The organism is Paenibacillus sp. CAU 1782, from assembly GCF_054551715.1.
The window spans coordinates 1-57,671 of record NZ_JBTOLL010000023.1 but is presented as its reverse complement, the minus strand read 5'-3'; the positions used below and the strand labels follow the sequence as shown (position 1 = coordinate 57,671).

At 49.7% G+C, this 57,671-nt stretch carries 47 protein-coding genes, 1 pseudogene and 1 riboswitch (1 of these 49 running past the window's edge); of the genes and pseudogenes, 46 read left to right on the top strand and 2 right to left on the bottom strand.

Annotated features, from left to right (window positions below; all coding sequences use genetic code 11):
- From ACX93W_RS25275 to ACX93W_RS25235, 9 genes are all read left to right on the top strand, one after another.
- A protein-coding gene (locus ACX93W_RS25275; protein ID WP_459395146.1) for a nitroreductase family protein crosses the window boundary here: on the top strand, window positions 1–14 show its end. Its footprint begins 571 nt before the window's first position; only the last 14 of its 585 coding nucleotides appear in the window; its start codon lies beyond the left edge, outside the window; its stop codon occupies window positions 12–14.
- Window positions 15–214: 200 nt separating this feature from the next.
- A complete protein-coding gene (locus ACX93W_RS25270) occupies window positions 215–1,450 on the top strand; it encodes a TraB/GumN family protein (protein WP_459395145.1) in 1,236 nt (411 codons plus the stop codon).
- A gap of 190 nt (window positions 1,451–1,640) precedes the next feature.
- Window positions 1,641–1,835 carry a hypothetical protein gene (locus tag ACX93W_RS25265; RefSeq protein WP_459395144.1) on the top strand — a complete coding sequence of 65 codons (195 nt, stop codon included), beginning with the start codon at window positions 1,641–1,643 and terminating at the stop codon, window positions 1,833–1,835.
- 170 nt (window positions 1,836–2,005) lie between these two features.
- Window positions 2,006–3,118: an ABC transporter substrate-binding protein gene (locus ACX93W_RS25260; RefSeq protein WP_459395143.1), complete on the top strand. Its 1,113-nt coding sequence runs from the start codon at window positions 2,006–2,008 to the stop codon at window positions 3,116–3,118.
- Window positions 3,119–3,359: 241 nt separating this feature from the next.
- A complete protein-coding gene (locus ACX93W_RS25255; protein ID WP_459395142.1) occupies window positions 3,360–4,280 on the top strand; it encodes an ABC transporter permease in 921 nt (306 codons plus the stop codon).
- Window positions 4,280–5,089 carry an ABC transporter permease gene (locus tag ACX93W_RS25250; protein WP_459395141.1) on the top strand — a complete coding sequence of 270 codons (810 nt, stop codon included), beginning with the start codon at window positions 4,280–4,282 and terminating at the stop codon, window positions 5,087–5,089. The genes ACX93W_RS25255 and ACX93W_RS25250 overlap by 1 nt, the downstream gene beginning before the upstream one ends.
- Window positions 5,086–6,384 (top strand): ABC transporter ATP-binding protein, encoded by a 1,299-nt coding sequence (locus ACX93W_RS25245; protein ID WP_459395140.1) that lies wholly within the window; start codon window positions 5,086–5,088, stop codon window positions 6,382–6,384. The genes ACX93W_RS25250 and ACX93W_RS25245 overlap by 4 nt, the downstream gene beginning before the upstream one ends.
- A gap of 3 nt (window positions 6,385–6,387) precedes the next feature.
- Window positions 6,388–7,203: a DeoR/GlpR family DNA-binding transcription regulator gene (locus ACX93W_RS25240; protein ID WP_459395139.1), complete on the top strand. Its 816-nt coding sequence runs from the start codon at window positions 6,388–6,390 to the stop codon at window positions 7,201–7,203.
- Window positions 7,200–8,108 carry an alkaline phosphatase family protein gene (locus ACX93W_RS25235; protein ID WP_459395138.1) on the top strand — a complete coding sequence of 303 codons (909 nt, stop codon included), beginning with the start codon at window positions 7,200–7,202 and terminating at the stop codon, window positions 8,106–8,108. The genes ACX93W_RS25240 and ACX93W_RS25235 overlap by 4 nt, the downstream gene beginning before the upstream one ends.
- Window positions 8,109–9,287: 1,179 nt before the next feature.
- Here ACX93W_RS25235 and ACX93W_RS25230 read toward each other — a convergent pair.
- Window positions 9,288–10,571, bottom strand: a complete 1,284-nt coding sequence (locus tag ACX93W_RS25230; protein WP_459395137.1) for a LysM peptidoglycan-binding domain-containing protein — start codon at window positions 10,569–10,571, stop codon at window positions 9,288–9,290.
- A gap of 451 nt (window positions 10,572–11,022) precedes the next feature.
- A riboswitch (purine riboswitch) is annotated at window positions 11,023–11,121 on the top strand.
- Between the two features lie 406 nt (window positions 11,122–11,527).
- Here ACX93W_RS25230 and purE point away from each other — a divergent pair.
- The 22 genes and pseudogenes from purE to ACX93W_RS25120 all read left to right on the top strand — a co-directional run bounded on the left by purE (window position 11,528) and on the right by ACX93W_RS25120 (window position 36,985).
- A complete protein-coding gene (gene purE, locus ACX93W_RS25225; protein WP_459395136.1) occupies window positions 11,528–12,013 on the top strand; it encodes a 5-(carboxyamino)imidazole ribonucleotide mutase in 486 nt (161 codons plus the stop codon).
- Entirely contained in the window at window positions 12,010–13,269 is a 1,260-nt protein-coding gene (gene purK, locus ACX93W_RS25220) for a 5-(carboxyamino)imidazole ribonucleotide synthase (protein WP_459395135.1), read from the top strand. Before purE ends, purK begins: the two co-directional genes overlap by 4 nt.
- Before the next feature lie 7 nt (window positions 13,270–13,276).
- Window positions 13,277–14,572 carry an adenylosuccinate lyase gene (purB, locus tag ACX93W_RS25215; RefSeq protein WP_459395134.1) on the top strand — a complete coding sequence of 432 codons (1,296 nt, stop codon included), beginning with the start codon at window positions 13,277–13,279 and terminating at the stop codon, window positions 14,570–14,572.
- A 110-nt stretch (window positions 14,573–14,682) separates the two neighbouring features.
- Window positions 14,683–15,579, top strand: coding sequence for a phosphoribosylaminoimidazolesuccinocarboxamide synthase (locus ACX93W_RS25210; protein WP_459395133.1), 897 nt, complete (start codon window positions 14,683–14,685; stop codon window positions 15,577–15,579).
- Window positions 15,580–15,642: 63 nt separating this feature from the next.
- Window positions 15,643–15,885 carry a phosphoribosylformylglycinamidine synthase subunit PurS gene (gene purS / locus ACX93W_RS25205; RefSeq protein ID WP_459395132.1) on the top strand — a complete coding sequence of 81 codons (243 nt, stop codon included), beginning with the start codon at window positions 15,643–15,645 and terminating at the stop codon, window positions 15,883–15,885.
- A gap of 4 nt (window positions 15,886–15,889) precedes the next feature.
- Window positions 15,890–16,585 (top strand): phosphoribosylformylglycinamidine synthase subunit PurQ, encoded by a 696-nt coding sequence (gene purQ, locus ACX93W_RS25200; protein WP_459395131.1) that lies wholly within the window; start codon window positions 15,890–15,892, stop codon window positions 16,583–16,585.
- Window positions 16,563–18,806 carry a phosphoribosylformylglycinamidine synthase subunit PurL gene (gene purL / locus ACX93W_RS25195; RefSeq protein ID WP_459395130.1) on the top strand — a complete coding sequence of 748 codons (2,244 nt, stop codon included), beginning with the start codon at window positions 16,563–16,565 and terminating at the stop codon, window positions 18,804–18,806. The genes purQ and purL overlap by 23 nt, the downstream gene beginning before the upstream one ends.
- Complete coding sequence (gene purF, locus ACX93W_RS25190) at window positions 18,791–20,272, top strand: amidophosphoribosyltransferase (RefSeq protein WP_459395129.1); 1,482 nt, start codon at window positions 18,791–18,793, stop codon at window positions 20,270–20,272. Before purL ends, purF begins: the two co-directional genes overlap by 16 nt.
- Window positions 20,273–20,769: 497 nt before the next feature.
- Window positions 20,770–21,813, top strand: coding sequence for a phosphoribosylformylglycinamidine cyclo-ligase (gene purM, locus ACX93W_RS25185; protein ID WP_459395128.1), 1,044 nt, complete (start codon window positions 20,770–20,772; stop codon window positions 21,811–21,813).
- On the top strand, window positions 21,813–22,421 hold the full coding sequence (gene purN, locus ACX93W_RS25180; protein ID WP_459395127.1) for a phosphoribosylglycinamide formyltransferase: 609 nt from the start codon (window positions 21,813–21,815) through the stop codon (window positions 22,419–22,421). Before purM ends, purN begins: the two co-directional genes overlap by 1 nt.
- Window positions 22,422–22,476: 55 nt before the next feature.
- Window positions 22,477–24,024, top strand: coding sequence for a bifunctional phosphoribosylaminoimidazolecarboxamide formyltransferase/IMP cyclohydrolase (purH, locus tag ACX93W_RS25175; RefSeq protein ID WP_459395126.1), 1,548 nt, complete (start codon window positions 22,477–22,479; stop codon window positions 24,022–24,024).
- A 421-nt stretch (window positions 24,025–24,445) separates the two neighbouring features.
- Window positions 24,446–25,708, top strand: coding sequence for a phosphoribosylamine--glycine ligase (purD, locus tag ACX93W_RS25170; RefSeq protein ID WP_459395125.1), 1,263 nt, complete (start codon window positions 24,446–24,448; stop codon window positions 25,706–25,708).
- 422 nt (window positions 25,709–26,130) lie between these two features.
- Complete coding sequence (locus tag ACX93W_RS25165) at window positions 26,131–26,310, top strand: hypothetical protein (RefSeq protein ID WP_459395124.1); 180 nt, start codon at window positions 26,131–26,133, stop codon at window positions 26,308–26,310.
- Between the two features lie 899 nt (window positions 26,311–27,209).
- Window positions 27,210–28,571 (top strand): polysaccharide deacetylase family protein, encoded by a 1,362-nt coding sequence (locus ACX93W_RS25160; protein ID WP_459395123.1) that lies wholly within the window; start codon window positions 27,210–27,212, stop codon window positions 28,569–28,571.
- Window positions 28,572–28,662: 91 nt separating this feature from the next.
- Complete coding sequence (locus ACX93W_RS25155) at window positions 28,663–30,120, top strand: FG-GAP repeat domain-containing protein (protein WP_459395122.1); 1,458 nt, start codon at window positions 28,663–28,665, stop codon at window positions 30,118–30,120.
- A gap of 21 nt (window positions 30,121–30,141) precedes the next feature.
- Window positions 30,142–30,501, top strand: a pseudogene (locus tag ACX93W_RS25150) (response regulator transcription factor); the annotation flags it as partial.
- Window positions 30,499–31,263 carry a winged helix-turn-helix domain-containing protein gene (locus ACX93W_RS25145; RefSeq protein ID WP_459395164.1) on the top strand — a complete coding sequence of 255 codons (765 nt, stop codon included), beginning with the start codon at window positions 30,499–30,501 and terminating at the stop codon, window positions 31,261–31,263. The pseudogene ACX93W_RS25150 and the gene ACX93W_RS25145, both read left to right, overlap by 3 nt.
- Window positions 31,260–32,666 (top strand): sensor histidine kinase, encoded by a 1,407-nt coding sequence (locus ACX93W_RS25140; protein WP_459395121.1) that lies wholly within the window; start codon window positions 31,260–31,262, stop codon window positions 32,664–32,666. The genes ACX93W_RS25145 and ACX93W_RS25140 overlap by 4 nt, the downstream gene beginning before the upstream one ends.
- Window positions 32,667–32,970: 304 nt before the next feature.
- Window positions 32,971–33,789, top strand: a complete 819-nt coding sequence (locus ACX93W_RS25135; protein ID WP_459395120.1) for an alpha/beta hydrolase — start codon at window positions 32,971–32,973, stop codon at window positions 33,787–33,789.
- Window positions 33,790–34,006: 217 nt separating this feature from the next.
- Entirely contained in the window at window positions 34,007–35,113 is a 1,107-nt protein-coding gene (locus ACX93W_RS25130; protein WP_459395119.1) for a DUF3048 domain-containing protein, read from the top strand.
- A 237-nt stretch (window positions 35,114–35,350) separates the two neighbouring features.
- Complete coding sequence (locus tag ACX93W_RS25125; RefSeq protein ID WP_459395118.1) at window positions 35,351–35,962, top strand: DUF47 domain-containing protein; 612 nt, start codon at window positions 35,351–35,353, stop codon at window positions 35,960–35,962.
- 24 nt (window positions 35,963–35,986) lie between these two features.
- A complete protein-coding gene (locus ACX93W_RS25120) occupies window positions 35,987–36,985 on the top strand; it encodes an inorganic phosphate transporter (RefSeq protein WP_459395117.1) in 999 nt (332 codons plus the stop codon).
- Window positions 36,986–37,101: 116 nt separating this feature from the next.
- Here the strand turns inward: ACX93W_RS25120 and ACX93W_RS25115 are convergent, their stop codons facing one another.
- On the bottom strand, window positions 37,102–37,836 hold the full coding sequence (locus ACX93W_RS25115) for a hypothetical protein (protein ID WP_459395116.1): 735 nt from the start codon (window positions 37,834–37,836) through the stop codon (window positions 37,102–37,104).
- A 198-nt stretch (window positions 37,837–38,034) separates the two neighbouring features.
- On the opposite strand from ACX93W_RS25115, the gene ACX93W_RS25110 reads away from it, so the two are divergent.
- The 15 genes from ACX93W_RS25110 to vsr all read left to right on the top strand — a co-directional run bounded on the left by ACX93W_RS25110 (window position 38,035) and on the right by vsr (window position 57,069).
- A complete protein-coding gene (locus tag ACX93W_RS25110) occupies window positions 38,035–38,325 on the top strand; it encodes a YerC/YecD family TrpR-related protein (RefSeq protein WP_068683041.1) in 291 nt (96 codons plus the stop codon).
- A 14-nt stretch (window positions 38,326–38,339) separates the two neighbouring features.
- Window positions 38,340–39,110: a sirohydrochlorin chelatase gene (locus ACX93W_RS25105; protein WP_459395115.1), complete on the top strand. Its 771-nt coding sequence runs from the start codon at window positions 38,340–38,342 to the stop codon at window positions 39,108–39,110.
- A gap of 19 nt (window positions 39,111–39,129) precedes the next feature.
- Window positions 39,130–40,041 (top strand): diacylglycerol kinase, encoded by a 912-nt coding sequence (locus ACX93W_RS25100; protein ID WP_459395114.1) that lies wholly within the window; start codon window positions 39,130–39,132, stop codon window positions 40,039–40,041.
- Window positions 40,042–40,430: 389 nt separating this feature from the next.
- Window positions 40,431–40,769 carry a hypothetical protein gene (locus ACX93W_RS25095; RefSeq protein WP_459395113.1) on the top strand — a complete coding sequence of 113 codons (339 nt, stop codon included), beginning with the start codon at window positions 40,431–40,433 and terminating at the stop codon, window positions 40,767–40,769.
- A gap of 32 nt (window positions 40,770–40,801) precedes the next feature.
- Window positions 40,802–42,205 carry a 23S rRNA (uracil(1939)-C(5))-methyltransferase RlmD gene (gene rlmD, locus ACX93W_RS25090; RefSeq protein WP_459395112.1) on the top strand — a complete coding sequence of 468 codons (1,404 nt, stop codon included), beginning with the start codon at window positions 40,802–40,804 and terminating at the stop codon, window positions 42,203–42,205.
- Window positions 42,187–42,348, top strand: coding sequence for a hypothetical protein (locus tag ACX93W_RS25085; RefSeq protein ID WP_459395111.1), 162 nt, complete (start codon window positions 42,187–42,189; stop codon window positions 42,346–42,348). The genes rlmD and ACX93W_RS25085 overlap by 19 nt, the downstream gene beginning before the upstream one ends.
- Window positions 42,349–42,636: 288 nt before the next feature.
- A complete protein-coding gene (locus ACX93W_RS25080) occupies window positions 42,637–43,326 on the top strand; it encodes a hypothetical protein (RefSeq protein ID WP_459395110.1) in 690 nt (229 codons plus the stop codon).
- A 23-nt stretch (window positions 43,327–43,349) separates the two neighbouring features.
- Window positions 43,350–44,474, top strand: coding sequence for a helix-turn-helix domain-containing protein (locus ACX93W_RS25075; protein WP_459395109.1), 1,125 nt, complete (start codon window positions 43,350–43,352; stop codon window positions 44,472–44,474).
- 10 nt (window positions 44,475–44,484) lie between these two features.
- Window positions 44,485–44,913, top strand: coding sequence for a very short patch repair endonuclease (locus ACX93W_RS25070; RefSeq protein ID WP_459395108.1), 429 nt, complete (start codon window positions 44,485–44,487; stop codon window positions 44,911–44,913).
- On the top strand, window positions 44,898–46,115 hold the full coding sequence (locus tag ACX93W_RS25065; protein ID WP_459395107.1) for a DNA cytosine methyltransferase: 1,218 nt from the start codon (window positions 44,898–44,900) through the stop codon (window positions 46,113–46,115). Before ACX93W_RS25070 ends, ACX93W_RS25065 begins: the two co-directional genes overlap by 16 nt.
- Window positions 46,108–47,049, top strand: coding sequence for a DUF4928 family protein (locus ACX93W_RS25060; RefSeq protein WP_459395106.1), 942 nt, complete (start codon window positions 46,108–46,110; stop codon window positions 47,047–47,049). The genes ACX93W_RS25065 and ACX93W_RS25060 overlap by 8 nt, the downstream gene beginning before the upstream one ends.
- 310 nt (window positions 47,050–47,359) lie before the next feature.
- Window positions 47,360–49,987 (top strand): DrmE family protein, encoded by a 2,628-nt coding sequence (locus ACX93W_RS25055; protein ID WP_459395105.1) that lies wholly within the window; start codon window positions 47,360–47,362, stop codon window positions 49,985–49,987.
- A gap of 19 nt (window positions 49,988–50,006) precedes the next feature.
- Window positions 50,007–53,669: a helicase-related protein gene (locus tag ACX93W_RS25050; protein WP_459395104.1), complete on the top strand. Its 3,663-nt coding sequence runs from the start codon at window positions 50,007–50,009 to the stop codon at window positions 53,667–53,669.
- Window positions 53,666–55,618 carry a DrmB family protein gene (gene drmB / locus ACX93W_RS25045; protein WP_459395103.1) on the top strand — a complete coding sequence of 651 codons (1,953 nt, stop codon included), beginning with the start codon at window positions 53,666–53,668 and terminating at the stop codon, window positions 55,616–55,618. Before ACX93W_RS25050 ends, drmB begins: the two co-directional genes overlap by 4 nt.
- A gap of 14 nt (window positions 55,619–55,632) precedes the next feature.
- Window positions 55,633–57,069, top strand: coding sequence for a DNA mismatch endonuclease Vsr (vsr, locus tag ACX93W_RS25040; RefSeq protein WP_459395102.1), 1,437 nt, complete (start codon window positions 55,633–55,635; stop codon window positions 57,067–57,069).
- The last annotated feature ends 602 nt before the right edge of the window (window positions 57,070–57,671 follow it).

Below are 57,671 nucleotides of genomic sequence, written 5' to 3'. Positions count from 1 at the left end.
TTTGGCTGGAGTAGGGACAGGAGAGCCTTATTCCTGATGCCAATCACATGATTTCATTCTGCAAAAAGCAGGGCGGAACCTTAGCCTGATGCTTAATAACCGTGTTTTTCTCTCTATTATTATTGGTAAAAGTTTGATAGAATGAGCTGATGCCACAAGGCATTGGCTCATTTTACATATGAGAGTCTATCCAATTATGAGAGAGAGTGGAAACATGAAAAAGCTAAGCGCTTTATTTCTATCCCTAGTCCTGCTCTTCTGCGCAGCAACCGCCGCAAATGCCGCAACTCCGCCGCTTAGCGTCTGGATCGATGGCAAGCAGGTTCAGTTTGGCGAACAACAGCCATACAAAATTGAAGGCACAACGCTGGTGCCCGTCAGAATGCTGCTGGAGCAGCTGGATTTTGAGCTGGGATGGAATGAACAAAGCCGCGTCATAACGGCCAGCAGCAAAAAAACAACGCTTACTCTTCAAATCGATCACAAAACGGCGTACGTCAACGGTACTCCCAAGGAGCTTGCCGTAGCGCCTCAAATCGTTAAAAAGGTCTCTTATGTACCGATTCGTTTTATTATTGAAGAAGTTGGCTTAACCATTGATTGGGACAAAGCCACTAATGCAGTTGCCATTGATACGGCAGTCAAAAGCAAAGGATTTATGTGGCAGGTGGAGAAAAACGGCAACACGGTTTATTTGCTGGGCTCCATTCACGTTGCGAACGAAGCCATGTATCCGCTGCGCGATGTTATAGAAGAAGCTTTCCAAGCCTCCGATTATTTGGCGGTAGAAATAGACGGTACCAACGAAGAGGCCGATGTTGGCGCGATACTGGATGAGCTCGGCGTTTATCGGGACGGCACGACGCTCAAAAATCATGTTTCTGCGGAAACGTATGCCGAGGTTGTCGAGCTGCTTACCGCTCTGGAACTTAAGCCGGATGCGCTGGACAAATACAAGCCATGGTTTGCATCATTGCTCCTTTCCAGTCTTGGCTCGGAGAGCAGTGAATATGAAGCGGAGCTCGGCATCGACAATTATTTTATGGACAAGGCGCTGAAGCGCCAGATTCCGATTATGGAGCTGGAGAGCTACCGGCTGCAATATGAAATGTTCGACGGTTTTTCGCCAGAGCTGCAAGAGGGTTATCTGCTAGGCACTATCTATAACTTCTACAGCGAAGAGGACGGCGTTGACAACTTGTCGGAGATGTGGGTTACAGGGGATCTGGACACCTTGTCCAAAATGGCAAACGATTCGTCAGGAAACGAAGAGTATTATAATGCCATGCTGAAAAACCGCAATATCGCCATGGTAGACAAAATCGACGGCTTCCTGAAAGGAACAGACCAAAAAACGTATTTTGTTGTTGTAGGCGCGCTTCACATGGCTGGCAAGGATGGCCTTGTAACGCTGCTGGAGCAAAAAGGCTACGTTGTCAACCGCTTATAGAAATCAATAAAGCTCAAACCTGATCTAACAAATAGCATTATGCAAAAACACCCTGAGGGGTGTTTTTGTGCGTTAAGGACCGTAAAAGACCGCTCCTTTTGATTCACAAATATTCCAAAAATGTATAGAATCCGTTTAGCGGGTTTTGATATAGTGGTGATCATCAATTCATTTAGAGGTGAAGCAAGTGATGACCAGAAACAGGTTATCCGTCGTGCTGTTAAGCTGCTTTGTTTCGTTGAGCGTATTGCTCCCCAGCATAATAGAGGAAGGTCATAGAGAGCCTTCGCTATCCGAGGAAAGCGATCAAACGGTACAACCGGAAGTGAAAAAGCCGGAGGTTTGTGTAACATCGGCATATCTCATAAGCAAAAACGCCATATAAGGCCATCCCCGTCTTGAGACTGGAGGAGGGTCTATTTTTTTGCGGCGATCTTAATAATTCCTAAAAATGCAGTTGATATTCCGTAAACAGTCTCTTCTTATACTTAAAAAGGGCATAAAACAACGAGAATGCAGGATGACCCCACAATAATCCACAGGGAGTGCAAACAAATGAATTTTTCTTTGAAAAAGGGATTGGCGTTATGTTTGGCAGTATCCAGCGTTGCCGTTATGCTGACGGCGTGTGGAGGCGGCACCGGCTCTTCTACTAACGCGTCTGGCGGTAGTGGCGGAGAGGAGCTTACGCTTGCGGAAATCGAAAAGAAAGCAAAAGAAGAAGGCTCCGTAATTAGCGTCGGCATGCCGGATTCGTGGGCAAACTGGAAGGACACCTGGGAGGAAATCGGAAGCAAATACGGTTTGACTCATAGCGATACGGATATGTCGAGCGCCGAGGAAATTGCCAAGTTTGAAGCGGAAAAGGACAAGCCAACAGCGGATATTGGCGATGTCGGCATCGCTTTTGGCCCAGTTGCTGTCAGCAAGGGCGTTACGCAGCCTTATAAAACCTCCTATTGGGACGAAATTCCGGCTTGGGCGAAGGATGCGGACGGCCATTGGGTAGTCGGTTATCAAGGCTCGATCTCCTTTTTTACTAATTCCAAGCTGGTGAAGGATACGCCAAAAAGCTGGGAAGACCTGAAAAACGGCGATTACAAAATCATCGTAGGCGATGTCACTAAAGCCGCGCAAGCGCAAATGGCCGTGCTTGCAGCCGCCATTGCGTTCGGAGGCGACGAATCCAATATCGAGCCGGGCATCGCTTATTTTGAAGAGCTGGCCAAAAACGGCCGTTTGTCGAATGCGGAAGCTTCCTTGGCCAATATGGAAAAAGGCGAAGTTGAAGTTACGCTGCTGTGGGATTTCAATGCGCTGAACTACAAGGACATGCTGGGAGCGGATCAATACGATGTCGCTATTCCGTCGGAGGGCAGCGTTGTGAGCGGCTATGCCACCATCATCAACAAATACGCGCCTCATCCTAACGCTGCAAAGCTGACCCGCGAATACATTTTGAGCGACGAAGGCCAAATCAATTTGGCTAAAGGTTATGCAAGACCAATCCGCTCCGGCATCGAGCTTCCGGCGGATGTTGCCGCGAAGCTGCTCCCTGAAGATGCTTATACCAATGTAAAACCGGTTGGCGATTACAGTGTGTGGGAAGAAACGGCCAAAAAGCTGCCGCAGCTTTGGCAGGAGCGCATTCTTGTTCATATGAGCTAACCTGCGTGTCTTTTACGATCCAGCAATAGGCCGGCATACGCAAGCATACAGATACTCGGCATTCGCCAGCAATTGCAACAACAGGGGGAGGCGGCGTGCATCCGGACGCAACAATAGCGTGTCCAATGGAGGCTGCAAATAGCGCATCCAAAGACGCGCCTCTAGGCGCTGCGGACGCAACAATGGCGTGTCCAATGGCGCGCCGTCTCCTTCTACCCCCTTCGGGAGCGTGAGAAATCATATGAAAAAGTTTAAAAAACCATGGTTTCTGCTTGGTTTATTGCCGTTTGTGTTTATGGTTGCCGCTTTTCAACTGGCCCCTATCTTGGCGATGCTGACGGGAAGCGTGAGCAGTTCCGGTACCGGCGGTTTTACGCTGGACAATTTCGTTAAAATTTTTCAGAGCAAGTTTTATTTAAAAGCGATCCAGAACAGTCTGCTGATTTCGGTTTTTTCCAGCGTGATCGGCCTGCTTATCGGCCTTGCCGCAGCCTATGCCATTACCCGGTTTTCCCCGAGGATTCGCAACGCGCTGCTGATGCTTTCCAATATGACCTCGAACTTTGCTGGCGTTCCGCTTGCTTTTGCCTACATTATTTTGCTGGGCAGCAATGGCGTTTTTACGCTGCTGTTCAAGCAGTGGGGCTGGAGCGTGTTCGCCGAGTTTAATTTATACAGCTGGTCCGGCCTGGTGCTGGTTTATGTCTACTTCCAGATTCCGCTAGCCCTGCTGCTGCTTTATCCGTCCTTCTATGCCATATCGGAGCAATGGAGGGAGGCGGCTTCGCTGCTGGGAGCTACTAAAGCGCAGTTTTGGCAAAGTGTTGGATTGCCGATTCTGACGCCTGCGATCTTCGGCACCCTGGGTATTTTGTTCGCCAATGCGATGGGTGCTTATGCGACGGCTTATGCGCTTGTTGGCGGCAACTTCAACCTGCTTGCGGTTCGCATCGGCTCGCTGGTCGCGGGAGATGTAGTCAATGATCCCGAGCTTGGCAGCGCCCTGGCGGTAGTAATGGCGGCATCCACTCTGCTGGCCGTTTATCTCAATCACAAAATGACCCGGCGTGCAGGCCGATTCCGTCCCGGCCAAGACATGGGCAAGCCGGCTTCCCGCCGTTTTTCTCATTGGAAAAGCGCTGTTGCAAAGGAGGAGGCTTAATGCAGGGACAAGTCAAAAAAGCAGGGTGGGCTCCCCGCACCGTCGTGACCTTTTTTATGATGTATTTGCTGCTCCCGCTGCTGGCAACCTTGATTTATGCCGTATCCCGGGAATGGCAGGCCACTATCCTGCCGGAGAGCTGGACGCTGGATTGGTTCCGGGAGCTTGGCCGAGACGCCCGTTTTATGGACGCGCTCTGGACCTCTCTTTATATCTGCGCGATTAGCGTTGTGCTGAGTCTTGCCGTCATGCTTCCCGCGGTATTTATCATATCCATCTATTTGCCGCGGCTGGAGGGATTCATGAAGGGCATGGTTGTGCTGCCCTATGCCGTTCCGGGCGTCGTTGCGGCGGTTGGCTTGATTCGCACCTATTCCAGCGGTCCATTTCCCATTTCCGGCACCGTATATATTTTGATCGGCGCTTATTTTGTCATTATCCTGCCGTACATGTACCAAGGCATACGAAACAGCCTGTTGACGATATCCGCACCTACGCTGCTGTCGGCTGCCGAAATGCTTGGAGCAAGCCGCTTTAAGGCGTTTGTTACGGTTATCGTGCCCAACATCTGGACTGGCGTTATGGTTTCCTCCTTGTTGTCTTTTTCGGTGCTGTTCGGCGAGTTTGTCTTGACAAACATGCTGGTTGGCGGACATATTCAGACGATACAGGTTTATTTGATGCAGAAGGTGAGCCAAAGCGGCCACTTGGCGAGCGCAATCGCCATTGCTTATTTCCTGTTTATATCGGTGCTTTCGATTCTGCTGTTGATGCTCGGCAAAAAAGTGAACAAGGGGATAACGGAATGAATGCCTATTTGAAGCTGCAGCAAATCACCAAGTTATTCGGGCAAAATACGGTGCTGAACAATGTGAATCTGGAAATTGGCAGGGGCGAACTGATTACGCTGCTTGGCCCTTCCGGATGTGGCAAAAGCACGCTGCTTCGCTGTATTGCCGGCTTGACCGAGCCGGATCACGGCCGCATTTTTCTGGATGATCGCGATATTACAAATGTGCCTCCTCGCAGCCGTGAAATCGGCATGGTGTTTCAATCCTACGCCTTGTTCCCCAACCTGACGGTGGGCCAAAATATCGAATACGGCATGAAAATGCGCGGAGCTTCAAAGGAAGAAAGGCGCAAACGCTCCTCCGATCTGCTGGAGATGATCGCTCTTGGAGATAAGCGGGACTCTTATCCGCAGCATCTCTCCGGCGGGCAGCAGCAGCGCGTGGCGTTGGCGCGTTCTCTTGCGGTGCAGCCCAAAGTGCTGCTGCTGGATGAGCCGCTGAGCGCGCTGGATGCCAAAATCCGCAAAGCTTTGCGAGCGGAAATCCGCGACATTCAGCAAAAGTTCAATATGACGACGATATTCGTAACGCATGATCAAGAGGAAGCCATGATTCTATCAGACCGCGTATGTCTGATGAATCAGGGAAATATCGAGCAGCTTGGCACGCCGGAGGAGCTGTATGCTTCGCCCCGCACTGAATTTGCCGCCCGGTTTATGGGCAGCTACAATGTGTTGTCGCGTCCCGAGGTGATGAGGCTGTTCGGCCGGGTAGGCGGCGAGGCGGAGCGGTTTGCCATCCGTCCGGAAGCATTGCGATTCGCCAGCGAGTCGGATGGTTTTGCAGCCGAACAGGGTAGCTCCCCTGCGTTATCGGAGTTTGCGGCCGAGCCGGGTAGCTCCCCTGCTTTATCTGGGATTGCATCCGAGCCGGGTAACTCCCCTGCTTTATCCGGGGTTGCATCCGAGCCGGGTAGCTCCCCTGCTTTATCCGGGGTTGCATCCGTGCCGGGGATTCCCTCCGTTTTATCGGGGGGGTCGGCCGAGTTGAGGAATCCCTCAGCGTTATCGGGGGTTGAAGGTGCGGCGGAGAAGGGTTCAACCAAAGGATCGGGCCAAGCAACTGTGGAGGGACGTATTTTGTCCAGAGCCATTATGGGCAATATCATCCGCTACATCGTGGAAGCGTCGGATATCCGGCTGATGGTCGACGTCTTGAATGATGGCCGTTCCTTCCCCGGGCGAGAGAGAGGTTCCGTCCAGCTTGTATTGGATGAAAACCAGCTTCTGAGGCTTGAGAGGGAAGGGGCGTAGAGATTGTCTATTTCATCCGAGAACCGCAAAATCGTCATTTTGGAACAGCTTAACCGGGAAGGCCAAGTCAAGGTGCCGGATCTGTCGCAGCAATTTGCGGTATCCGACGAGACGGTGCGCCGCGATTTGCTTTTTCTGGAGAGGGAAGGGTTGGTCAAGCGGGTGTATGGAGGAGCGGTATCGACAAAGCCCAAAAGGCCCACAAGCCTGGAGCCTCCTTATTTGCAGCGCCGCAAGGAGATGAGCAAGGAAAAGGAATGGATCGGCAGAGCTGCCGCCAGTCTTGTGGAATCCGGCGATACCATCGCGATTGACGTTGGCACCACAACGCTGGAGCTGGCAAAGGCGTTATGCAATGTGGAGAGAGTAACCATTTTGACCAATTCCATTCCGGTTGCCAATCAGCTGATGGATTCGCATAGCAGCGGCAAGTTTACGGGCCGCATTTTCGTTGTGGGCGGCGAGCTGAACCCGGAGCAGCAGTCCATGACGGGAAGTATGAGCGAAATCATGTTGTCCCAATTTCGCGTGGACAAAGCGTTTGTTTCCGTCGGCGGCCTATCGATCAGCCGGGGCATTAGCGATTACGATCCCGGAGAAACCGGCATGTCCCGCAAAATGGTAGAAGCAGCCTATCAAACCATCGTGTTGGCAGACGAATCCAAGCTGGACAAGGAAGCTTTTGTAGAAATAGCGCCATTGTCGCGTATTCATACGATCGTCAGCAACGCGGCGCCGTCCAAAGAATGGATTTCAGTCCTGAAGAATCAGCGTATTGGATGGATTCAAGCCAACAATGAGGAGGATAAACCCCTATGACGAATTCTGAACCCAAGCTGATTGCAATTGTATTGGACGGATTGAGGTACGATGCTGCACGCAGTTATTTGGGATATGTGGAGCATCTTGTCGAACAGGGGGAGGCGGCTTGCTTTCGCGTTCAATCCCAGCTTCCCAGCCTTTCCCGCCCGCTTTACGAGGTATTGCTGACGGGGACGCCTGCGGCGCGAAACGGCATTACGGCCAATCATATCGTAAGAAGAAGCCATCAGCAGGACGTGTTCCGGCTAGCCGCCGACGCGGGACTGAGAACGGCCGCGGCGGCTTATTTCTGGGTGAGCGAGCTCTACAATGCCGCGCCGTTTAATCATTTGACCGATCGCCATCAGCATGATGAAAGCAAAGCGATCCAGCACGGCATGTTCTATTTCGAGGATCATTATCCCGATAGCCATGTGTTTATCGACGCCGAACATTTGAGGCGGCATCATGATCCCCATTTTCTATACATTCACTCCATGAATATCGACGACGCGGGACATAAGCACGGCGGAGAGAGCAAGGGATACGAAACCGCCGTACGTATTGCGGACGGTATTCTGGCGACATTCGTCCCTCTATGGCTGTCGCAAGGGTACCAAATCATCGTGACATCGGATCACGGCATGAACGCCGAGGGGCATCATGGCGGCACGGAGCGGGAGGAACGGGAGGTTCCCTTGTACCTGATCGGAACAGGAAGAACAGGACCAACAGGACCAACAGGACAAACAGGACAAACAGGGCAAGCAGGACAGACAGGACAGACAGGACAAACAGGGCAAGCAGGACAGATTCCGCTGTCTCAAGGTGACTTCCCGCAGGGAATTCCGCAGTTGTACATGGCTCCCCTATTTTGCCGCTGCCTGGGCATAGAAGCGTCAGAGGACATGTTGACGTGGTAGAGTTCGCATAAAGTCTTATTTTCGACGAAATTTTTGATGATTTTTGATGAGCAACATGCCGAAAGGCAAGTACCGCAAAGGAAAGCGGACTTTTTGTGCTTCCTCTTTAGAGGCATGTTTTGGTAAGTAATTTGCTGCTTGACTAGATAGCGGCTAGACAGTGACTAGATGAGTGGCTGGATGGGTGAGATACGGTAAGTGACTAGATGGTGAATAGATAGGTGAGATTAGGTAAATGACTAGGTCGTTGATTGGATGGGCGACGGGTTAGGTGGCTCGATAAGTGGGATTAGATAGTTGATTAGTTAGTGACTAGTAGGTGGCTCTCAAAATGGTTTCCTTTGCGAAGTAGAGAGTATTAGCTTTCAATGAGCAGGAGCGCTGGAGGCTATATCTTCTTTTATTTTGGGCATCGGCAGGGAACCTTCCCTCGCCTAATGGTCATCTATGACCGTAAGAGCCCCAAATAGCTATATTTGCTTCGGCTAATGGTCATCCATGACCTTTAGACGCTCATATACTGCTTATTAAGAAGTAAATCCAAGTCTAACGGTCACATATGTCCTTTAGAGATGGATTTTTCATCAAAACAGGGCTCTAATGGTCATGGATGTCCATAAGAGAAGTTCGTTAGCGTGCAGCAAGCTCCCGACACACTTATCCTGACCCCGGAACATCTTAACAAAACTGCCACTACAAAGACACCGAAGCTGCTACCGTTGCAAAGCCGCCATTACAAAGGTGCCAAAGCAAGCTGCCACCGTTGTAGGGCTGCGAGTAAAAAGGTGCCAAAGCAAGCTGCTGTCGTTGTTGAGCCGCCATTACAAAGGTGCCAAAGCAAGCTGCCACCGTTGTAGGGCTGCGAGTAAAAAGGTGCCAAAGCAAGCTGCTGCTGTTGTAGAGCTGCGATTGCAAAGACACCGCAAGGTATCAGCGCTGCAAACAGGCCAAAACTAAGACACCGCAAGCCGCCCCCGTAAAGCCGCGGCTTGCGGGTTGCTAGCCGAACCGAACAAAGCGTTCCCCGCCTCTGCCCCGTAGTGGCTTTCTTTGCTAACCATTCGAGCGGTGATTTTTGTTTTGAGCACCAATCAGTTTTCTTTGGAGCACCAATCAGTTTTGTTTTGAGCACCAATCAGTTTTCTTTGGAGTACCTATCAGTTTTGTTTGAACCACCTGTCAGACTAGTTTTTTGGTGGTGAAGTTGGCGTTCAGCACAAACCAGTTTTGCGGGAATGGAACGCCTAACACCCAATAACTCACGCCGCGAAGTTTGTAGGCTTTGACGATATCGTATTTGGCCTGCACGCTGCGCGCGTCCTCATACCAGACCACATGCTCCTGTCCTTCGTCATCATAATAGCGGTAAAAAGGCGATTGTGAGGTTTCATCATATTGGATGGAAGTATTGTTACGCGCGGCGCGAACGACAGCTTCCCGCGGGCTGACCGTTGGCGCCCACCGTCCTCCCTGCACATAAGGCAGCGTCCAGTCATAACCGTAAAGCGGCATGCCCATCATGATTTTGGAAGGGGGAATAACCGTCAGCGCGTAGTTCAGCACCTTGACCACTTCGTTGATTGGCGCGACCGCGCGGGGCGGGCCTCCCGACCAGCCCCATTCATAGGTCATCAACACGACAAAATCAAGAATGCGCCCATGGGCTTCATAATCATGCGCCTGATACAGAGTGCCCGTCTGGTCGGCGGAAATTTTGGGAGCAAGCGCCGATGAAACAAGCCAGCCGTTAGGGTGCAAAGTGTCGACAAGCCGCTGCAAAAAAGCGTTGTACAATTCCCGATCGGCGGGCGGCACATATTCAAAGTCGACGTTTAGCGACATATAGCCCTTCTGCCTCATCGTGGACTGAATGGCTTCCAGAAGCGTGTTTTGCGCGGTGGAGTCTGCTAAAACGGAGTGGGCGATTTCTGGACTGAAGGTGCCGCTTTCGAAATTGGTGATAACCATCATGGGGGCGGCCCTTTTGCTGTAAGACGCTTCTATAACGGCGGAATCGTTAAGGGGATGAAGCTGGCCGTTGCGCTGCACCCGGTAGCTGAACGGACTCAAATAAGTCAGATGCTCCCCGATTTCCCTAACAAGCGCAGCTCCTTGCTCCTCGAATTTTTCGGTATAGGCGTTTACCTCGATGACGGGTCTGGACGGCTGAGGGATGACTAGGCTTTGGCCAACCGCCAATTGAGCGGGATTGGCCAATCTATTGGCTGTCGCCAGCTCCTGGATGGATACGCCATACTGTTGGCCGATACTCCATAGCGTTTCACCCGACTTTACGATATGGGCAGAGCCGGATGGCGGTCCCGGAATAATAAGCGATTGTCCAATAACAAGCACCGATTGATCCGGCAGACCGTTCGCCGACAGCAAATCCTCCAGGGAGACGCCGAAGCGCTGGGCGAGCGCCCAAAGCGAATCTCCTTTTTTCACACTGTAAATCCGCAAAACTTTCCCCTCCTTTATAAATAAGTTGAACAAAAGAGTTCCAGCGATGTTAGCCGTCGTGTGAAAAGTTGTTCCGGGCATTTGCCTCGGAATAACGTACTCTTACGATCGTGTGGGGCTGTTGTTCCCGGGTTCCCTGGCTGTTCATTCCCGCACTCCTCGACAGGCCATTTTCTATCGTATATGATGGGGAAAAGAGCCTGTCACTTAAAAAAAGCCGCATATACCATATGTATTCAGGATGAGGTTAATGTAGTCGCGTATAACGGATGGCGAATTCAATCACCATAGTAGCGAGATTTAATCACCAAGACAGGAGAGAAAAAAGAGTTTTTAGGCGATAGGGTTTAGCCAAAAGCGAACTTTACTAATTGATCCGTAGAAAACGTTCGTATTTTGTTGACAGTATAGAGCCAATTCGATAAACTGGAATAGGTTTGAGGCGGCGACTTCCGCCCATTAATTTTTACCTCGTATATATTCGGGAAAGGCCCGAATGTTTCTACCCGGAAACCTTAATTTCTGGACTACGAGCCCAATAAACCGATAATAGATCGAGTTCGGGAGGTCCTTAAGCGGACTTTTTGAACAACCTCTAATAGATAAGCTTGCCGAAGCTTCGCTGCTTGCGATGCCGGCATTCCGTCGTGACGAGAGTCACAATTGCCTACAGCATATAGGGGTTGCTTCTGGAGGATGGAGCAGCCTTATGCTGTCTTTGGCGCGGCGGCTGGAGCGATGTCCGGTTTATTGCACATGAAGTCTTTCGCTGCTCATCGGAGTTCGAAAGTGCTGATTTTGGCGAGGGTCCTGCAGCGTGTAATAGTACGTGTTCAAAAAGATTGGCGACAGACGACGGCGAACTTTTTGAACAAGCTCTATTTTCAATGGCTGAAAGGGCCCTTTTAATTTTGCGTTTTATGACAATAATGAACATAGAAAGTGGGTTTGAGAACATGTCTGCTAAGGTGGGCGTCATTATGGGCAGCAAGTCGGACTGGGACACTATGAAATTGGCCTGCGACGTTCTGGATGAACTGGAAATCCCGTACGAGAAAAAGGTTGTATCGGCGCATCGGACGCCTGATTTGATGTTCCAATATGCGGAAACGGCCCAGCAGCGCGGTTTGAAGGTTATTATCGCTGGCGCTGGCGGAGCCGCTCATCTTCCCGGCATGGTCGCCTCCAAAACGATTTTGCCGGTTATTGGCGTTCCCGTGAAATCTTCCAGCCTGAGCGGATTGGACTCGCTTCTGTCCATCGTGCAAATGCCGGGCGGCATTCCGGTTGCGACTGTGGCAATCGGCAATGCGGGCGGCACCAATGCCGGCTTGCTGGCGGCGCAAATGCTGGGAGCATTTGATCCCGAGGTGCAGGCGCGCGTCGAAGCGCGGCGCGAGGCCATCAAGCAGCAGGTGCTGGAAAGCAGTGAAACCCTATGAGCCAAAACGCTGACAAAGCTGGCGCGAGGGCAGAAAACAACGAAGCCGGGAACGGGGCGGCTGGGGCAGGCAAAAGCCAACAAACGCCTCGGCTGATACCTCCGGGAGGCACCGTCGGCATTTTGGGCGGCGGGCAGCTGGGACGGATGCTGGCAAATGCCGGCAGCGCAATGGGGTATCGCTTTGTGGCGCTGGACCCAACGCCCGATTCCCCGATGGGACAGGTCTCCCGCCAGATTACGGCGGCTTACGATGACGAAGCTGCTGCAAGAGAGCTTGCGACGCAATGCGATGTCATTACCTATGAATTCGAAAATGTGGACGCTGGCGTAGCCGCGATGCTGACGAAGGAAGCCTACGTGCCGCAGGGCAGCGCCCTTCTGCACACGACCCAGCATCGCTTGCGCGAGAAGCGGGCGATTGAGGCCGCGGGCGCAACGGTTGCTCCCTATCGGGAGATTACAAGCGTTGAAAGCCTCGCTCAGGCGGTCGCTGAACTTGGCCTGCCGGCGGTGTTCAAAACCGCAACCGGCGGCTACGACGGGAAAGGCCAGTGGGTCATCCGCAGTTTGGATGAGATCGAGGAAGCTTACGCGACGTTGTCCAAAGCGGGCACGGAGCTGGTGCTGGAGCAGTTCATTTCCTTCCGCAAGGAAATCTCGGTTATTGCGGCCCGCAGCTCAAACGGGGAGATCAAAGCTTTTCCCGCAGCAGAAAATATACATGTAAACAACATCCTGCATTTGTCCATCGCTCCCGCGCGAATTGAACCCTCGGTTGCCGAGGAAGCGGAACGGCTGGCTGTCGCCATTGCCGAAGGGCTTGGCGCGGTTGGACTCATCGCGGTTGAAATGTTCGTAACGGAGGATGGCGGGCTGTTCGTCAACGAGCTTGCGCCTCGCCCCCATAACAGCGGGCATTATACGATGGAAGCGAGCAAAACCTCGCAGTTCGAGCAGCATATTCGCGCCATCTGCGGCTTGCCGCTGGGCGATGCCGGGCTGCTGACTCCCGTCGTTATGGTGAACGTGCTGGGACAGCACGTGGAGCCTGCGGTAGCGCGGTTGTCGGCGCGCGACAAAGCGGCGGAAGAGCTCGGCGTAACGCCGAAGCTGCATTTGTACGGCAAGAAGGACGCCGTTAAGGGACGGAAAATGGGCCATGTAAACATTTTGGCCAACAGCACGGAGGATGCGCTTCGCTGGATAGAGGAGAGCGGCATCTGGGATCAAGAAAACAAAAGCCGGAAGGTGTGAAGGGTACATGTTGGAACGTTACAGCAGACCGGAAATGAGAGCGATCTGGACCGAAGAAAATAAATTCAAAGCCTGGTTGGAGGTCGAGCTATGCGCATGCGAGGCTTGGGCTGAGCTTGGCGTTATTCCCAAGGAAGATGTGGAGGCGCTGCGGAAGGCGGCATCCTTCGATATCGACCGCATTTACGAAATCGAGCTGGAGACGCGCCATGACGTTATCGCGTTTACACGCGCCGTATCGGAAACGGTTGGACCGGAGCGCAAATGGGTTCATTACGGCTTGACCTCGACGGACGTCGTGGATACGGCGCTTGGCTACCTGCTGCGCCAGGCTAATGAAATTCTGTTGAAGGACATCGAGCGCTTTATCGGCATCCTGCGCGAAAAAGCGGTTCAATATAAAGATACGCCAATGATGGGGCGGACGCACGGCGTACATGCGGAGCCAACGACGTTTGGTCTCAAAATGGCGCTGTGGCACGAGGAAATGAAGCGTAACCTGGAGCGGTTCAAGCATGCGGCGGACGGTGTTCAGTTCGGCAAAATGTCGGGTGCGGTCGGCACATACGCCAACATTGATCCTTTCGTTGAAGAGTTTGTATGCCGCAAGCTTGGCATCACGGCGGCTCCGATTTCCACGCAAACGCTGCAGCGTGACCGCCATGCGGAATATATGGCGACGCTGGCGCTGATCGCCACTTCCATGGACAAGTTCGCGACCGAAATTCGCGGCTTGCAAAAAAGCGAATTCCGCGAGGTGGAGGAGCCGTTTGCCAAGGGGCAAAAAGGCTCGTCGGCGATGCCGCACAAGCGCAACCCGATCGGCGCGGAAAATATGTCCGGCCTCTCCCGCGTCATTCGCGGCCATATGCTGACCGCCTACGAAAACGTGCCGCTTTGGCATGAGCGCGACATCAGCCATTCCTCCGCGGAACGCGTCATTCTGCCGGATGCAACCATGCTGCTCAACTATATGTTGAACCGCCTGGGCAATATTATTCAAAACCTGACGGTGTTCCCGGAAAACATGAAGCGCAACATGAGCGCGACTTACGGCGTGCCGTTCTCCGGCCGCATCATGACAAAGCTGATCGACAAAGGCTTCAGCCGCGAGCAAGCATACGACACGGTTCAGCCGCGCGCGATGCAAGCTTGGGAGACTCAGCGCCAATTCCGTTCTATCGTGGACGAAACGGAAGAAATCACAAGCGTGCTGTCGGCGGAGGAGCTGGACGATTGCTTCAATCCGGCATGGCATCTGAAAAACGTGGATACCATTTTCAAACGTTTGGGTTTGATCTAAAAGACCATGTCAAGAAGAAACGGATGCCCGTCCTGGAGCGGCGCAGACCGTTTCATTCCGGCGAAATTCGGTTTTAAGCACCGACAAAACGTTAAGGGGGAAACGGGTTTATGACAGGGCAAATCCAAGCGATATCAACAGCGGTTGATTATGTTAAAGCTCCGCTGGTATACAAAGGAAAGGTCCGGGAGCTTTATGATCTGGGCGAACACTTCCTTATCGTTGTGACGGACCGGATTTCGGCGTTCGACTACGTGTTGGACCCCGCTGTGCCGGACAAAGGAAATGTATTGAACCGTTTGTCCGCCTTCTGGTTCGACTTGACGAAGGACGAGCAGGCTAATCACGTGGTGCATACCGACGTGGAGAAGCTTGGCGACATCATTACTCAGCCTGAGCTGCTGCGGAACCGGATTATGGTGACGCGCAAGGCGGAGCGCATTGATATCGAATGCGTGGTGCGCGGCTACATCACAGGCGGCGGCTGGCGTCAATACCAGTCCACTGGTGAAATCAACGGCATCAAGCTGCCGGAGGGCATGCGCAAAAACGAGCATTTTGCGGAGCCGCTCTTTACTCCCGCCGCCAAAAACGACGTGGGCCATGACGAGGACATCCCCTTCGACAAAATGGCGGAGCTTGTTGGCAAAGAGCTGGCGGAGGAGCTGCAGGAGCGCAGCATCGCGCTCTATAAGCTGGCACATGATTATTGCCAGGAGCGCGGCATTATTCTTGCCGATTGCAAATTTGAATTTGGCCTTATCGACGGCAAAGTGATCCTGATCGACGAAATTTTTACGCCGGATTCCTCGCGTTTCTGGGCGGAAGGCAACTACGCCTACGACGTGGAAATCGACAGCATGGACAAAGAGCCGGTACGCACTTATCTGCTTGGCTCCGACTGGGACCGGGACAGCAAGCCTGCACCGCTGCCTGAACCGGTCGTTGCCGCAACAACAGCGCGTTACCGTGAAATTTATCGCCGCTTGACCGGCGCGGAGCTGTAGAAGCACCGCAAATTATTCTTTCGTTTTGACAACCCTAAACTAACCATATATCAGGAGGCATTTATGAAGGCAACCGTCTACGTCACGATCAAGGAAAACGTTTTGGACCCGCAAGGAACTGCAGTACAAGGCGCGCTTCATTCCATGGGTTTTGCAGAAGTCAGCAAGGTTCGCATCGGCAAATATCTTGAGGTGGAACTGGATACAAACGACCGCGCTGAAGCGGAAGCCCGTCTGAAAGTGATGTGCGAAAAGCTGCTGGCCAACACCGTTGTCGAAGACTACCGTTTCGAGCTGGAGGGATAAGGTCATGAAGTTTGCGGTACTCGTATTTCCGGGCTCCAACTGCGATATTGACTGTTACAAGGCGGTAGAAAGCACGATTGGCCAATCCGTCGATTATGTATGGCACACCGCTACGGATCTTTCCGCTTACGACGCGATTATCGTGCCTGGCGGCTTCTCCTATGGCGATTATCTGCGCTGCGGCGCAATCGCGCAGTTTGCGAATGTGATGAACGAAGTGAAAAAAGCGGCCGAGCAAGGCAAATACGTGCTTGGCATCTGCAATGGATTCCAGATTTTGACCGAAGCCGGTTTGCTGCCGGGCGCTCTGATCCGCAACAACGGCCTGAAATTCCGCTGCCATTCTACGCATCTTGAAGTCGTTAACGCGGCTACGCCGTTTACGAATCAATATGCCGAAGGCGACATCATTGATATTCCGATCGCCCATGGCGAAGGCAACTACTACTGTGACGATGAGACGTTGGCTGAACTAAAAGCCAATAACCAGATCGTTTTCCGCTATGCGGGCGATACCAACCCGAACGGTTCTGTCGAGAACATCGCGGGCATCAGCAACAAAGCGGGCAACGTGGTCGGCATGATGCCGCATCCTGAGCGCGCAGTCAACCAATTACTCGGCTCCGAGGACGGAAAAGGCATGTTTACATCGATTTTGAATGCATGGAGGGAACAGCATGGCGCAGCAGTTAACGGCTAAGGAACCGACGGCGGAGCAAATCGCCGATCAGAAAATTTATACGCAATTTGGCGTAACGGACCATGAATACGAGCTGATTTGCGGTTTTCTGGGACGCAAGCCGAACTATACGGAAATTGGCGTATTCAGCGTTATGTGGTCGGAGCACTGCTCCTACAAAAATTCCAAGCCAATCCTGAAAAAGTTCCCGATCACGGGTCCGCGTGTTCTGATGGGTCCCGGCGAAGGCGCCGGCATCGTAGACATCGGCGACAATCAAGCGGTCGTGTTCAAAATCGAATCCCATAACCACCCATCCGCTGTTGAGCCGTATCAAGGCGCGGCTACCGGCGTTGGCGGCATTATCCGCGATATTTTCTCCATGGGCGCACGTCCCGTGGCTCTGCTGAACAGCCTGCGCTTCGGCAATCTGGCCAGCGAGCGCGTTAAATACCTGTTCGAGCATGTTGTCGGCGGCATCGCGGGATACGGCAACTGTATCGGCATCCCGACGGTAGCGGGCGAGGTTATGTTTGACGAAAGCTACGAAGGAAATCCGCTTGTTAACGCTATGTGCGTTGGTTTGATCGATCATGACAAAATCCAGCGCGGCGTCGCCAAAGGCGTTGGCAACCCAGTTTTCTACGTTGGCCCGGCAACCGGCCGCGATGGCATTCACGGCGCAACCTTTGCATCCGTGGAGCTTTCGGAGGAATCCGAGGAGAAACGCACGGCGGTTCAGGTCGGCGATCCCTTCATGGAAAAACTCGTTATGGAAGCAACGCTTGAGCTGATTAACTCCGGCATCGTGCTTGGCATTCAGGATATGGGCGCAGCCGGCTTGACTTGCTCCAGCGCGGAGATGGCTTCCAAAGCGGGCAACGGCCTGGAGCTGTACCTCGACGAGGTTCCGCAACGCGAAACGGGCATGACGCCTTACGAAATGATGCTTTCGGAATCGCAGGAGCGCATGTTGTTCGTTGTTGAGCCGCAGCATGAAGAGCAAGCCAAGGAAATTTTTGACCGTTGGGGCATTATTTGCGCCAAGGTTGGCAAAGTAACCGATGACGGACGTCTGCGCTTGTTCCATCAAGGCGAGGAAGTTGCGGACATGCCGGTCACAGCGCTGGTTGATGAATGTCCGGTGTACAACAAACCGTCCGCCGAGCCGGCATACTACCGTGAAAACGCTAGTGTAGACAGCTCCGATTTTGCGGAAATTACGGACTTGAACGACGCTTTGGAGAAGGTTTTGGCATCACCGACAGTAGCGAGCAAGGAATGGGTTTACAATCAATACGACTATATGGTTCGTACGGCAACGGCGGTACAACCCGGCTCCGACGCGGCTGTTGTTCTGATCGACGGCACGCGCAAGGCGCTGGCGATGACCACGGACTGCAACGGACGTTACGTATATCTGGACCCTGAAGTAGGCGGCCGTATCGCGGTTGCGGAAGCGGCGCGCAATATCGTTTGCTCCGGCGCCGAGCCGCTGGCGATTACGGACAACCTGAACTTCGGCAATCCGGAAAAGCCGGAAGTATTCTGGCAGCTGGAAAAATCGGCCGACGGCATGAGCGAAGCTTGTATCAAGCTGGATACGCCGGTAATCGGCGGCAACGTCAGCTTGTACAACGAAAATGCCAAAGGCGCGATTTACCCGACGCCTGTTATCGGCATGGTTGGCCTGGTGCATGACCATGACCACATTACGACTCAAGGCTTCAAAAACGAAGGCGACGTCATCGTGCTGATTGGCGATACGAAAGCTGAGTTTGGCGGCAGCGAGCTGCAATACGTGTTGAACGGCGCACCATCCGGCCGTCCTCCTGTCATCGATCTGGATGTGGAGAAAAAGGTGCAAGGCGCGGTGCTTGGCGCTATTCAGAAAGGCCTTGTGTCTTCGGCTCATGACTTGTCCGAGGGCGGCATCGCGGTTGCACTTGCAGAGTCTTGCATCAGCGGCGGCATTGGCGCAGAGGTTGCTCTGAGCAGCGAGCTGCGTAACGACCACCTGTTGTTCAGCGAATCGCAATCCCGCGTATTGCTTTCGGCAAAACCGGAGCAAGCGGAGAAGCTGATCGCTTGGCTGGGTGAGCAAGGCGTGTCTCACGCGGCAATCGGCAAAGTAACAGGAAGCGTTCTGTCCATCAGCGTAAACGGCAAGACTGGCGTTCATTCGCCGGTACAACAACTGGAGAAGGTTTGGAAGGATGCGATTCCATGTCTCATGAAGTGATGACCCTTCCCCGTCTGTGGACGGGCGACCATTATAATGAGGGCATCGGCCGGGATGATATTTTTGACAAGCTTCGCGAGGAGTGCGGCGTATTCGGGGTGTTCGGCCACCCCGATGCCGCCGGACTGTCGTACTATGGTCTGCATGCGCTGCAGCACCGGGGCGAGGAAAGCTCCGGCATCTGTACGGTAGATACGGCTAGAGGCAACGCCTTTAACTATCACCGCGGCATGGGATTGGTTAAAGAAGTATTCGACAAAGACAAGCTGGACATGCTGGCGGGCGACCGTTCCATCGGGCATGTTCGTTACTCCACGTCGGGAGCGAGCCAACTGGCAAACGCACAGCCGCTTATTTTCCGCTATCGCGACGGCGATCTTGGGGTTGCGACAAACGGCAATATCGTCAACGCACCGGAAATCCGCCGCGAGCTGGAGATGAGCGGTTCCATCTTTCAGACCTCCAGCGACACGGAGGTTATCGCGCATTTGATCGCGCGTTCTCCGAAGGATTTTGTCACGGCGGCGAAAGAAGCGCTGCAGCGCATTGTCGGCGGTTTTGCGTTCCTGATCATGACCAACGACAAGCTGCTGGTCGCTTCCGATCCCCACGGGCTTCGCCCGCTGGTGATGGGGCGTATCGGCGACGCATATGTGTTTTCCTCGGAGACCTGCGCGTTCGAAACGATCGGCGCAGAATATGTTCGCGACGTGCAGCCGGGCGAGCTGCTGATTCTGGATTCCTCCGGCATGACGGAAGACCGCTATGCGGAAATCGAGCGCCGGGCGACCTGCGCGATGGAATATATTTATTTTGCCAGACCGGACAGCGATATTAATACAATCAACATCCACTCCGCGCGCAAGCGGATGGGCCAACGCCTTGCGATTGAGTCCTTCGTGGACGCGGACATTGTAACGGGCGTGCCGGATTCCAGCATTTCCGCCGCTATCGGCTATGCGGAGCAAACGGGCATACCGTACGAGCTTGGGCTTATCAAAAACAAATACACCGGACGGACCTTCATTCAGCCCTCCCAGGAGCTGCGCGAAAAAGGCGTAAAAATGAAGTTGTCCGCCGTCCGCAAGGTCGTTGAAGGCAAACGCGTTGTCATGATCGACGATTCTATCGTACGGGGCACAACGTCTCGCCGGATCGTCAACCTGCTGCGCGAGGCTGGAGCGACGGAGGTGCATGTGCGCATCACATCGCCGCCGTTCAAAAACCCGTGTTACTACGGCATCGACACGCCGGACCGCAAGGAGCTGATCGCATCCTTCCGGACGGTGGAGGAGATTTGCAAAGAAATCAACGCGGACTCGTTATCCTTCCTAACCGACCAAGGTTTCGTGGATTCGGTAGGCGGCAACGACGGCGCTTATAACCGCGGCATGTGCCTCGCCTGCTTCGACAACGACTACCCTACCGTCGTAGACGAAGAATCAGACAAAAGCTGCAGCTGCTAGGACCTGCTATATAAGTGGAACAAAAGAGTTTCAGCGGTGTGGGCCGGCGTGTGAAGGGTTCTTCCGATCGCAATTAAAAAAAGCGGATGCGGCTTAACGTAGACTTGCCGCCGCTTGACCGGGGCTTAACCGAAGGCTGGGCTTAACCGAAGGTAGGGTTTAACCGAGGGTTGAGTTAAGCGTAGGTTAACAGAGGGTTATTCCTTGCCCTGAAAAGTTGAAAATCTTTTGTTCAACTCCATTTATTTATTGAAAATACAAAGGCTCAATAACAAAAATCAGTTTTTGACGGCATATGCAATAGGCGAAGGGGCAGAGGGATTCTGTAGAAACGGAGTGTTCGCTTGTAAAATCAGATTTCAACCGCTAAGAAATTGTTCAATGAAAATCTGATTTTAACAGCGATCGGAAGAACCCTCTGCCCCTCAGCGCCCCCCGCATATATAAAGTCAATTTTCTGTTTTTGTCATGAGCCAAAAACGAAAGGTGCGATATTCGTGTCAGAAGCGTACAAAAAAGCAGGCGTCGACATTGCCGCGGGCAATGAAGCGGTCGAACGGATGAAGAAACACGTGAAGCGGACATACCGTCCGGAGGTGCTGGCGGAGCTTGGCGGCTTTGGCGGTTTGTTCAGCCTGGACAAAAGCAAATACGAGGAGCCAGTGCTGGTATCCGGCACGGACGGCGTCGGCACAAAGCTGAAGCTTGCTTTTGCAATGGACAAACACGATACAATCGGCATCGACGCTGTTGCGATGTGCGTCAACGATATTATCGTACAGGGCGCGGAGCCGCTGTTTTTCCTGGACTATCTGGCCTGCGGCAAGGTTGTTCCCGAAAAAATCGAAGCGATCGTGAAAGGCATCTCCGAAGGTTGCGTACAGTCCGGCTGTGCGCTGATCGGCGGAGAAACGGCTGAAATGCCGGGCATGTATTCCCAAGAGGAATACGATATCGCGGGTTTTACCGTCGGCATCGTTGACAGGAAAAAAATGATCGACGGCTCCACGATTGCTCCGGGCGACGTCGTGCTTGGCTTTGCTTCGAGCGGAATCCACAGCAACGGCTTTTCGCTGGTGCGCCGTCTCCTGCTGGAAGAAGCGGGTTATTCGCTGGATCAGCAGTTTGACGAGCTTGGCGGAGCAAAGCTTGGCGACGTGCTGCTGGAGCCAACGCGCATTTACGTGAAGCAGGCGCTTGAGCTGATCAGCAAGGTGCAAGTAAAAGGCATGGCGCATATTACGGGCGGCGGCTTTATCGAAAATATTCCGCGCGTGCTGCCGGAAGGCGTCAATGCGGACATCCAATACGGATCGTGGCCGATTTTGCCCATTTTCGAGCTGATGCAGAAAAAAGGCGAAATTACGAATCGCGACATGTTCACGACTTTTAATATGGGCATCGGCCTTGTCATTGTTGTTCCTGTCGAACAGGCGGAAGAAGCGGTGCGCGTGGCGGAAAGCCTTGGCGAAAAAGCTTATACCATCGGCAAAATCACGGAAGGCAGCCGTATCGTGACATTTACGGGAGCTGAGGTGTAATGGCCGGCCTGCGCATTGCGGTGTTTGCATCCGGGCAGGGGAGCAATTTTCAAGCCATTGCCGATGCGGTGCGGGATAGGAAGCTCGATGTTGAAATCGGGCTTCTTGTTTGTGACAAGCCGAGCGCTCCCGTTGTGGAGAGAGCGGCTAAAGCCGGCGTTGAAACCTTCCTATTCAAACCGAAGGACTACGCTTCGCGCGAGGATTACGAGAGAGTCATTCTGGCGGAGCTGGAGAAGCGCGACATCGGACTGATTGTGCTGGCCGGCTATATGCGTATTTTGACGCCTGTGCTGGTGGAGCCTTTTTACGGCCGAATGATCAATGTTCATCCTTCGCTGCTGCCGGCATTCCCAGGTGTTGACGGGATCGGACAAGCTCTGGAGTACGGCGTAAAGATAACTGGCGTGACTGTGCATTATGTAGACGGCGGGCTGGACAGCGGCCCCATTATCGCGCAGCGGGTTGTTGAGGTGGAGCATGGGGATACTCGCGACAGTCTTTCAGAGCGGATTCATGCGGCTGAGCAGGCCTTGCTGCCGTATGTGATCGGCCAGATCGCCCGCAGCAAAGTTGTGCTGGACGGAAGAAACGTAACGATCGGGTAATGGGGCTGAAGATAGCTGAATCTGATGGTTTTATTCAAAATAAGGGGGCATTACGGTGGCGATTAAACGAGCGTTGATCAGCGTATCCGATAAAACGGGCATCGTTGAGTTTTCAAGGGAATTGGCAAAGCAGGGCGTGCAAATCATTTCGACGGGTGGAACATTCAGCCTGCTGGAAAAAGAAGGCGTTCCGGTTATCGGCATTTCCGATGTAACGGGTTTTCCTGAAATTATGGACGGCCGCGTCAAAACGCTTCATCCCGCAGTACATAGCGGGCTGCTTGCGGTAAGGGACAACGAGGAGCACCGCAAGTCGATGGAGGAGCTGGGCCTGGATTATATCGATCTGGTGGTCGTTAACCTGTACCCGTTCAAGCAAACCATCGCCAAGCCGGGTGTTTCCTACGAGGAAGCGATCGAAAACATCGATATCGGCGGCCCAACCATGCTGCGTTCCGCTGCCAAAAACCATGCCTTTGTAACGGTTGTTGTGGATGCCGGCGATTACGGCGCTGTTTTGGAAGAGCTGAAGGCTGACGGCGACACGACGTTGGAAACGCGCAAACGTCTGGCAGCCAAAGTATTCCGTCATACAGGCTCCTACGACGCATTGATCTCCGACTACCTGTCGAAGCAAACTGGCGAACCGCTTCCTGAAACGTACACGGTCACTTACGAAAAGGTGCAAGGATTGCGTTACGGAGAAAACCCGCATCAGCAAGCTGCATTTTACAAAAAGCCACTGGCTTCCGAAGGCAATATTACGACAGCGGAGCAGCTGCACGGCAAAGAGCTGTCCTACAACAACATTAACGACGCAAACGCGGCGTTGTCGATTCTCAAGGAATTCGACGAGCCGGCCGTTGTTGCGGTCAAACATATGAACCCTTGCGGCGTAGGCATCGGAGCTAACATTCACGAGGCTTACCAAAAAGCGTACGAAGCCGATCCAACCTCCATTTTTGGCGGTATCGTAGCGGCTAACCGCACACTTGGCGCAGAAACGGCTGAGCTGCTGGGCGCTATCTTCCTGGAAATTATCATTGCGCCGGATTACACGCCGGAAGCGCTTGAGATCCTCTCCAAGAAAAAGAATATTCGCCTGCTCAAGCTGGGCGAGCTGAAAGTTGCTGCAGAGCGCCAGCCGGAATGGTTGGTTACTTCTGTTGACGGAGGCATGCTGGTTCAGGAAAGCGACGTCCATTCCCTGAAGGAAGAGGATCTGCAGATCGTAACCGACCGCAAGCCAACTGCCGAGGAAATGAAACAGCTTCTTTTTGGCTGGAAGGTTGTTAAACATGTGAAATCCAATGCGATTTTGCTGGCCAAAGACGACATGACGGTTGGCGTTGGCGCAGGCCAAATGAACCGCGTAGGCGCGGCTCGCATCGCTATCGAACAAGCCGGCGAAAAAGCCGTAGGCGCGGCATTGGCTTCCGACGCATTTTTCCCGATGGGCGATACCGTGGAATTGGCGGCTAAAGCCGGCATTACGGCAATCATCCAGCCTGGCGGCTCCATCAAGGACGAAGAGTCCATCGCGGCAGCCAACAAAGCGGGAATTGCGATGGTGTTCACCAGCATCCGCCACTTCAAACACTAGAAAGGTAATTCAAAAAGTCCGCTTTCCATTGCGGGTCATGACTAGCGTCATGGCCGGCGTCGAATATGGCATTCAGCCGAAACTTCCGTTGCTCACTTAGCTTCCACTAAGCTCCGCTACTCAGTTTCTAGCTTTATGCCATCTTCTCGGTACTGAAAACCGGACTTTTTGAACCTGATTGTGTGGGGTCGTTCAAAAAGTCCGCTTTCCATTACGGGTCATGACTAATGTCATGGCCGGCGTCGAATATGGCATTCAGCCGAAATCTCCGGTCCTCACGTAGCTTCGACTACGCTCCGGTCCTCGATTTCTAGCTTCTTGCCATCTTCTTGGTACTGAAAACCGGACTTTTTGAACCTGATTGTGCGGGGTCGTTCAATAATTCTGCTAAGGATGAAAAAATAAAAAGGGGGATGCAGAAATGCGGATTTTGGTCATTGGCGGGGGCGGCCGCGAACATGCGATTTTATGGGCGCTCAAAAAAAGCGACAAGGTAAAGGAATTGTTTTGCGCACCAGGCAATGCGGGAATCGCCAAGCTGGCGGAATGCGTGCCGATCGCGGTTTCGCAGTTTGACGAGCTGACGGCTTTTGCCAAGGATGCCTCCATCGATCTCGTGTTTGTAGGTCCGGACGATCCGCTTGCGGACGGTATTGTTGATGCGTTCGAAGCGGCGGGCATTCCGGCATTTGGCCCGAATAGACTGGCTGCAGAAATCGAGGGCAGCAAAATTTTTATGAAGGACTTGCTCAAAAAATACAATATTCCTACCGCCAAATACGAAACGTTTACGGATTACGAAACGGCGTTGTCCTATTTGCAGGAGCAAGAGGTCCCTATTGTTATTAAAGCGGACGGGCTTGCTGCGGGCAAAGGGGTAACGGTAGCTTTCACACGCGAGGAAGCTGAAAAGGCGCTTCGCGAGGCGATGGTAGACAAGGTATTTGGCGATGCGGGCAACCAGATTGTGATCGAGGAGTTTCTGGAGGGACAAGAAATGTCCATCCTGGCTTTCGTAGACGGCGAAACGGTTAAACCGATGGTTCCGGCGCAGGACCACAAGCCGATTTTTGATGGCGACAAGGGTCCCAACACAGGCGGCATGGGCACCTATACGCCGCTGCCGCATATTCCGCAAAGCATTGTGGACGATGCAATCGTCAATATCATTATTCCAACCGCTAAGGCGATGGTTAGCGAAGGACGTCCGTTCCGCGGCGTGTTGTTTGCGGGCTTGATGATTACAAAGGACGGCCCCAAAACGATCGAGTTCAATGCGCGCATGGGCGATCCCGAAACGCAGGTTGTACTGCCAAGATTGAAAACGGATCTGGTCGATATCGTGATAGCTGCCATGAACGGACGGCTGGGAGAAATGGATATCGAATGGAGCGATGAAGCTGCGGTTTGCGTCATTGCCGCTTCGGAAGGTTATCCCGGTTCTTACCCGAAAGGCCGCGTCATTGCCGGCATTGAAGAAGCGGAAGCGCAGGGAGCGCTTGTTTTCCACGCCGGCACCGCCTTCAAGGACGGCGAACTGGTAACCAGCGGCGGACGCGTGCTGGGCATTGTTGGCCTTGGCCGCGACATCGCGGAAGCACGCAATCGCGCGTACGAAGCGGTTAGCGTGATAAATTTCGAAGGCATGCAAAATCGTACCGATATTGCTGCAAAAGCGTTGTAGAAGTTGAAGTGGAAGCCATTCAAGATTGATGCTTGAATGGAATTAATATGTTGACGCTGTTTGTATCCGTCTGATAAGGATACAAACAGCGTTTTTTTGTACAACTGGAATAGACAACGCGGACTTTAACGGCGGTAACATTACTAAGAGAGGACTGCAACCAAAGTATCGGACAAGCATAAGCGTTGACTAGGTGTCAAAACAAACTAAAGGGATTTCTTCCGCAGGTTCAAGGGTCGACACACTCTTACGGACATCGAAGGCCATTAGAGCCTTCTTTTTGAGGAAAGTCAATTTCTAAAGGACATTAGCGTCCGTTAAAGCTTGTTTTTACCCCAAAAGTGCTGCTTTTTGGAGGCTAATGGACATCGGTGACCGTTACATTTGGCGAAACTAGCTATTTGAGGCTCTAATGGTCATCGATGACCATTAAACTGTACGCTATAGCCAGGCAGACAGGCAGACAGGCAGACAGGCAGCCAGGCAGTCAGGTAGGCAGGCAGGCAGCCAGGCAGACAGGCAGCCAGGCAGGCAGACAGGCGCAGGCAGACAGGCAGACAGGCAGCCAGCAGCCAGGCAGCCAGGCAGGCAGGCGCAGGTAGGCAGCCAGGCAGGCAGGTAGGCAGACAGGCAGACAGGCGCAGGTAGGTAGGCAGGTAGGCAGGCAGGCAGGTAGGCAGACAGGCAGACAGGCGCAGGTAGGCAGGCAGGCGCAGGTAGGCAGACAGGCAGGCGCAGGTAGGCAGACAGGCAGCCAGGCAGGCAGGCAGACAGGCAGACAGGCGCAGGTAGGCAGCCAGGCAGGCAGACAGGCGCAGGTAGGCAGGTAGGCAGGTAGGTAGGTGCAGGTGCAGGTGGAGGAAGAGGATGCTAATGGGTCTTTGACCACTATCTATATAAGTTGAACAATTCAAACAAGCAGTAGGCCAGAGTGTAAAGGGTAGTTTGAGCCTGATAAATGCCTAAAACTTTTGTTGGCCATGCATGATCAATCGCTATTTCGCATTCCTTGAGAGAGGGATGTGGAACAGCGATTTTTTTTTGAACAAATTTGTTGAAATCGACAACAGTTTGGTTTCTTTTTACGTCTGAAGGGTAAGGAGTCTTTATAACAGCTTGTTCGACATGAAGACGGGACTTCCGATAGACGTTGAACAGGTCCTTAGCAACAATTTGTTGTAAACCTCCTTGCTTCCCTCTTACGGTATGTCTTCAAACTCACTTACGGGCATCTGTCACCGCCTTTTCTCCCCCTGCTGCGTTACTTTTTCTTGACTTACCCCCGGTAAGCCTTCGAAAAAGCGCCTTGCAGGGAACGAAAATTCGGCAGTATCCGCTCCCTGCGGAGTTCGAAGTCACACCCTAGCGGAGAGGTGGACGAAGGCTCGAAAAATAGCAAGATTTGCCGGCGATTATTCGGGAATGGTGTTACTATTTTGTAACTCTCTTAGTCTACTGATTCGTTAAGATTAATGTATCAGCGGAATAGAAGGTGGACCTAATGAGGAAAAGAAGAAAAAGCGCAGGAAAATGGGGCATTTTGATTATGCTCGGAGTTATGATCGTGTTGGTTGTTGGCTGTTCGGCCGGTGTTGCGCTTGGGTTAACGGCGCTTGGGCCAGCCGATGGGAAGAAGGCTCCTTCTGAAGAGGTCCTGTCAGGTGGAGGTACGCTGAATGAGGAAACGCCGGGCAAAAATGAGGAAGCGCCAGGCAAAAACGAAACCGAAGGCGAGACCGCGGAGTACGTGCCGGGCAAGGATGTAGCCGGTATCAAACCGGGAGCCCATACGGACGGCAATTCCTCGGGAGAAAAGCCAGCGAGTGAAACAGGCGGCGGTTCCTCGGGAGAAAAGCCAGCGAGTGGAACAGGCGGCGGTTCCTCGGGAGAAAAGCCCGCGAATGGAACAGGCGGCAATTCCTCGGGAGAAAAGCCCGCGAATGGAACAGGCGGCGGTTCCTCGGGAGAAAAGCCCGCGAATGGAACAGGCGGCAATTCCTCGGGAGAAAAGCCCGCGAATGGAACAGGCGGCGGTTCCTCGGGAGAAAAGCCAGCGAGTGGAACAGGCGGCGGTTCCTCGGGAGAAAAGCCCGCGAATGGAACAGGCGGCAATTCCTCGGGAGAAAAGCCAGCGAGTGAAACAGGCGGCAATTCCTCGGGAGAGAAGCCAGCGAGTGGAACAGGCGGCAATTCCTCGGGAGAGAAGCCAGCGAGTGGAACAAGCGGCAAACCTTCGGGAGAAGGAACGGCTGGGAAGCCGGGCGGCCAAGATGGCAAGTCCCATCAAACAGGCGGCAAAATCGCGTTAACCTTCGACGATGGACCGGATACCCGCTATACAACGGCGATTCTGGACATTTTGAAGGAGAAGGATGTTAAAGCGACTTTTTTCGTAGTAGGGACGCAAGTAAAGAAATACCCTGATGTGTTGAAGCGAATTGTAGAAGAAGGCCATGCAATCGGCAATCATACGCAAAGTCATAAAGATTTGAGCAAGCTGACCAAAAGCCAAATCGTCAAAGAAATCGACGAAGCGGATGCAGCCATCGAGGATGTGCTGGGTTACAAGCCGGAAATGTTCCGCGCCCCTTACGGCGCATTGTCGGAAACGTTGAAAAAGACGTTGAAAGAAAAGGATCGTAAGCTGGTTGGCTGGACGGTGGATACGCGCGATTGGGCGGGCACCTCCATTAACGATATGCGAGAAGTGATTCGCAAAGGCAGCAAGCCTAATGGTATAATATTAATGCATTCCTTCGGAGGCAAACATATTGCCAATACGGTTGAAATGTTGCCCCAAGTCATTGATGACCTAAGGGAATTGGGTTTTACATTCGTTACCGCGGATGAACTAGTTGAATAAAACGCTACTCCGGCATATGGAGCCAAACGGCCCCCTGTGCCGGATTTGTGTTGAAATAAAGACGGAAACGCAAAGAGAAAGGGGAGCCCTTATGGAGGAGAGGAAATTGCTGCGCAGCCAAAAGAAAGCAAGCGTGGCCGGAAGAAGAATCATCATCGTTCTGGCAACGCTTCTTCTCATTTCGATGCTGGCCGCAGGCTGCCGATATACGGCCGCTCCTGCCGACTTGCTTGAGAAACCATCGATCGGCGATGAAAAAGAGCGGTTGACGTCGGCCATTCTCAAAGCGCTCCCGCGCTACAGCAAGCTCATGCTGCCTCACTCCGACGATTACAGGGAGGCGATACGCCTGCTTGATCTGGACGGCGACGGAGAGAAGGAAGCGTTGGTTACGTACTACAATGAATACAGCGCGCCCGAGGTTGTTGTGCTCAAACAGAGCGAAAACGGCTGGCGCCAATGGGTCATGATCGAACAGCCGATGGCGCGGGATATCGCCTGGATCAAGCTTCAGGATCTGGATTCCAGCGGCTGGCTGGAATTGCTGGTGGGCTGGGTGGGTTCTATTGAAAGTCCCAATGTATTGGAAGTGTACTCTTTTCAAAGCAAGGCGGAGCGGAATGACAGGGGCAGGCTTAAGCTGAAGCCGGTTCAGTCCATCCCTTATCAGTTGGCGACGACGGGCGACCTGGACGGCGACGGTTATCCCGAAATTGCCGTAATCTCCGCTTCCGCAAGAAGCGGGGAATCGGAACCGGCCAGCTATTTTTTGACGGTTCATTCCTGGACTCCGGGCAATATAACGATTAAAGATACGTTCCAGCTACCGGAAGGCGTCCATTCGTTTGAACGAATGCTGCTGGGGCAGGTGGCAGAGGGGATACAGGGGCTCGTCCTGGAGGGTGGAACCGGAGCGCATAGCATGTTGACCTATATGTATGCGTGGGAAGCCGGTTCGCTTCAAATGGCCTATCCCTCCAGAATTGTCGGATTGGATGATGGCGGATTCAGCGATCGTCCCACCAAAAGCGGCGATATGAACGGCGACGGGATTATCGAGCTTAACCGTACGAGAGAAGCCCCGGGAAATGACGATGTCCCGTATTCGGACATGTTATGGATCAATGATTGGATACAGTGGGATGGCATAGAGCAGTCCTTCACCAAGGTGGCGGAGCAATATATTGACAATACGTATGGCGTGGAGCTGGACATTCCAGCGGAATGGCGTAACCGATACAGTATGGCCAAGCCGCCCAAAACCTCCTATGGCATTGCAACCTTTTATTTTTACAAGGAAAATGAAGTTAAGGCCGAGCTGGCTACGCTTTATGTTGTGCCCAATCGGCAATGGTCCGGCGTTGAGTCGGTATGGCGGGAGGAGAACCGCCCGTATAAGGTGCTGGCTTCCAACAGCGGCAACATGTTTATTGTGTCCTTTGCGCGAAACGCTCCCGACGGCTTGGATGATGCCCAAAGAGATGAATTCAATGCAATGCTGAAGGCACAGGACCAGTTTTCCAAACAATTGGTGATCAAAAATGATTAGGGTCGGATGGCGGTGAAAAAAATGCGAATTTTGTTGCTGGAAGATGAAGAATCCATACGCGGATTTCTGCGCATTAATTTAAAGCGTAACGATATGGACGTGACGGAAGCGGAGAATGGCGAAGACGCGCTTGCTTTTGCTTATTCGGAAGGGCCTTTTGATATTGCGCTGCTGGATGTGATGCTGCCTACCATTAGCGGCTTTGAAGTATGCGAGCAGCTTAGACGGGATTTTCCCGCTATGGGCATTATCATGCTGACGGCAAAAGCGCAGGAGCAGGACAAAATTCATGGCTTGGAGCTGGGGGCGGATGACTATATCCAGAAGCCTTTTAGCCCCGGTGAATTGATCGCGCGCATCAAGTCGCTTCATCGGCGCATGGGCGCGGTCACCGTTCGGGCACGGGATTTTGATCCTGCGAATGCTTGGGATAGCCAAACAGCGATGGCGGATGAGACGGTTGATGCTTCACGGAGTCAACATTACGGCCCGGCGGGCGTGGCGGGCGATGCCCCGGGGCAGAAACACTCCGGCTCAACTAGCGCGGAGGATGCCGATGTTCCGTCAACTGGCAATACGCCAAGCGGCGGTTCGTCAAATGGCATTGCGTCAAGCGGCAATACGCCAAGCGGCGGTTCGTCAAATGGTGTTGCGCCAAGAGGAATCTCGTCAAGCGGCATTCCGTCCAGTGGTAATAGCGGGAGCGGGCATTCTTTTGATGCTGCTGGTTCTGTGTCAGAAAATTCCGCGAGCCATTCCGGTAGCGGCCGCATTTTTGAACCCGGCAAGGGGTCTTCCCCTGAGCTTGATCGTGGGGAGGAAGCATCCAGCCTTATTTTGAACAGCGGCCCCTTTAAGCTTTCGGTTCCGGAGCGCAAGCTGTGGAAGGACGGACAGGAAATCGTATTGACTCCTACGGAGTGGACGCTTGTCCGTCTGTTGATGGAGCGGCAAGGGACCAGCGTAAGCCGAGATCAGATTTTGAATGATGTATGGGGAAGGTATTATGTGGGAGATTTGAAGGTCGTGGACGTCAATATCCGGCGCATCCGGCAAAAAATCGAATCCAATCCCTCTAATCCATCCGTCATCGAAACGGTGTGGGGTTTTGGCTACCGTTGGAAACGGAGCATACAATCATGAAAAAAGTGCAAACAAGAATGGTGTGGAGCTACTTGCTGCTCATTGTCCTTGTCGTTATTGTGCTTGGAGGCACATTTGCGGTGCTGATGTGGAACTACTACTATGGTAGCGCGGAAAGCTCCGTCAAGCAGCGCGCGGAATCCGCGCTGGTGCTTCATGGGCGCTCCATGTCATCGTTAAAGCTCCAGGACCAGGCGGCTTACATGCTGCAGTATATGGCGGAGGTTGGCCCAACTCGCATCCAGCTTCTTAACGCATCCGGGCTGGTTAGAATCGACTCCGACGGTTTTGCTCCCGATATCATCTATACGACGGGGGATGTCCGGGCCGCAATGACGGGAGTGACCGGAACGTGGACAGGCGTAGATCCCTTTTACAGTGAACGGGTGGTGTCGGTTACCGTCCCGCTGTGGAACGACGCGCGTGTTGTTTCGCTGCTTCGTTATACTTCATCGCTGGAGCAGGTGGACCGGATGGTCAATCAGCTGATCAGCATGGCTGCCGTGATCGGATTTGCCGTTGTGCTGCTGTTTCTGGGGTTAAGCCTTTTTCTGGCTGGACGTATCGTCAGGCCGATTCTTGAGCTGACTCGTGCGGCAAGATATATGGCGGAGGGCGACTGGACGAAGAGGGCGACCAAACGGGGCGAAGATGAAATCGGGCAGCTTGCCGAAACGTTTAATACGATGGTGCTGGAGCTGAACAAAAGGGAAAAGTTGAAAAACGACTTCATTTCCTCGATCTCGCATGAGCTCAGAACTCCGTTAACCTCCATTAAAGGCTGGAGCGAAACGTTAAAAGACAGCGAACCTGCCGATGGCGAAGAGCTAAAGCAAGGTTTATCGATCATTAGCAAGGAGACTGACAGACTTTCGGGCCTTGTGGAGGATTTGCTTGATTTCTCGAAGCTTTCTAACAAAACGATGGATCTGACAACGGAAACGCTGGATTTGAACAGTCCTGTTAAAGAAACGGTTAGCCAACTGGCGGTCCGCGAAGAAAAAACAGGCGTAACGATTGTTGCCGAGCTGAGCGAAAGTCCAATTATGGTTAACGGAGACGCAAACCGGCTAAAGCAGGTGATGATCAACCTGATTGACAATGCTTTTAAATTTACGCCTGCCGGGGGGACCATTACGGTGGTGACAAAAGCGGAACAAAAAGAGGCGCTGCTAACCGTTAGCGATACGGGAGGCGGTATTCAGCAGGAGGATTTGCCTCATGTGATGGAGAAATTTTTTAAAGCAAGCAGCGGCAAGGGAGGTTCCGGTCTCGGCCTTGCCATCTGCAATGAAATCATTGAACTGCATGGGGGAAGCATTCTGATTACAAGCCGGCAGGGTTCTGGAACAACCGTTAATATCATGCTTCCACTGCTGGAAAGGGACATGGACAAGGAATAACGCGTTCTACTCCTTGTAAAACAGCAGCTGGCGGTTAGCCCATACATAGATGACTGCAATGACGACGCCAGCGCCAAGCATAATCGAGAGCCAATGATCTCTGATCCAGGCCACCCAGATTGGCATGACTCTTCCCTCCTCCGGTTATTGTCATTGTATCTTTTATCATTTTGTGCAGGAACGGGCACGGTATATACACAAGATGCCGTTGACAGCACTTTATCCGGGATGGTACGATAAAAGCAATCTAATTCAAAGTATACAGGTAGGAATTCTTTAATATATAAAAAGGGAGGTTGCTGTCTTGGAGAAGCAATTTATAATCAAGCATGAAGGTTTGGAGCTGACAGCTACGCTTCATTACCCGGCAAGCAGCAGCGATAGAGAAGATAAAAAACAGGCCATCGTTATTTGCCATGGCTTTATTGGAAGCCGCGTTGGCGTCGACCGCTTGTTTGTCAAAACAGCTAGAGCGCTAGCGGCGCAAGGCTCCTATGTACTGCGTTTTGATTACGGCGGATGCGGCGAAAGCAACGGCGATTACGGTGCTCTGGGCTTTGATTCCATGATCGATCAAACACGAGCCGCGATTGACTATGTATATACAATGGATTGTGTAGATCCAAGACGCATCGTGCTGCTCGGCCATAGTTTGGGCGGCGCGGTTGCCTTGATGACGGCTGTCAAGGACAAACGAGTCAAACGGCTTGTCATGTGGTCGCCGGTAGCTTATCCGTATAACGATATCGTCAGAATTGTGGGCAGGGCGAGCTACGATGAAGCCGTGACAAAAGGTACCACGGATCATGCGGGATATACGCTGCAGCCGGTGTTTTTTGATTCGCTGATGCAGCATCAGCCGTTCCAGGCGGCATCCCGATTCGGCGGCGAGGTTCTTCTGGTGCATGGCACCAGCGACGAGATGATTCCCGTGGACTACAGCTTCCTGTACCAAAAGGTGTTTTGGACTCGCAGCGAAGGGCTGTGCGACAAGGAAATTATATTTCAAGCTAATCATACCTACTCCTCAAGGCCCCATCAGGAGGAAGCTATCCGCGTAACCTCGGACTGGTTAAGCGGGCTGGATCGCCAGCAGCAGGAATGGCATCATTGGTCGATTTAATTGATACAAAACCGGCGATGGCAAGAAGGCTGTTGCGCCGTGTAAGGAAAGTTTAACTTTTAGGGCCGGGCGGCCTGACACTTTTGAAAAGCGGTTGCCCGGGCTTAAGAAGCCAAATCTGTAATCCAATTGTAACCAGAATAGCAGAGACAAGCCCGCCTGGCTGTGGTTAAATAGAATAGGGAATGTTTTATATTTCAGCAAAGGCGGGAAATCAATGAGTAAAAGATATAAAGGGTACATAACTGCACTTTTTGCGTTTATCATGATCGTGGGAACGGCATGCGCGGGCGGAACGACGACACCGCAGGAATCAAGCTCTCCTTCTCCTCCTATAACAGATCCAACCCCATCGCCTGAACCAACTCCGATGCCCTACGCGGCTCCGCTGACCGGAATTCAGCGCGAAACCGAAGCAAGCGAACGTCCCATTGCAGTCATGATCAATAACTTTTCGGCAGCGAGGCCTCAATCTGGCCTGAGTAATGCTGACATCGTATGGGAAGTTTTGGCGGAAGGCGGTATTACGCGGTTGGTTGCTATTTTCCAAAGCACGGACAAGCTTGAGGAGACGGTAGGGCCGATCCGAAGCAACCGGGCTTATCTCATCGACATCGCGGACAGCTACGGAGCGGTTATGGCTCATGCCGGCGGAAGTCCAGAGGCATACGGCATTTTGCAAGGACAGCATAAGCCTTACCTGGACGAAATTACAAATGCGGGTTCCGCTTTCTGGAGAAGCAAGGACAGAAAAGCTCCTCATAATTTGTATTCCGATCTGGACAAGCTTCGTTCCGCCGCCGAAAAGAAAAAATACGGCAATGAGGAACCACTGCGAAGCTACCCTTTTGCAGCTACTGCTGAACAAGGAACGGCGATAGCTGATGCCAAGGCGGAAGAGGCCAAGGAAATCAACGTTTCCTTTTTGCTGAAAAGCTATAATGTGGGCTACACTTATGACGAGGCGACAGGCCTTTACTTGCGGGACATCAACGGCGAGCCTCATATCGACCTTAACAATTCGGAGCAGCTGAGCGCTGCCAATCTGATTGTTTTTGAAACAAGCCACAAAACATTGGATGACGTGGGACGTCTTGCGGTAGACTTGAAGGCGGGCGGACCGGCTTATCTGTTCCAGGGCGGTAAAAAAATCGATATCGAATGGCTAAGGGCTTCGGACGGCATGGTTCGTTTTATTAAGGACGGCTCTGAAATTTCGCTTGTGCCTGGAAAAACCTATATTCATGTCGTGCCAAGCAAGCCGGCCTTGCAGGAGCATGTAACCTGGGTACAAAAGACCGAAGAGGGCAATACTAGCGATTAAGGGACTGAATCTGTGACGGACGAGGGTCAAAAGGCCTTCGAAGAGCGATTTCGGAAACGAAATCGCTCTTTTTTTTGTCGATTCTGCAATATTTGTCGAAGGACAGTTGTGAATTGCAAAAAAATATGCTTAAATTTTCATGAATGTTTACATTGCGTTAACAAATGCGATGTACACTGTATGAGGCGCGATGAAAGCACCGCAATACCTAACTCTCAAGTTGATAAGGGGATTGACATGTTCAAGAAAAAGGATATTTTCTTCAAGACGCTGGAAGAAATGGCAGATACACTGGTTGAGGCTGTTGAATATTTTGCAGATGGTGTATCCAATTTGTCCGATGTTAAGGCATTTGCCAAACGGATGAAAGAAATGGAAAGCGAATGCGACCAGTACACGCATACGATACTGAAGGAATTGAACAAAACGTTCATTACGCCGATTGAGCGTGAGGACATTATGGCTCTTACCACTTCGCTTGATGATGTTATGGACGGTGTTGAGGCTTGCGCATCCCGCTTTGAAATGTATCACATTAAGGAAAAGGACGAATACATTACGCTATTTGCCGATATTCTTGTCCGTTCCGCCCACCAAATCAAAAACGCCATCTACCTTTTGACTCAGAAAAAGCTGCTTCCTATGCGCGAGCATTGCATCTCTCTGAACGAATTGGAAAATCAGGCGGATGACTTGCTCCGCGTATGCATCACCAGCTTGTTCGCAAATGTAAAAGATCCGATTGAGCTGATTAAGCGCAAAGAAATTTACGAAAGACTTGAGCAAACGACCGACTGCTGCGAGGACGTTGCAAACACGCTGGAATCGATCATTATGCGTAACAGCTAATCTAAGGGAGCAGAGGTCGTTAACATGGAATTGTATGTACTTTGGATCGTCGTTTTTCTGGCCCTTTCATTCGACTTTATTAACGGATTTCACGATACGGCTAACGCGATCGCCACTTCGGTATCCACCCGAGCGCTAAAGCCGCGGGTCGCCATATTGATGGCGGCTGTGATGAACTTTGCCGGAGCCATGACGTTTACGGGCGTGGCCAAAACGATCGGCGGAGGGGTGGCCAATCCCGCCGAGCTGCAATACGGGGTTGAAATCGTAATTGCCGCTTTGGTATCGGCGATTATCTGGAACCTTGTAACCTGGTGGTTCGGCATTCCGTCGTCCTCCTCCCATGCGCTGATCGGGTCCCTAGCGGGCGCCGTTATCGCGGGCGCAGGCCTTGGCGCAGTCAACTCAAGCGGCCTGCTTGACATTATGAAGGCGCTCCTGATCTCGCCTCTGATTGCATTTACCGCGGGTTTTATCATCATGTGGATTCTGAAACGGATTTTTGCGAAATCCAGTCCGCATCAGATCAATAAAGGGTTCCGCTTCGGACAGATCATTACCGCTATGTTCCAGTCTTATTCTCATGGCACCAACGATGCGCAAAAAGCGATGGGCATTATCGTTTTTGCCCTGGTCGCGGCTGAAATTCAGTCGGATATGGAAGTTCCGCTTTGGGTTAAAATCTCCGCGGCTACGGCTATGGCGCTTGGAACATCGATTGGCGGCTGGAAGATCATCAAAACGATGGGCACCAAAATTTTCAAAATCGAACCAATTAACGGCTTTGCCGCGGATATGGGTTCGGCGATGGTTATTATTACGGCGACTCTTCTTCACTTGCCGGTCAGCACGACGCATGTCATTACGTCCTCCATTCTAGGCGTAGGCAGCGCCAAACGCTTCTCGGCTGTGCGCTGGTCCGTCGCGGGACGTATTGTCATCGCATGGGTGATAACCATACCGATTACAGTTCTTGTGGCGATGCTTGTTTTCTGGCTGATCCATATGCTTTTCCTGATTTAACGAGGCTAAACCTGCAAAGGACAGCGTCACCCCAATAAGCGAATGGCTTATCGGGGGAGCTGTCCTTTGCTTGTTGCCGCCGCTAATGGGGCTGATCGAGCATTTGAGGGGCGGCATTACCGGCGCCGCCCGTTCCGCCCGCGTCTTCGGCCTGATCCCGTGCGGGGTCTAGCCGTGCCTGAACCGCTCCGGCGTCGCCTGCGACGTCTTGGAGTTTGAACGCTGCTGTCAGAATCGGATGACGCTGACGACTTTTTGCCAAAAGAGCCAAACAATACTTTGACCATAGGAGCCATTTGGGTGACGCTGCTGACTACCTTTTGCACTTTGGTGACGGTGGTCAAAATGCCGTCGATGCCGCCCATCCGGTCGACAAAACCTTTGATCTCCGTCAGGTTAGGCAGCTTCGAAAGTTGATTGGCCAAGGAAAACCCTCCGCCTGACTGAGAGGTCGCCTGAGGGTTGACCTCCGTCAAGCTGTGCTGTTGTTGAGGCACAACGGCAGGCAGCAGGCTTTGGCTTGACTGGCTGGAAATATGGGCTCTCGGGGGCGACTGCCTCTGAGTATCGCCCTGATTGACAAAATGACCATGCAAGCCGGGATAATGCGGGCCATGCTGATTTTGGCCCTGACGATGGTTGCTGGATGGCCCCTGAGCAAAGCTTCCATGCTGCCCGTAATGGCCGTTGTTGCTAGACTGGCTATATCCCTGTTCGTATCCGCGGGACTGTCCGAAAGCCAGCCCGTGGCCGCCAGGCCGGCTTTGGTCCTGACGCTGGCCGCCAGACTGCCCGTATCCCTGGCCGTTGTTTTCGTGGTGGCGAGGTCCGGGGTAACGAGGATCATTCAACAGAATCACAACCCTTTTTTTAATAGCTTATGGTGTAGGCAAACATAAGGATTGGACTGATGTCCCGACTTTTGCAAAAAAAGTGGTCATTGGCCCGGCTTTTCTCTCCGCCTTCAATGCGTGAACACGGTAATGTTTGAATAAATGCCCATAAACGGCTACAATAAGTACATCGAGTAATCATGGGAGTGAATGCACATGCAGCTCAAGAAGCTGAACGATAAAGCAATTGATCAACTATTCGAAGCGATTCTTACTTTGAAATCGGTAGAGGAATGTTATATATTTTTTGATGATTTGTGCACCGTTAACGAAATCCAGTCCTTGTCCCAACGTCTTGAGGTTGCGAGAATGCTGGGCAAAGGGAGTACATATAACCAGATTGAAGCGGAGACAGGTGCTAGCACTGCAACGATTTCCCGCGTTAAACGTTGTTTGAATTACGGCAATGACGGGTATAAAATGACGTTGGAGAGAATAGGCAAATAGGGTGGAATACAAAAGTGAAAAAATACGGTATTCTGGTCATCAGCCACGGCTCGCAGGAGACCCGCTGGGTTAAGCTGGTGGATGAAGCCGTGAAGACTGCATCCGCGGGCTTCACTGTGCCTGTCGTGTCCGCATTTTTGGAAATTGTGGATGGCAGGCTTATTCAGGATGGAATCAACGAGCTTGAGAGATTAGGCGTCACGGATATGTTAGTTGTGCCGTTATTCGTTTCCTCGGGCAGCACGCATGTGGACGAAATCGGAGGAGCGTTTGGTTTGCCGCAGCTCTCGGAACAAGAGAACGAGCTGGGCACTTTTGTAGTGTCCGCAAACGTGTTTTTTGGCGCGCCGATCGACGACGACACCGAAATCGCGGAGCTGCTGCTCTCTAACATTGCCGAGCTTTCGCAGGAGCCTGCCCGCGAGGCTCTGCTTCTGGTTGGACACGGCAGCATAGAGCCGGGGTTTCACGAGCGCTGGACGCAAGGTCTGCAGGCGATGGCGACAAGATTGTCGGAGCTTGGCGGCTTTGCCCGTGTGTCTTATGCCATGCTGCTGCCGGATCAAGCCATGTCCAGGCTTCTGGAGCTGCAGGAAAAAAATCCTGGGGAAGACGTCATCGTTGTTCCGTTGTTTTTGAGTCAGGGTTATTTTACGGATAAGGTTATTCCTAAAAGGCTTGCAGGGGCAGACTATCGATATAACGGCAAGGCGATGCTTCCTAATCCCGCCATCGAACGTTGGCTGGAGCGGCAATTCCGTGAGTGGCTTGCGCCGCGTGTTTGAGAAAGGGGAATAATCCGGGATGAAACGGGCTAGATTGATTTATAATCCAACGTCGGGCCGCGAAGAAATGAAGCGGCGATTACCCGATATTTTGCAGCGGCTGGATCAAGGCGGCATCGAGACAACCTGCCACGCGACCATTGGCGAAGGCGATGCGACGCTGGCGGCGGCGGATGCGGCCGAGCGCGGCTATGATATGATTATCGCGGCCGGCGGCGACGGGACCTTGTACGAGGTCATCAACGGACTGGCCGATAAGCCGAACCGTCCTCCGCTCGGCATTCTGCCGGTGGGAACAACCAACGATTTTGCCCGGGCGACCGGTATCCCCAAGCATTGGGAATATGCGTGCGATCTCATTATCGGCCAATACACAAGACCCATTGATGTGGGGAAAGCCAATGACCGGTATTTTATCAATATTGCGGGCGGCGGCTCCTTGACTGAGTTGACCTATGACGTGCCCAGCAAGCTGAAAACGATGATCGGGCAGCTGGCCTATTATATGAAGGGCCTGGAGAAAATGACCCGGCTACGCCCGACGGAGCTTGTTTTCGAAGCGGCTGGCGTGGGAAACTTTCATGACGAGTTCATGATGTTCCTTATCTGCAACAGCAACTCGGTAGGCGGCTTTGAACGTCTGGCTCCGGAATCCAAGCTGGACGACGGCCTGGTGGACGTGCTGTTAATCCGCAAAATGAACCTGGCGGAATTTATCCGGCTGGTGTCCCTTGCGCTGCGCGGCGAACATTTGAACGATTCGCATGTCATCCATTTCCGGACGAATCACCTTAAAGTAACCACGCCGGACTACGTCCAGCTTAACCTGGACGGCGAATATGGCGGCGTGCTGCCATGCACCTTCTCGGTGCTGCCGTCGCATCTGCAGATTTTTACGGATGAAACGGGCGTTTCGACCTATAAGGGTTAAACTATTTCCGGTTGGTTATATACTTCAGAACATGTCTTGGGCGTGTCTGAAAACTCCGCAGGGAGCAGGTATTGTTGGATTTTTGTTTACTGCAAGGTGCTTTTTCGAAGGTTTACCGAGGGTAAGTCAAGAAAATGCAACGCAGCAGGGGGCGAAAATACGGTGATAGATGTCCTTGAGTTGAGTTTTCAGACACGTCCTCGGCATGTTGTGGTTTGATGCTTCCTATGCGTCCATCCCGACTTTGGATAGAACGGAGATTTACATGAAAAAAAAGCAATCAGGAAAAACGGGGCAAGCACCGGGCAAGTCCCGGAATCAGATGCAAAGCAGCGGTAGAGCAAAGCCTGCGCAGAGCGGAGTGAAGCGTGAGGAGAGGTCTGTGCAGAGTGGCGCTGGACGTGAGGCTAAGCCTATGCAAGGAAGCGCTAGGCGTGATGCAAAGTTTGCACAGAGTGGAGCCAGACGAGGGGCTGGGCCTGTTCATGGCAATGCAAAGCGTGACGCGAAGCCTGAGCAAGGACGCAGTAGGCTTGCTGGTGACGACAAACGTGGGAAGACTTTGGGTAAGCAACAGTCAACAGTCCGTACAGCGAACACTGACACAAAATCGGCCAACATTGCTGCTAAACCGGCGACCCAAGCACCAGCTGCGAAAAGCTTTGGCAGCTCGCAAAGCAACCTGCGATCATCTCAGAAGAATGTCCGCGGCGGGAACGTTGAACTGACGAACGCTTTTGATAGAAATGAGCAGGTCGAAATGGATATTATCGGCTTGACGCATGACGGGGAAGGGGTAGGCCGCGCCAATGGCTTTACCCTTTTTGTGCAGGGCGCTTTGCCTGGCGAAAAAGTCAAAGCCAGCGTCACGAAAATGAAAAAGCAATATGGCTACGCACGATTGGAAACCATCCTTGAGGTGAGCCCGGATAGATTGGAGCCGCCTTGCGCAATTTACGACGAATGCGGAGGCTGCCAGCTTCAGCATATGGACTATGCTGCGCAGCTTGAGTGGAAGCGGCAGCATGTCGTGGACAACCTGCGGAGGATCGGGAAGCTGCACATTGAAGGTGAAGCTCCAGCCGACTCGCAGGCAGCGGAGACGGCTCCAAACCAGCCTTTGAATGCTGTCAAAGTAATGCCGACCATCGGTATGGACGAGCCATGGCGCTACCGGAACAAAGCGGCTGTGCCTGTTGGCGCATCTGACATTGACGGGGGCTTAATCGCGGGCTTTTACGAGCGAGGCAGCCATCGGATTATCGATATGGATGATTGTCTCATTCAGCATAGCGAAAATGATGAAATCGTTCGGGTCGTAAAGGGAATAGCTCGCGAGTTGCGCGTGAAACCATATAACGAAGAAACGGGCGAAGGCGTGTTGCGCCATGTGATGGTGCGTGTTGGGGTCGTGACGGGCGAAAAAATGGTCGTGCTCATTACCAATACCACCCGTCTGCCGCGCCAGCCGGAATGGATCGAGCATTTAAGAGCCGCCTTGCCGGGGCTTAAAAGCATCGTGCATAACGTCAACGAACGCAACACAAACGTCATTTTTGGCGATGAAACAAAAGTGGTTTGGGGCAAAGAGGTGATTTATGACGAGTTGGATGGAATCCGCTTTGCGATCTCGGCTCGTTCCTTCTACCAGGTGAATCCCGCGCAAACCGTATCGCTGTATCGCAAGGCGTTGGAGTATGCGGCATTGACGGGGAAAGAGAATGTGATCGACGCTTATTGCGGCATCGGCACTATCTCGTTGTTCCTTGCTCGCGCAGCAGGCCGTGTGTACGGCGTCGAAATCGTCCCGGAGGCGATTGAGGATGCGAAGCGCAATGCCGAGCTGAACGGCATCAACAACGCCGAATTTGAAGCCGGACCGGCGGAGGTCGTCATTCCTCGCTGGCGCAAGGAAGGCATCCAGGCGGATGTAATTGTGGTTGATCCACCTCGTAAGGGATGCGACCCGGAGCTGCTGGATACCATTCTGAAAATAAAGCCGGAGCGGGTTGTTTATGTTAGCTGTAATCCGTCTACGCTAGCGCGGGATCTGCGGATATTGGAAGATGGCGGGTACCGTGCTGTGGAGGTTACTCCGGTGGATATGTTTCCTCAGACGAGTCATGTGGAGTGCGTGGTGGGGATATGTCGAGTCGATACCTAGAAGTCTACAGCTTTCAGCATCCGGCGAATTATTTTTCCTTTGCGCAGGATGACAGTGACTATAAAAATAAGCTGCTGCGAGATACGATTAAGGTTTCGGTTGTTCTGGATTTGAAGTGGATGGATATGACGAGTGATTTTTAAAATACTAGAATCATTGTTCTTATGCTATTTATGACATGAACGTTGAAAATGTTCTGAAGAATAGCAGGTGCACTGGAGTTGCCTGTGGACGAAGTTAAGAAAGCGCAAGTTCCTGAAAATCAATAACCATATATGCGGAGGAAAGGGAGATGAACAAGAGTCCCTTTCCTTTTTCAGTTTTATCACTAATCGGACTAGACTTAATAGCTACCTAATCTAGTTATACTTGACAAATGATATAAAAAGGTAAATAATACAACTAAGAACTTGGGGGGTGGAACTAGAGCCATGAACGAACGCGCAGCCGCAGTTGTTGAAGATTGTCGCCTTACAGATAGTCAACGCACAGCCATACTGGCCGGTATAGCCGAAGGGAAGCGACTATTTACACAAACAATGGAAGCGATGCCGAAGACTTCAACGATAACGTATTCTATCAGATTTCTATACGAGTTAGTCAATACCTGTGTTGAAAATGAGATTTTAAAAAATTCGCATGTAAATATGAACGTTGAACATAGGAAAGCGGGATTTTACCCGTATATTGTGGCGCGGGATCAAGAAAGAAACGTTGCCGCGTTGGTGTTGCCAATTCCTAGCGGCAAAGATTTCGAGCCTTGTTTGTTCAGGGGGGAATTTGCCATGACAAACGTGGATCGACTGCTGGCAATGGGAGCAACGATTCAAGATCTGGCAATGGATATTGAATATCAGCCTTCATTGCCTTTTGGCATTGACCATTTGCCCTTTGGTCTTATTGTCAGCTATGATCGGGAAAAGGAAATTGTTTTTGAAGGGGCGCTACAGCCAAATCAGGAACTATGGCTCTTCAACGAAGCAATGACTGGACAAGCAGTCGTTCAGGCTAGTAAAGTGGTTTCATTTCCTAAACCCATGCATGATGATACGGATATTTCTCTTTCCCTTACTCCAGCAGCGCTGCAAGAAAAGGAAAGGGCGGTTCGTAGTAACAAATAATTTCGATTAAGGAGTTTATGGATGTGAATGAACGCGTCTTTAATCCAAAACGACTGCGCGAAGCAAGAATGGTTCGCGAATTAAGCATATCCGAGTTGGCGGATCGAATTGGCGTGAGTAAGCAGGCAATCTCACAGTTTGAGCTCGGGGAAAGCATTCCGAAGGCCGAGAATATGATGGCGCTCATTCATGAACTGCGTTTTCCGAAAAATTTCTTTTTTGGGAAAAGCGATCATTACGTAGGGAACACTTTTTTTAGGGCAAACGCAACTGCCACCAAAAAAAGTCGAGAAATGCAGTTGAACAAATCGTATTTGGCAGGCTACCTATTTGATTATTTGAAGACTTATATCGATTTTCCTACACTTAATTTGCCTAGCGCCAAATCGCTCGACAACTGCCAGTGGGACGCACTCTCTATTGAAAAATTAGCCAGAGAGACAAGAAAACATTGGGGGCTGGGAGACCAGCCGATTGCTAACATCGTCAATTTGCTTGAGCGCAACGGCATTATGGTTTTTTCTATTCATATGAACAGCGAGAAGATCGACGCCTTTTGTCAACATCGCAAAGGGCGGCCGTTTATATTTTTGGGCAACGATAAGCAGTCTGCGGTTCGACGGCAACTGGACGGGGCTCATGAGCTTGGTCATCGTCTTATGCACGAAGATGTCAATAATGATCTCCTTTCCAAAGAGGAGTTTAAAAGAGTAGAGGAGCAAGCAAATCGTTTTGCTTCCGCTTTTTTGTTGCCCGCGGAGGCGTTCGCTCAGACTGTAACGTCAACCTCATTGCTGCATTTTGTGGAATTAAAGAAATACTGGAAAGTGTCGATAGCCGCGATGATCTATCGATGCAAGGACCTGGGATTGATTACGGAAAGCAAATATACGTCGCTGTTTAAACAAATGTCCATGAAACGCATGCGCGTAAAAGAACCCTTAGACGATGCGATACCCGTTCCGGAACCGACAGTTTTAAGAAAAAGCATTCAATTGTTGTTTGAAAATAATGTGAAGAATGAACTGCAGATTATTCACGAGAGCGGCGTGCCGCAAGAATATGTTGAGATGTTGTGCAATTTAGACGCAGGAACGCTGAATGTCAAAGAACCCGAAGCGGCTGTTAAATTGGTAGCCCATCCTTAGGGGGCGGCTCATGACAGATTCTTTTGAAAAAGAGAAACGCAGCGAGATTATGAAGGCGGTTCGATCAAGCGGTAGCAAATTGGAGAAAAAGCTTGCTCAAGAATTATGGAGAAACGGCATTCGTTATCGAAAAAATGTCAAGGATCTCAAAGGCAAGCCTGATTTTGCAATTAAGAGATATAAGACTGTTATTTTTGTGGATTCCTGTTTCTGGCACGGTTGCAAGGAACACTGCAGGATTCCGCAGAGCAATAGGGACTATTGGACCTCAAAAATTAATCGGAACAAGGAACGCGATCAGGAGACCACCCAATTTTATGAAAATGAAAATTGGACTGTCATTCGGGTATGGGAACATGAGATGAAGACTAATTTTAGGGAAACGTCAGAGCGTGTTCTGGCTTTAGTAAAGGAGCAAATAAAATGGCATCTCAAGTAAAGCTGAATTACTATGAGTTTTTTGCTGGCGTTGGGATGGCTAGAAAAGGATTGGACAAGGATTGGCGCTGCATATGGGCGAATGATTTCGATGTAAAAAAGGCTGAGACCTATGTAAGAAACTATGGCAGCGACGAGTTGGTCGTTGAAGACATCGCTCGTATTAGACACAATGATTTGCCTGAAGGCGCTGTGTTGGCCTGGGCGTCCTTCCCTTGTCAGGATCTGTCGTTAGCCGGAAACGGCGGAGGAATTACCGCCGGCAGAAGCGGAACGTTCTGGGCGTTTTGGAACCTTATGAAGGACATGGCCGCTCAAAACGGGCGTCCCCCAATGATTGTTTTGGAAAATGTAATCGGTTTGTTAAAGCCGGAAAACTTTATCGCTTTATGCGAAGCGCTCGCTTCGCTAGGTCTTCAATTTGGCGCGCTTGTTATGGACGCCAAGCGATTTTTGCCGCAATCAAGACCAAGAGTTTTTGTAGTCGCTGTGGATATTGGGATCGATTGTAGCGAATTTTATTCTGAGCATGGCTCAGCAAGCAAATGGACAAACGAATCTGTATTTAATGCCTTTAGCGCGTTGCCTAAATCTTTGCAAGCCAAATGGAGATGGTGGAATCTTCCTGACCATATGAGCGATGTCATAAGCGTAGACCAGATTATTGAGGAAGAGCCCGTCGGGGTAGAATGGAACTCAGATGAAGAAACTGAGCGGATGCTTGCGATGATGACAGAGATGAATCGCCGCAAAGTCAATGAGTGCCTACGTCTCAATAAACGCTCTATTGGTTTCTTATACAAGCGTACGCGAAACGGTCAGCAACGAGCGGAAGTGCGTTTCGACGGCATTGCAGGTTGCCTGCGAACTCCTAAAGGAGGTTCTAGTCGACAGAGCGTGATGATTGTGGAAAACGGAGAAGTTCGCACGCGTTTGCTTTCTCCGAGAGAATTGGCGAGATTAATGGGTATGCCGGAACAATTTGTGTTGCCAAATGAGTATAACGCTGCCTATATGGCCATGGGGGACGGGGTTGCTGTTCCTTGCGTCTCTTGGTTGTCTGATCATTTGTTGACGCCGTTGGCTAAAAAGATTGCGCTGATGGAACCCTCCCATCATTGTGATGTTTCCGAAACGATCGAAATCCATTTAAAAAATGCAGAGGATTTGGCTAAAAGATGGGGGAGCGCAGTCAATGCATGAAGCCTTGGAGCAGAAGTCGATGGATATTCTAAAACAATGGTATGAAAACGAAGAGCCGGAACGATACGTGGTATGCGCGGGTCTGGCTGTGTTGGAGATTGCCAGAGACGCGTTTCCGCTTCAGCAATCGGACTACATAACAGCCAAAAATCAAGTAAAAACGAGCGGAGCGTTAATCAAGAAAATATTGGAACGCTATGGCGAAACGAGAAAATATGCGGCAGAGGGCGGAAGAACGACAAGAGGCACGCGAACGGCCGCTGAAAAATTTGTCGCCAAACTAAACGTCGAGTTTAGCGAATTGCAGGAGTTGGACGATGCGCAGAAACATTTGATTATTGATCAGATGCAAGGTTGGCTTGTTGATCGAGTGAAAGGGTACTTTAATCGAAAACGAATCGAGGTTGAACTTTTACTTATCAAGCCGTCTTATCAAATTATCTCCGATATTTTAGCCGCGGCAGAGGAAAGGAAGCTTACCGGGGCGGTGGCGCAGCATCTGGTTGGCGCTAAACTCTCCAATCGGTTTCCTGATCTGGAGGTAGAGAATCATTCGTATACAACTGCGGATCAACAACTGGGAAGACCGGGAGACTTTCTAATCAATGACACTGTATTTCATGTGACTGTTGCGCCAATGCCCGCTGTTATTGGCAAGTGCGAAAATAATATTCGCCAAGGCTATCGTGCTATTCTACTTGTGCCCGAATCCAAGACGATGGCGGCAAAACAAATGGCGGAAACTTTGAACGTCACTCAGATCGGGATTTTCTCCATTGAGACTTTCGTCGGTCAAAACATTGAGGAAATCAGTCAATTTCGGAAAAATGAACTCACGCAAGGTTTCTTGAATTTGTTGCGCAAATATAATGAGCGGGTAGCGGCTGTAGAAACGGATCTCTCAATGCAAATTGAGATACCGGAGAATTTATAGACTGAATAGAACGAAAAGCAGAGATTCCTTCGCTGATTGGTCATAGCGGAGGTTTTTGTTATGGGCTTTATTTCAATCGAATGAGAGGAGATAGGTAAAATGAACTAAGAAATGTGTCGAAATGAGCAGGAAAATTTGGGAAGAGTGTAGAAATAATAGATAGAGAAATTAGTTAAGCATGGGGACTCCAGATGAGCAGACATGACAGAAATGGATTATTCATTAAGATATCGGACAATATGAAGAGAAGTTTGGGTAATGACAGGAAGCATGATTAAATTGGGGATGAAAGAGTATATGGGGAGAATTGATGATCGTAGGCGCAAAAGCAAGCGATTTTGTGAAGGTCATCTTGGCGGAGGGTCCAATGCCTGAAAATCCGGTACTAAACGTGATGAAGCAATGTGATATTTTGTTTGAAAATGAGTTGATCTCCAAAGGTCTTTTAATCTCTACTTTCACTGATTACATTGCGGAATTGATCGATGACGCAGAAAAAAATAGTGGAATTATTTATCATACTGGTTCATCAATATTTGATCTATTGTTAACATTATATATATCCTTGTCTTGTTTGCTTTACGACGAAACAACTCCAGAAGAATTGGTTTCTTCGCTTAATCCAGGCGACATTATTATTTACAAGGATAAAACTAGAGCCGAATTTTTAGGGCTCGATGAAAATGGTTTTGCAAGAATTCGATATGGGTCTTCAAAAGGAAAGTACTACTCACCTATCACTGCGACTGTCGCGCCCAATTTTTTTTACACAATAAAGCCGTATTATGGCGAAGCAACAGTATTGGATGGCCGAGGTGTTCGAACAGACACTGAAGCAAGAATTGATTTTTTGCAATCGGTCCTTGGACTAAGCAGAGCCAAGATAGCGGGGGTAAACAGAAGAGCGGGAATAGTAGTATGTAGTCGAAATTTTGCTGATAATTTTGTGAATAAGCTCCAAATATGTTACGAAAACAACATTATAGGCATTACCGATCTAATATCGGTATCATATTACTCTGAAAATAATGAATACCCCTATCGCGGCAATCCCGGGAAAAGCAATCCTGTTCTTAAGTTCACAAATAAGGTTTCTATTGCCAGAGATTTTGTATACGAAGATGAAGATAGACAAATTTTTGCGATTGCTGTTTTAGGAGGCCCGTTAATTAAAAACGGCGAGTCTGAATTGCCGGATTTGATTAATAAGAAGAGTCTAAAAAAGAAGCTAATGTCGTTATCAATTACTGAGGAGGGGGACTGCCTTTGTGAAACATACCCAGATGCGAGCATTTTCGCTTGCACCAAGGATATGTTATTGTCTTATTCTTTACCTGCAGACATCAGTGGTTTCCTTAATGCCGAAATGGAATCTCAGGTTACTAATATGTTAATTAGGGAAGTCATTGAGCGTAATGTGGACGAAATTATAAGTTTTAATGACTATAAAGGATTTCGCCAGAATATTTTTACTGTGCGGCATCTTGTGCAGAACGATGATTTAATAAATAGATTTGTTATGGAGAGTTATTCCTTTTTGAATTATTTAACTAATGTAACGTTTTCCTTAACTGAGATTGAGGAGGCTCGGCAAAATCAGAAGTTCGAGTGTCCATCAGTTTCAGAGAAAATGCATTTTTTAGGGAGCGTCGCTCATAAATATACTGGCAAATTATCCGAATTGATTTTGAGTATTTTTCATGTGATTAAAAAGGCTTACCAAGGTGTGAATACAGGAAACCCCAAAAAAGAGCCTTTGTTAGAAACACTTAAGAGCGCATTGCAAAATGGAACGGTGTTAATACTGGTTCCCAAATTATATCATGTTTCTATATTAAAAGCACTTTTGCCCCTGGATATAAATAATGCTGGTAATTTGCATATAAAGACAATGGCGGCTTTTAAAAATAAGGGTAATTATGATTATGTGTTATTTACTGGGTGCTTGGGAGCTAGAGGGTTTTCTATTTTTTCTACCTTTGTTGCTCCAGTCATTGAGTGCCTATTGTATCCACATGAACGTCCATTATTTACATATCAAAAAAAGATACACGAAAAAAGAGAGCATATGTTAAATATCCGGTCAGCAATAAAGTATGAAATTACAGATGAACTTATTGAAGAACAGGAGTCAGACCTGGATTTAATGAACACTCGAGAGTTAGATGATTATTTAGACGAGATCACCATACAAACTGCATTGCAATTGACATCCATTGATTCCGGAGGGGCGTCAGTTAAAGCGGATATTGTTCGTATTGCCACAACGACAGAAGGTGAATCGATCCTTTTCACCAAGTATTTTACCCCATATATATTTGACAGTAATCAAATGATGGTTACTGAGAGCTCTGTTAGAGACATTAAAGCGGGAGATATGCTTTTATTCACAAGAAATAGCGATCAAAAAAAGGATATTATTGAAGAGATCGTGAAAAGAATTGCAGATTCAAATAAACAAACCAAGGAAGCTTTTCGTAAATCGAAGCATTGGAAAGAGAGGTTGCTAGAATTTAAAGAAGTAAATAATCTTTCATTTCAAGATTTGTCAGATCTAATGAAGGAGTATGGTACGCCAAAACATGCCGTTACATTAAGGACTTGGCTCAATCCCGAGAGTAGGATTGTTGCTCCTCGAGAGGAAGACTCATTTTATCAAATAGCCCTTATTTGCGAAGATCAAGATATGCTGGCTTCTCCTGAAGCGTTCCATGAGGCGTGTAATGCTATTCGTAAGTTGCGGGTAAAAATATTAAAACTTATTGGTCAAAGCATTATTAAAAATTTTCAATCTGAATTTGATGAGACAGATTTTTTCTCAGATATCATTAGAGAAGAATTAGACAACTTATCTCAATTTGTTCAAATTGAAACAATAGTGGATGTTGCCAATGTGTTGGTTCCGGTCACTTATGCTAACCGTCCTTATGCATTATAAAACAAGGGGGAATTATTATATGGCCGCTGCAGAAATCAAAAAACAAATTTACACTGCGCGTAATCGGATGATTGAAGAATTTCGTAAAGAACTGCTAGGTCCTGGATCGGAGCATTCAATACCGGATGAAGCGCATGAAATAATAACCGATTTACCAGAAGTGCGCTATTCAGTCGGGATACTATTTCCTCAGAAAGAAAAATACATGGTCGATAATAACGACAGTGCGAGGCCGAGAGAGAATAGTTTTACTGATGTTGACGATGTAGAAGATGTTGCTTTGCCGCTGGAACCAGTTTCCGATAAACATCAAGAAGTTGTCAACATTCCTGATGAAGAATCTTTAGATGAAGAAATAAATTTATCTGCACAAAATATGCCGTCTTCAATGGGGTTTACTTTTTTCGTCCATGGCAATAGCGATCATATAATTGCTAATGTCCAATTTGGCACGTATAAAAAGCCGTTATTATCCGATTGTGCCGTTTCATTTAAACTTGCTGCTGATGATAGTTATGAACTTCCAGTGCAATTCCAGCAATATGTTCAGGTTGATCGTGAAAAATTGCTATTAAAGCTTATACAGCCTTTACAAAAGAAATATGTGTATCAGATTTTCAACAGTGATGAAAACCTTACGGAAGGCGCTGCATTAAAAGAACCGCTGATTACGCTATGTAACCAGTTTGGACGAAATGGTTTTATACGAACTCCCCATGAAATAGATGTTGATATTAATTTTACTTCGTTAGATTATGTGAATGAGAGTGCTGTGGATGGTACGAGCGTTAAAATTTCTGCATTGAGGAAGCAGATTGCCCCGGAAATTTACTCCATCACAATTATGATGGTCAATGACGTTTATGGAAGCTATAATGGCACGAACTCGATTTTCCAGCCTCAAATCAAAGTTGCTGTTTCTGAAGATACTCCTTACCGATTCTGTGAGTATACACGACTTTCCAATGGACACAGTGAGGATGAAGAAGAACAATCCCTAGCTCTATTATATCGTAATAGAAAAGTGTATGGCACTGGTCATGGGACATCCGTAAGCTGGGATATCAACTGCAGCGGATTAGGCTATATCGCTACAGACTTTTTTCCGCGAATTGAAGTTCCACAAATGGACTTTGGCATTGCGAATTCCTCAGTAAACCAGAAATGTCTTTCTATGAAATATTTATCCGACCTACACCCTGCTACTGTAGGGGAAAAAGTTTCTACAATAAGAACGCTTGTCGATTCCTACTCAGAGTGGATAGATGAGTTGCTTAAAATGAGTACGGACAAGAGCCGGGTCGCAGTACGTTTTCAAGAAAAAGCGAAAGAACATATTGCCAACTGTATAGAAGCTTGTGAACGCATGAATGCAGGGTTGCGTCTTTTAGAAGAGAATTCAATGATTGCACAATCGTTTCAATTGGCGAACCGAGCAATGTTTATGCAACGTATCCATCTTAAGTTTCAAGAAAAGGATAAATATCCTGGTGATGATGAACTCCAGCAGCAAATTAAGTCGCTAGATTACTATGAAGAACGAGACTTATATGAATGGAGACCGTTTCAGCTTGCTTTTTTTCTTATGAGTATTCAATCTATTGTAAACCCTGATTGTAAAGAACGCGACATTGTAGACTTAATCTGGTTTCCTACCGGTGGCGGCAAAACGGAGGCATACTTGGGCCTAACCGCCTTTACAATCTTCTATAGACGATTGGCGTTTCCTGAAAGTGCGGGTGGGACAACGGTCATCATGCGTTATACGTTACGTCTTTTGGCCGCGCAACAATTTGTTCGCGCGGCGACATTGATATGCGCTTGCGAAGCTATTCGCAAAGACTCATTATCAAAGAAGAAATATTTGGCGTATCCACTAGGCAAGGAAGCGATTTCTATTGGATTGTGGATAGGTGGCGACCACACCCCTAACAAAAATGTAGGTTCAAAAGATTCATATGGAGCGAAAGAGCATTTGGAGAAACTACGTAATGCCAAGGACGCTTCACAAGTCCGGTATGCAAAAGACCGAAATAATAAGTTCCAGATTTTGAAATGTCCTTGGTGCGGGACAAAAATGGTTAAGGACGTAAGCCCAGAAGGTAAAGTCATCGGAGAATGGGGTTATCGGCTTAGAAATAATAAACATTTTTATCTTTGTTGTCCACAAGATGATTGTGACTACAGCTTGAAACTTCCTATTCAGGTAGTCGACGAAGAACTATACGCTTCACCGCCCACTTTACTGTTTGGTACAGTGGATAAGTTTGCTATGCTGCCGTGGAAAAACGATGTCGGATCATTTTTTGCAACCGGATTAAATAACCAAGATCGGACTCCGGAACTCATTATACAGGATGAACTGCATTTGATCTCGGGACCATTGGGTACAATGGTTGGATTATACGAAACTGTAGTAGACGCTCTGTGTTCGGCAAAAGGCGTTAAGCCGAAAATTATTACTTCGACGGCTACCATTCGTAGAGCAAAGGAGCAATGCTCAGTATTATATAATCGAGAAGTGCGTCAGTTTCCGCCATCTGGCTTAAATGCTGATGATTCATATTTTGCGCGTGAGGCAAAGATTTCTGTGGAAGAACAAAAATATGGACGTATATATATCGGTATTATGCCTGCGGGTAAGACAAAAGCTATGATGGAGATACGAGCTATTGCAGCGATTTTGCAGCGCGTAGATATGATGGAGATCCCTGATGAAGTCAAGGATAAACTATGGACATTGGCGATTTATTTTAATAGTTTAAGGGATTTGGGAAAATGTCGGACAATGATTGACGATGACGTAAAGGATTTTATTAAGAGAACAGCTTATCGCTTTGGCTTGAGCCGTGGAAGGGTGATAGGCGAAGCTTCGGAACTAACAAGTAGAATATCTACATCCGAACTGAATGAAACATTGGAAAAACTGGAACGGGTTGAATACTCTCAAAATAACATAGCCAATAGAAAATGGGCGATTCACACCTTGCTTGCCACAAACATGATTTCGGTTGGCGTGGATGTGGCTCGATTGAATGTGATGCTCATTGTGGGACAACCCAAGTTAACTAGTGAATATATACAAGCTTCTAGTCGCATAGGGCGTTCGTATCCAGGCCTGGCTATCACTCTTTACGATGGCACCAAAAGTAGAGATCGTTCACACTATGAGCAATTCAAATCTTACCACGAGTCTTTTTATCGTTTTGTAGAGCCGACAGGAGCTACCCCTTTCTCTAAACCTGCCCGTGATCGAGCGTTACATGCGGTTATTGTATCTATGGTGAGGCATTTATACGGACTTTCAAACGATCAAGATGCAGCAATGTTTAATCCAGAGTATTTGAAAGACGATTTAGAAAAAATACGCGCCTACATTCTTGAGCGGGTGGATAAAATTAACACTCGAACATGGGGAGAACTTGAAGACGATAAGAATGAAATTGAATCGCGTATTAATGAAGTTGTCTCGGAATGGCATGAGCGTGTCAAAATTGCTGGAGGACAAAATTTTTATTATGGCGACCGCTTCATGATGAAGTCTCCCGCTAGTGATCAAAAGAGACTATTAAAGGTATTCGGAACATCTGCAAGCGATCCGGCTTACGAGACAATGACCTCGATGCGAAATGTAGATCAGAGTATTGCTGCAAATATATTGGTTTGGGAGGATGAACTATGAGCCATATGCTTTCTCCTAAAGACAGAATTGTTTTTGCCAATCCATCAGAGCGGATTAAGTATAACGTTCGGAGTTCTCAAGCTATTCTTCAATATGGAGTGGGCGCTATGGTTGATTTTCCGGACCAGACGTTGATGACGGCTGCCCCTGAGTATTGGGCTGATAAAGTTATTCGAATTTATGATGAGCGTCTCCAGCGAGCCCTTGGAGTAGATTATCTAGGCATGCCAGGCGGTAGTGATGAACCGCAATTTCGTGAGGGAATTTCTTATGTCAGATTCCCCCAATGGTATTTTTGTCCAAAATGCCGGCGATTTCAACCCATCAAAGACTGGTATAAGGAATACAAAAGAAAGTCTTCAAGTAAACAATTAGATCGCGATCCTTATATGAAAACGCCGCGTTGCTCTGAATGTCCGCAAGATCTTGTTGTCGCGCGTATTGTTGTAGTGTGTGAGCACGGTCATATAGATGACTTTCCTTGGGTAAGGTGGACGCATCGCAGAAGACATGGCGGCCCTAAAAAGGTTTGCGATAATCCACAACTTACTTTAAGTACAGGAACAACAGCTACTGCAGGTTTAGAGGGTATCAGCTTAAAATGTACTAATTGCGAGGCAAGAGCAACGCTATATGAGGCTTTTGATGCTACAATTTTTGCCCGTTTAGATGAACGGGATGGAGCAGATGATTTTTTATGTAGTGGAAACCAACCGTGGAAGCACCATTCAGTTATATGCGGAACACATCCTCGTGCCATGCAAAGAGGCGCTTCATCGGTATATTTCCCTAAAACCGTGAGTTCTTTAGTAATACCGCCATATTCGGATCAATTGAACAATTCCATAGAAAAAAGTGCTGCTTATTCGGATTGTCAAATCAAAATCGCGGGCTATAAAGAAGAAGGCTCTTCCGATGAAGAAATTAATGAACGCATAAAAAGACAGTTAGATAGGTGGGCTAGTAACATTTCGTTACAAATCTTAGCTCCAACTGAAATCATCAAACCTATTATAGAGCGGAAACTTACACTTCATTCCCAAGCAGGTGATTTAAAGTATCAAACGGACAGCGTAAAATACCGCGCAGAAGAGTTTGATGCGCTTACTGGTATCGTGTCAAAGCCAAGTCTGGATACAGACGATTTTGTTCGGAAGGGTATGGATATTAAAAAGTATCAAATCCCTGGATTAAAAAGCGTATCTCTCATTCATAAGATTCGAGAAGTGCGCGCGCTTACAGGTTTTACACGGATTAATCCTTCCGATTCCTCGGATACGGGAGAGAATACTTCCGGTTTTGTGGCTGTAAAAGAACCAGAAACTCCTTGGTATCCCGCTTATGAAGTGCGCGGAGAGGGGATATTTATAGAGTTTGACAAAAAAGCGCTTGATGATTGGACAGAGACTCAGCCAACTATACAAAAAAGGGGGCGTGAGATAAACGGTAACTACTCATCAACGTTTAAAGGCGAATTGATTTCAAGAGTTATATCGCCGCAATTTGTTTTTTTGCATACACTGGCGCATGTTCTGATCCGCCAGCTTAGTTTTGAGTGCGGCTATAACGTTGCGTCTTTACGTGAGCGGATTTATTGTGCGTCAGAAGAAGAAGGAAAAGAAATGGCTGGTATATTCATCTATACCGCTTCTGGTGATTCAGAAGGAACTTTAGGCGGCTTGGTTCGCCAAGGGAGACCGGATGCGTTGCCTAAGGTATTCAAGAAGGCTGTTGAAGGATGCGTGATATGTTCAAATGACCCTGTCTGCATTTGTACAGAGCAAGGGCAGGGACGCGATGCTCTGAATATGGCTGCTTGTCACGCATGCTCGCTTTTGCCAGAGACAAGTTGTGAAGAGTTTAATGTTTTACTTGACCGTGCGATGTTAATCGGTACGTTTGATCACAAGAATATTGGATTTTATAGTGAATGGATTTCTAAAGGGTGACTGGGTGATGATTAGTGTTAGATTACACGGCAGTTGATTTGTTTTGCGGCTGTGGAGGCATGACGGAAGGGCTTCGACAAGCAGGATTTAACGTAATTGCGGGGATCGAACTGGACGATAATGCTGCTTTAGCTTATGAAATGAATCACAAAGATACTTCATATTTATTTCACGATGACATTCGTAACGTCTCTACTAATGATATAGTTAAGCTTTTAAAGGGGGGGCCTTTACATCTTTTAGCAGCATGTCCTCCGTGCCAAGGGTTTTCTTCCATGAGGAGAAAAAACAAAAAAGGGGCAATTAGTGATCCGCGAAACAAACTGATTCATGAGTTTTATCGCTTTGTTGAAGAACTGCGCCCCGTAACGATCATGCTTGAAAACGTTCCAGCACTTATAGAGTATGATGATTTCAAACAAGTGGCAAGAAAGCTAAAGCGATTAGGGTATGAAATAGATTATAAGGTTGTCAACGTTGCGAAATATGGTGTGCCTCAGCGAAGAAAACGTTTGGTGATGCTTGGTTCATTAATCGGTAGCGTGCAGATAAAACCTGGAAAAAGTCACTTAGTAACTGTGCGGACAACTATACAGAACTTAGAGGATCCAGTTACAACAAGCGACCCGGTTCATAGAATTTATCCAAAACATACTGATAAAGTGCAAAGACAAATTGAGCTTACTCCACATGACGGAGGAAGTAGAAGCGATCTGCCAGATGAGTACACCTTAGAATGTCATAAACAACCTGGTATTGGCTTCAAGGATGTGTATGGACGTTTGCGCTGGGACGATGTCTCATCAACGATAACGGGAGGGTGTCTTAATCCATCTAAGGGGCGGTTTTTGCATCCGAAGGAAAACAGAACAATAACAGCAAGAGAAGCAGCATTGCTCCAAACCTTTCCGATAAATTATATGTTCCCATTGAATATTTCAAGAGGCGCGCTCGCGTTGATGATTGGAAATGCTTTGCCGCCAGAGTTCTGTAAACAGCAAGCTTTATGTATTAAAGAACATTTAGATGGAATCTTTATGCCAAATCTTTCTAGCGAAGAAAAACGATCTCAGATTATGCGAACTGCGAGATATAAAGGTGCAAAACCAGAGCTATTTGTCCGTGTGTTGCTATGCAAACTCGGATACAATCGATATCGCTTTTCTACTTCTGATTTAAATTGTTCACCTGATATCGTATATCCGATTTTGAAAAGGGCGATTTTCATTAATGGATGTTTTTGGCATGGACATGATTGCCCTTGGGGATCTTTACCCTTACGAAACTATGAGTTTTGGCAAGAAAAGTTAGCTAACAATAGAATGAGTGATAGCGACAGTTATGATGAGTTACAATTAAAGGGTTGGAGATATCTTGTTATTTGGCAGTGTGAGTTTGAAAAGAAGAATGTAGACGCGCTCAAAGAGCGATTACTGAATTTTATGAATTGAATCAAACAGTGGAAGGAGAGGGAGGCACGTACCCTTTTGACTTAATTAATAATTGTAAGCGTCAAATAAGGACTAGCTGGTAAGTTGTTAACTCCAGGAGATGCTTATATTAGACGAGGGAATGCAAATAGCCTCAATTCCATAGTGAATCGGGGCTATTTGCAATTGTTTCTATGAATTCGGCGGTTTCGCAGCTCCGCGGGCAAGGGTGGAGACCATAGTAATAACGCATCCAGCGCTTGAACGTCCTTCGAACTGAGCAACTGTGGCAGTTGCTCCAGCACGTAGCGCAGGTACTCGTAGGGCTATAGTCCGTTTTCCTTTCCCGTCTCGATCAGACATTATGTGAGGGCGCTGACCTTCGCTCACTTGGACGTATGGAAAACTACCTAGTTTTTTCGACCAATCACAAAAGGCTTGATCGCTCGTCGCTCCGGTTGTTGTCTAACTCCAGCCGCCCGTCCTTCACAAATACCGTATGGAGTTGTCAATAAAAGTGCAGTTTGAAAACACACTCATACAGAAATCCCGTTACTAGGCTGCTTGTGATAGCACTCTTTCGCGATAAATAGCTGGGGGCCAGCCCCCTGGATTAGAGGTAT

Excerpts from the sequence above, each read along its gene's own strand:
- ACX93W_RS25080 (WP_459395110.1), top strand. The coding sequence starts at position 42,637 with ATGAACGAACGCGCAGCCGCAGTTGTTGAAGATTGTCGCCTTACAGAT.
- drmB (WP_459395103.1), top strand. The coding sequence starts at position 53,666 with ATGAGCCATATGCTTTCTCCTAAAGACAGAATTGTTTTTGCCAATCCA.
- rlmD (WP_459395112.1), top strand. The coding sequence starts at position 40,802 with ATGGATATTATCGGCTTGACGCATGACGGGGAAGGGGTAGGCCGCGCC.
- ACX93W_RS25270 (WP_459395145.1), top strand. The coding sequence starts at position 215 with ATGAAAAAGCTAAGCGCTTTATTTCTATCCCTAGTCCTGCTCTTCTGC.
- purN (WP_459395127.1), top strand. The coding sequence starts at position 21,813 with ATGGCCGGCCTGCGCATTGCGGTGTTTGCATCCGGGCAGGGGAGCAAT.
- ACX93W_RS25130 (WP_459395119.1), top strand. The coding sequence starts at position 34,007 with ATGAGTAAAAGATATAAAGGGTACATAACTGCACTTTTTGCGTTTATC.
- purK (WP_459395135.1), top strand. The coding sequence starts at position 12,010 with ATGAGCCAAAACGCTGACAAAGCTGGCGCGAGGGCAGAAAACAACGAA.
- purD (WP_459395125.1), top strand. The coding sequence starts at position 24,446 with ATGCGGATTTTGGTCATTGGCGGGGGCGGCCGCGAACATGCGATTTTA.
- purF (WP_459395129.1), top strand. The coding sequence starts at position 18,791 with ATGTCTCATGAAGTGATGACCCTTCCCCGTCTGTGGACGGGCGACCAT.
- ACX93W_RS25100 (WP_459395114.1), top strand. The coding sequence starts at position 39,130 with ATGAAACGGGCTAGATTGATTTATAATCCAACGTCGGGCCGCGAAGAA.
- purQ (WP_459395131.1), top strand. The coding sequence starts at position 15,890 with ATGAAGTTTGCGGTACTCGTATTTCCGGGCTCCAACTGCGATATTGAC.
- purS (WP_459395132.1), top strand. The coding sequence starts at position 15,643 with ATGAAGGCAACCGTCTACGTCACGATCAAGGAAAACGTTTTGGACCCG.
- ACX93W_RS25260 (WP_459395143.1), top strand. The coding sequence starts at position 2,006 with ATGAATTTTTCTTTGAAAAAGGGATTGGCGTTATGTTTGGCAGTATCC.
- ACX93W_RS25085 (WP_459395111.1), top strand. The coding sequence starts at position 42,187 with ATGTCGAGTCGATACCTAGAAGTCTACAGCTTTCAGCATCCGGCGAAT.
- ACX93W_RS25140 (WP_459395121.1), top strand. The coding sequence starts at position 31,260 with ATGAAAAAAGTGCAAACAAGAATGGTGTGGAGCTACTTGCTGCTCATT.
- ACX93W_RS25155 (WP_459395122.1), top strand. The coding sequence starts at position 28,663 with ATGGAGGAGAGGAAATTGCTGCGCAGCCAAAAGAAAGCAAGCGTGGCC.
- ACX93W_RS25125 (WP_459395118.1), top strand. The coding sequence starts at position 35,351 with ATGTTCAAGAAAAAGGATATTTTCTTCAAGACGCTGGAAGAAATGGCA.
- ACX93W_RS25145 (WP_459395164.1), top strand. The coding sequence starts at position 30,499 with ATGGGCGCGGTCACCGTTCGGGCACGGGATTTTGATCCTGCGAATGCT.
- purE (WP_459395136.1), top strand. The coding sequence starts at position 11,528 with ATGTCTGCTAAGGTGGGCGTCATTATGGGCAGCAAGTCGGACTGGGAC.
- ACX93W_RS25210 (WP_459395133.1), top strand. The coding sequence starts at position 14,683 with ATGACAGGGCAAATCCAAGCGATATCAACAGCGGTTGATTATGTTAAA.
- ACX93W_RS25265 (WP_459395144.1), top strand. The coding sequence starts at position 1,641 with ATGACCAGAAACAGGTTATCCGTCGTGCTGTTAAGCTGCTTTGTTTCG.
- ACX93W_RS25245 (WP_459395140.1), top strand. The coding sequence starts at position 5,086 with ATGAATGCCTATTTGAAGCTGCAGCAAATCACCAAGTTATTCGGGCAA.
- ACX93W_RS25160 (WP_459395123.1), top strand. The coding sequence starts at position 27,210 with ATGAGGAAAAGAAGAAAAAGCGCAGGAAAATGGGGCATTTTGATTATG.
- ACX93W_RS25050 (WP_459395104.1), top strand. The coding sequence starts at position 50,007 with ATGGCCGCTGCAGAAATCAAAAAACAAATTTACACTGCGCGTAATCGG.
- purB (WP_459395134.1), top strand. The coding sequence starts at position 13,277 with ATGTTGGAACGTTACAGCAGACCGGAAATGAGAGCGATCTGGACCGAA.
- ACX93W_RS25255 (WP_459395142.1), top strand. The coding sequence starts at position 3,360 with ATGAAAAAGTTTAAAAAACCATGGTTTCTGCTTGGTTTATTGCCGTTT.
- ACX93W_RS25065 (WP_459395107.1), top strand. The coding sequence starts at position 44,898 with ATGGCATCTCAAGTAAAGCTGAATTACTATGAGTTTTTTGCTGGCGTT.
- ACX93W_RS25070 (WP_459395108.1), top strand. The coding sequence starts at position 44,485 with ATGACAGATTCTTTTGAAAAAGAGAAACGCAGCGAGATTATGAAGGCG.
- ACX93W_RS25055 (WP_459395105.1), top strand. The coding sequence starts at position 47,360 with ATGATCGTAGGCGCAAAAGCAAGCGATTTTGTGAAGGTCATCTTGGCG.
- ACX93W_RS25235 (WP_459395138.1), top strand. The coding sequence starts at position 7,200 with ATGACGAATTCTGAACCCAAGCTGATTGCAATTGTATTGGACGGATTG.
- ACX93W_RS25060 (WP_459395106.1), top strand. The coding sequence starts at position 46,108 with ATGCATGAAGCCTTGGAGCAGAAGTCGATGGATATTCTAAAACAATGG.
- ACX93W_RS25120 (WP_459395117.1), top strand. The coding sequence starts at position 35,987 with ATGGAATTGTATGTACTTTGGATCGTCGTTTTTCTGGCCCTTTCATTC.
- ACX93W_RS25110 (WP_068683041.1), top strand. The coding sequence starts at position 38,035 with ATGCAGCTCAAGAAGCTGAACGATAAAGCAATTGATCAACTATTCGAA.
- ACX93W_RS25250 (WP_459395141.1), top strand. The coding sequence starts at position 4,280 with ATGCAGGGACAAGTCAAAAAAGCAGGGTGGGCTCCCCGCACCGTCGTG.
- ACX93W_RS25165 (WP_459395124.1), top strand. The coding sequence starts at position 26,131 with ATGACCATTAAACTGTACGCTATAGCCAGGCAGACAGGCAGACAGGCA.
- purL (WP_459395130.1), top strand. The coding sequence starts at position 16,563 with ATGGCGCAGCAGTTAACGGCTAAGGAACCGACGGCGGAGCAAATCGCC.